The sequence below is a fragment of the Hylemonella gracilis ATCC 19624 genome, assembly GCF_000211835.1.
In the GTDB taxonomy this organism is placed as follows: domain Bacteria; phylum Pseudomonadota; class Gammaproteobacteria; order Burkholderiales; family Burkholderiaceae_C; genus Hylemonella; species Hylemonella gracilis.
In genome coordinates this window covers 1-45,110 of record NZ_AEGR01000043.1, presented here as the reverse complement: position 1 = coordinate 45,110, position 45,110 = coordinate 1, and the positions used below count along the sequence as shown (strand labels likewise).

The following is a 45,110-nucleotide window of genomic DNA, read 5'->3' as shown; positions in this document are numbered from 1 at the left end:
CCGCTGCGCGAGGTTCGCTGCCCCCCGAGGGGGCCTTCGCGCCTTGGGGCGGCCCGGCGGCGCTCAAGCGCGAGGATGGATCGCATGCAGCAACTTGAAACCTATCGCGAGGTCGGCGCATGCTGAGACTCGAACCACGTCCCCAGCCTTCCCAGTGGATGGCCTGGGTGTCGCCCTTGCTGGCCTTGGCCTTGACGGTGCTGTTGGCCAGCCTGCTCTTCATCGCCCTCGACAAGGACCCGCTGGCGGGCCTGGCGGTCTTCTTCGTCGAACCGCTGCGCGGCCTGCGGCCGATCTCCGAGTTGCTGCTCAAGGCCACGCCACTGATGCTATGTGCCCTGGGTTTGGCGGCCTGCTATCGGGCCAACATCTGGAACATCGGGGCCGAGGGGCAGTTCCTGCTGGGTGCCATCACCGGGGGTGGCGTGGCGCTGTGGTTGACCATGTACAACCTGGACGGCCAGACGCTGATGCCTTTCCAGTCACCCGAGCCCCTGGGTCCGCGCGGCCTGTACGCGCCGGTGGTGTTGCTGGCGGGCGCTCTGGGCGGCGCGCTCTGGGCGGCCATCGTCGCCTGGCTGCGCGACAAGTTCAACGCCAATGAAATCCTGGTCAGCCTGATGCTGGTCTACGTGGCGCAGCAACTGCTGAACTACCTGGTCTTCGGCCCCTGGAAAGACCCGCAGGGCTACAACTTCCCACAGACCAAAACCTTCGACGTCTCGACCTGGCTGCCCGTGCTGCTGCCCCCCACGCGGCTGCACTGGGGCTTCGTGGTCGCGCTGGTGGCGGTGCTGGCGTTCTGGCTTTTCCTCTCCAAGTCCTGGCGTGGTTACCAGTTGCAGGTGGGCGGCTTGGCGCCGGCCGCGGCGCGCTACGCGGGCTTTTCCAGCCGCGGCACGCTGTGGACGGCCATGCTGCTGTCGGGGGCCATGGCCGGATTGGCCGGCGCCATGGAGGTGGCGGGCCCGGTTCGCCAGCTGACGCCGCACCTGTCCACGGGCTACGGTTTCGCGGCCATCATCGCCTGCTTCGTCGGGCGGCTGCACCCGGTGGGCATCGTGTTCTCCAGCCTGCTGCTGTCCATGCTGCTGATCGGCGGCGAGCTGTCGCAGTCGCGCCTGGGCCTGCCCAATGCGCTGACCAGTGTGTTCCAGGGCGCGCTGCTGTTCATGCTGCTGGCCTGTGACACCCTGATCAATTACCGAGTGCGTTGGTCCGTGCGTCGGGCTGGTCTGAAGAAAGAGGCGAAACACGAACCGCGCGGAGCACAGGCATGAACGAAACCGCATTGCTGATCGCGGCGGCCTTGGCCTCGGGCACGCCCTTGGTGTTGGCGGGTTTGGGCCTGCTGCTCAATGAAAAAGCGGGCGTGCTCAACCTGGGCGCTGAAGGCATGATGCTGGTCGCTGCGATCGCGGGCTTCGCCGCCGCCTTCCACACCGGCGAAGCGGCCGTGGGCTTCGTCGCGGGCGCGGCGGCGGGCGCGGGCATGGCGGCCGTCTTCGGTCTGCTGGTAATCTGGCTCAACACCAACCAGTACGCCACCGGCTTGGCGCTCAGCCTCTTCGGCACCGGCTTCTCCGCCTTCGTGGGCGTGAGCATGGTGGGCAAGAAGTTGGAAGACCAGACCCCGAACGCGGTGCCGCTGCTGTCGGACATCCCCTTCTTCGGCCCGGCCTTCTTCCAACTGCACCCGATGGTCTACGCGGCCATGGCGCTGGCGGCGCTGATGGCCTGGTTCCTCTACCGCAGCCGTGCCGGGCTGGTGCTGCGCGCCGTGGGTGAGTCCCCCGCCGCGGCCCATGCCCTGGGTTACCCGGTGCGTCGCATCCGTTTCCTGGCGGTGCTGGTCGGCGGCGCTTTGTGCGGCGTGGCCGGTGCCTTTCTGTCGGTCGTTTACGCGCCGCTCTGGGTGCAGGGCCTGGTGGCGGGGCGGGGCTGGATCGCCTTGGCCCTGACCGCCTTCGCCACCTGGCGGCCAGCCCGCGTGCTGTTGGGCGCTTACCTGTTCGGCGGCGTGACCATGATGCAGTTCGCGCTGCAGAGCGCGGGGGTGCAGATTCCCAGCCAGTTGCTGGCCATGCTGCCCTACCTGGCCACCATCGTGGTTCTGGTGCTGATCTCGCGCAACCCGGTCTGGATTCGCGTCAACATGCCTGCGTCTTTGGGCAAGCCCTTCCATCCCGGTGGGTGATCTCACGGACCCCAGGCGGTGTCGCGCAGATCGACGCTCTGACAGCCCAGGGTTTCGCGCGCGATCAGGCGCCGGCGGCGGTACTTCTGTTTGCTGGCCAGTCGCGCCATAATCCCGGCGTGGTTTTTGCTTGATTCCCTCATCATTTTTTCTCCTCAGAAGGAAGCACCATGAACAAACGTTCTCTCTTCAAGGCCGGTCTGGCCGCGGCCGTGCTGGCCGCCTCCAGCCTGTCGGCCTTCGCCGCCGAGCCGCTCAAGGCCGCCTGGGTCTATGTGGGCCCGGTGGGCGATGCCGGCTGGACCTACGCGCACGACCTCGGCCGCAAGGCAGTCGAGAAGAAGTTCGGCGCCAAGGTCAAGACCACCTATGTCGAGAACGTGCCGGAAGGCGCTGACGCCGAGCGTGTGATCCGTGACCTGGCCGCCCAAGGCAACAAGATCATCTTCGCGACGTCCTTCGGTTTCATGGAGCCCATGTTGCGCGTGGCCCAGGAGTTCCCGGACGTGAAGTTCGAGCACGCCACGGGTTACAAGACGGCGTCCAACATGCGCATCTATGACGCGTCCTTCTACCAGGACACCTACCTGGCGGGCATCATCGCGGCCAAGATGAGCAAGTCCGGCACGCTGGGTTTCGTCGGTTCCTTCCCGATCCCCGAAGTGCTGCGCAACATCAACGGCTTCACGCTTGGCGCGCAGTCGGTCAATCCCAACATCAAGGTCAAGGTGGTCTGGATCAACACCTGGTTCGATCCGCCGAAGGAAAGCGAAGCCGCGCAAAGCCTGATCAACGCAGGCGCCGACGTGCTGCTGCAAAACACCGATTCCTCCGCCGTGCTGCAGACCGCCGAGAAGAACGGCAAGTACGCCTTCGGGTGGGACAGCGACATGAGCGCCTTCGCCAAGAAGGCTCACCTGGGTTCGGCCATCGCGAACTGGGGTCCCTACTATGAGCGCGCCATCAACGACGTGCTCAACGGCACCTGGAAGACCGGTCGCACCATCCTGGGCGTGCCCGATGGCGTGAACGATCTGATCAAGATTTCGCCCGAAGTCCCCGCCGCCACCAAGGCCCAAGTGGACAAGATCAAGGCCGAGATGAAGGCTGGCAAGTTCGAAGTCTTCACCGGCCCCATCGTGACCAACGAAGGCAAGGAAGTGCTGGCCAAGGGCAAGAGCGCCGACCAGGCTTGGAAGGACAGCGTGAACTTCTACGTCAAGGGCGTGGAAGGCAAGATCCCCTCGGGCAAGTGACGGAGCGGTCCGTTTCGACCGTCCGTTTTCTTTGATCCTCTCTCGGGCAGCCAGCCAGCCTGGTTGCCCGTTTTTCTTTGACCATGATCGAACGCGCTTTCTTCCATCCCGTCGCTTTGTGCCGTGATGTGCACGAGCAGCCCTTGCCCGTGCGCCTGCTCGGCGAGGACCTGGTGCTCTGGCGCGACGCGACCGGGCAGGCGCGTGTCTTCACCGACCGCTGCCCGCACCGTGGCGCGGCGCTGTCCATGGGGCGGGTGGTGGACGGCGAGCTCGAGTGTCCCTATCACGGCTGGCGCTTCGAACCCCAAGGGCGTTGCGTCGCGATTCCGGCGGTGCCGGGGTTCACGCCGCCCGAGGGGCACCGGGCCTGCGCGCACCAGGTGCGCGAGGCTTATGGCCTGGTCTGGGTCTGTCTGAATCCGGCGCACACGGCCCCGCCGGCCCAAGTGCCCGTGCCCTTGCCGGCTTTCGCCGCCGAGGACGATGTGAACCTGCGCAAAGTCACCTCCGGCCCCTACGAGGTGCAGGCCAGCGCGCCGCGCATCGTCGAGAACTTCCTGGACATGTCGCACTTCGGCTTCATCCACACCGGATGGCTGGGCGCGCGCGACCACACGGCCATGCAGCCGTACAAGGTCGAGAAGACGCCCACGGGCATCTTTGTCTCGGACTGCTTTGCCTGGCAGCCGCAATCCAGCGTGCACGCTCAGGGTGGGGCGATGGTGGAGTACACCTATGAAGTCGCGGGGCCCTACCACTGCGTGCTGACCAAGGTGCCCGAGGCCACGGCGGTGAAGCTGGCCAACTTCCGCGAGTCCATCGCGCTCTTCGTCTGCCCGGTCGATCCCGAGCGCAGCCGCGTGTGGATCCGCATGGCGATGAACCACAGCGAAGACCCGGACCAGACGCTGATTGATTTCCAGAACACCATCTTCGGGCAGGACCAGCCCGTGCTCGAATCTCAGCGGCCCAAGTTGCTGCCCATCAGCGAGCACGCGCCCGTCAAGGAAGTGCACAGCGCGGCGGACTTGGCCTCGTCCCATTACCGCCGCTATTTGCGCGAGCTGGGTGTGCGCTTCGGAACCTGCTGAGGCGTGCAGCGCCAAGGTGCCGCCTGCCCAAGAAACAACGACCGATCGGGAGCCGATGATGACGACCAACCCATTTCCCGCCATCAGCGCCGCGCGCCTGCCCGATGTGCTGCGTGGCATGCCCAAGGCCGAGCTGCACATGCACATCGAGGGCTCGCTGGAGCCCGAGCTGATCTTCCAGCTCGCGCAACGCAACGGTGTGTCGATTCCCTATGCGAGTGTCGAGGACTTGCGCCGCGCTTACGCCTTCACCGACTTGCAGAGTTTTCTCGACATCTACTATGCGGGCGCCAGCGTGCTGCTGCAAGAGCAGGACTTCTACGACATGGCCTGGGCCTACTTCGAACGCGCGGCGGCCGACCAAGTGAGCCGCGCCGAGCTGTTCTTCGACCCGCAAACCCACACCGCGCGCGGCGTGTCCATGGACACTGTCATCACCGGCCTGCACCGGGCCTGCGCCGATGCGGAACAGAAACTGGGTATCAGCGCCGCGCTCATCCTCTGTTTCCTGCGCCATCTCAGCGAGGAGGACGGCCTGGCCACGCTGGAGGCTGCTCTGCCCTACCGCGACCAGTTCATCGGTGTGGGGCTGGACAGCAGCGAGGTGGGCCACCCGCCGGAAAAATTCACCCGCCTGTTCGCGCGCTGCCGTGAGCAGGGCCTGCGCATCGTGGCCCACGCGGGCGAGGAAGGGCCACCGGCCTATGTCTGGGGCGCGCTCGATCTGCTGGGCGCCGAGCGCATCGACCACGGCGTGCAGTCCGTGCATGACGCGGCCTTGATGACTCGGCTGGCGAAGGAGCGCGTGCCGCTCACCGTCTGCCCGCTGTCCAACCTCAAGCTCTGCGTCTTCCCCACGCTCGCGCAGCACAACCTGGGCGCCCTGTTGGATGCGGGCCTGTGCGCCACGGTCAATTCCGACGATCCGGCCTACTTCGGCGGCTACGTCAACGAGAACTACCTGCAAACCTTCGCGGCCTTGCCTGCCTTGCACGCCGGCCATGCCTATACCTTGGCGCGCAACAGTTTCGAGGGCAGCTTCATGGACGAAGCGGCCAAGCAGCGCGAGATCGCGCGGTTGGACGCTTACTTCGCGGCGTTCGCCTGACGAGCTAGACCATTGCCGCCGGGCGTGTTCACATGAAATTGCGGGTGTGCAGCGCCGCCAGGTGCTCGGCCTGGTCCCGCGCGAAACCCAGCCGAACCAGCTTGGCGTAGCGGCCATCCGCCATGTCGCGCATCAGCTGTTGCACGCGGGCGTAACCCCGTGCGATTGCCGTGGGCGTGAGTTCACCGGCCGCGACCAGGATGAGCGCGTCGAAGACCTCCTCGTTCAGGCCCGCGGTGCCGGCCAGCGCGTCGTGGCGCTGCGCCACGGACTGTGCCAGTCGGTGCTGGAAACCGGGCTCCCGCGCGAGGCGGTAGAGCAGGTGTGACATGCCCAGCGCGACATGGCGCGCCTCGTCGCGCGCGGCCAGGCGGCAGATCTGACGTGTCAGCGGATCGGGCGCTTCGGTCTGCAGGAACTGCAGCAGGTTGACGAAGCTGCCTTCGCCCAGCACAGAAAGCAGGAAGGAGGCCACGGAGAAGTCGGGCTCGTCCAGCAGACTCTTGAGCGAGGCTTGGCCACCGGCGGTGGACAGCGCGGGCTCGCGGCCATGGCGACGGATGCGGCGCGTGAACACATCGATGTGCCGTGCCTCGTCGGCGACCTGGATCGCCAGCGCGGCCTGCAACTCGCGGTAGTGCGGGTGCAGTTGACCCAGAAAACGCGCGGGCACCAGCAGCGCCGCGTTTTCATTCTCGATCATGTAGGTCATGACCTGGACGATGGCGTCCTCGATCTCCGGTGGGGGTTCAGGTGCATCGTCCCAATCGATGACCGTGTCGGGGTTCCACTGTGCATTCACCGCCTGAGCGTAGAGCTCGGCCGCGCTGTCAGTCCACAGTTCCTGCTTGTCGCGCAGGCGAAATTCGAACTCCGGCGATCCCGCCTCGACACGTGCTCCTCGCGCCGCCAGACCCCAGGCCGGACTGGCCTCGGCCCGTACCGCGTCCGGATGGCGTGGGTCGCTGGCACCGGTGGCGGAGGCGCCGCGCCAACGGCCCGCCTGCGCGTGGCCGCGGCGCAGCTGGGCCCAACGGCGCATGTCCAGCGGCTGCGTGTCGTCGTCCCAGTGCAGGCCGTGGCCTTGGCCACGGCACCAGTCCGCCAATTGCACCTGCCAAGCTGGGGCATGACCTGTCACACGCAGCACCTCGCCCAGGGGCAAGGTGGCGAGGGCGTGCTTGACCAGCAGGTGAGCACCCGCGTCGAAGCCCAGGGCTTCAATATCGATAGTCGGTGGCGGTGATGTGGCCTTGTCCGTCATAGAAGCCTTCCTCGCTCACGGCGCGTTCGAGCAGCGCGTAGCCGCTGGTGCGGCCCGGCTGCCAGGATTTCAGGCCCTCGAGTTCCAGCAAGGGGCGTGTCCGCGCGTCGTTCCAGTCCATGCCCAGCAAGATGTCGCCAAAGCGCTGGGCGATCCCCGCGTCCACGCCCGGGCTGACCGTCATGTTGCAGTGGTCGAAGGCCGCCGTGGTGGCGAGGATGCGCGTGCCGCTGGCGGGCAGCGTGCCCTCGTGGGCAAAGGCGCGGTGATTGCCCGCGATCATCCAGGCCGCGTCGATGTCGCCTTTCATCAGGGCCACCGCCGCGTCGCGTTCACCCCCGATGTGGTCGCCGTGCTTGCCGCCCAGCACGTCGAAGCGGCGCGCGTTGTAGTCGCGCCCGGCCACCATGCCCGCTTGGTGGCGAAGATGGTCGAGCGGAATCAGTGTCGCCTGCGGCGAATCCACCGCGCCGAAGCCGATCGTTCTGCCGCTCAGGTCCGCCGGGTTTTGCGCGGGGCTGTCGCTACGCACGACCAGCACGGAATGCAGATCGATGTCGCTGTCGCGCATGGCCAGGGCCCGCACTTGCTGGCCGCGCGCGCGGGCCATGCGGTCGGCGCGCACCCAGGCCAGTGGTGAATTCCAGGCGAAGGCGATGTCGCCCTTGAACTGGGCCTCGACCTGCGTTTCGTAATTGGAATAGAGGATGTAGTCGAAGGCGTAGCCGCGTTCGGCGAAATAGGCCTTGAAGCCCTCCCAGATCGTGACGACCTTGGGTGCGTAGGCGACGGCACCGAGCATCGGAGGTTGCGGTGATGGCATGAAGTTTCCTGGTGAGTGTTCACACGAAAATGCGCTGGCTTGCCCGAGCGGAGGGCAAACGAACAGGGGGGAAGGCGCGTCGCGCCTCGGGGGAGTGTTGCATCTCAGGCCAGCGGCATGCCGCAGAGCGCGCGGCCGATGAAGTCGTAGAGCACGTCGGACGTGGGGGCCATGATGGAGGCCGCGCGGGCGTCGCGGAACAGGCGTTCCAGGCCGGCTTCCTTGCGGAAAGCCGCGCCACCGCCGACGCGCATGGCCAGGTCGGTCACTTCCAGCGCGGCCTCGGCCGCGCTGGCTTTGACCTCGAGCACGCGCAACATGGCATCGGCACGGCCACTGGCCAACGCGGCCAGTGTGTCGTCGCGCAGTGCGCGGGCCTGATCGGCCCGGATGCGGGCGCGGGCGAGGTAGGCGCGCACCGTGGGCAGGTCGGCTAGCGTGGTGCCGCTCTCGGCGAAGCGGTTGCCCGTGACGTGCGCCGTGGCGCGCTGCAGCGCGCCTTCCATCAGGCCGATGGACGCGGAGGCCACCAGCAGGGTGAACAGTGGCAGGGTGTCGCCGTTCATGATGTCGCCTCCGCCGCCGTCCCGCCCCAGCATCGCACTGGCGGGCACGCGCACGCCGTTGGCGCGGATGGGCGCGGAGGCATTGCCACGCAGGCCCAGGCCATCGAAGGCCTGCGGGCGGCTCAGGCCCGGCAGGCGGCTGTCCACCAGCCAGATCGTGCTCGGTCCTTCGGCCTGGACCGGTTGCGAGGACCAGACGTAGGAGTCGGCTTCGAGCGCCGAGGTGACCATGCTCTTGCTGCCATCGAGCAGGTAGTCCTTGCCGTCGGCCTTGGCCGTGCCGACCGGGGCCCAAAAATGGCTCCGGGTCCCCGTTTCAGACCAGGCCAGGGTGCTGAGGTGCTTGCCTGCGGCGATCGCCTTGCGGGTTTCGGCGGGGCCGTATTTCTCGATCAGGGCCGTGCTCGCGTAGTGCATGCAGACGATCATGGCGGTGGACGGACAGTCTTGCGCGATGCGTTCGACAACCTTGGCGGCCTCGGGCTGGCCCAGCCCCAGGCCACCCACGTCCTTGGCGCTGATCAGGCCCAGCAGGCCGGCTCGGCCCAGTGCATCGAGTGCCGCGCGCGGAAAGCGGGCCTGCTGATCGGTCTCCAGCGCGGCGGGCGCGATGCTGTCCTGGACTATGGATTCGAGCGTGGCGAGATAGGGCATGAAGTGCTCCTTCGAATGACGTCGGGAAAAACCGCCGTCGTTGAAGGAGTCCCCTGAGGGAAGTGTTGCTGCCCGATTGCTTGAGCATCACCCGGGACTTTCAAGGATTCCGGGAAAGATGACAAACAATGCGCATGCCGCACGCAGACCTGCAATGACGACACCGGATGATGTCCTCCGTGGACTGACCACGGGGCGATTCATTATAGGAACGCAGTAGCGCGCGCTGAAGTGCGGGGCGGAAAGCAGCAGGAGTCGAACCTACCAGGAAGCGACTGACGCCCCCTACCGGGTTTGAAGCCCGGGCGCACCACCGGGTGCGTATGCCTTCCTTCGGTCACGAACAGCGGTCCGTGAACGGTGGCTGATTCTAGAAGAGCTCAGTCGGCAGCGCTTTGCCAGCTCACGCCGGGTCGCAGCAGGTGCGCGTCACGCACGCGGCGCGTGTAGCCCACGCGGTCGAAGTACTCCAGCACCTGGATGGCGCGCTTGCGGCCCAGGCCCGTCGCGTCGCGAAAGTGCGCCGCTTCGACGGCGCCGCGCATGGCGGGCATCGCACGCCCGCCGTCATCCGCGGGTGCCGGGGCCGCCTCGGCGGCAAGGCGAGCGATCAGCGCGGCCAGTTCGTCCATGCGTTCGGCGGTGTAGAACAGGTCTTTGACCACCTGGTGCAGCGCGCCTTGGCGTGCGAGCTTGCGCAGCAACTGGCGCACCACTTCCTCTCCGACGTGGAAGTCTTTCGCCAGGTCGCGCACCCAGGGCGGGTCGTACCCTTTGGCCGGCGTCATGCCCCGCAACGCGGGCAACAGCCGTTCGGCCAAGGACTGTTCGCTGGCGCTCAGCTCCACGCGGTGCGCGGGCAGATGCAGCCAGGCGCCGCTCTGGGCGAGTGAGCCCTCCGCCAGCAGGGCCGCCAGCAATCCTTGCCAGAGCGCGTCACCGTGGGTCTGCGTGGCCGCGCTCAGGGTGGGCAAGGCCATGCGACGCAGGCGCGCCGCATTCACGCCGGGCTCGTCGGGCGACTGCGTGTGCAGCCGCGACAGGGCGTCCAGTACCTGCGTGCGCAGCACCTGCCAGTGCGCGGGGAGGACGAGCAGGGCATCGTCCTCGGCCTGCGGCAGCACCAGCGTGTCGGTCGGCAGCGGCAGTGATTCGGGCGGGCGCCCCAGCAGCAGGGCCAGGTGGGCGCGCGTGAGCCCCTGTGGCGCTTGCGCAAGCAGCGGCCCCACCGTTCCTTCCGCCAGGGTTTGCTGCACAGCGTCCAGCCAGGCCATGCGCGCGGGACTGCGGCGCTTGCGTTCGGGGGCGTAAGGGTCAAGCACATGCCCCCCACCGAGAGTGCGGCTGGCCTGCGCATTGCGCAGGATGTAGCGGTCACCGGACGTGGCGTAGACATCGGTATCGAAAACCAGCTGCACGCGTGTTCCTTGCACCGAGGGCACATCGGACGTCCGGTCTGCGGTGTCGGAGTTCCGCGTGCTGTCCCCGTGGCGCACGACGTCGCCCTCCAGCGGCACCGCATGCGCGAGGTGATGGGCCGCGCCCAGGTGCACGTGCACGGCCGTCCAGGGGCGGATCTCCGCGCCGGGCAGCAGCTGCAGGCGCACGTCCATGCGCCGACTGGCCTGCAAGGCGCGCGCGTCGGCGATCCAGTCGCCTCGTTGGATCGCATCTTTCTCGATGCCTGCGAGAGCCAGCGCGACCCGCTGGCCGGCATGGCCGCTGGGGCTGGCGCGGTTCTGGGCGTGGATGCTGCGCACGCGCACCCCCTGGCCGCTGGCCGAATGGCGCAGGCTGTCGCCGATGCGAGCCGTGCCACCGAACACCGTGCCCGTGACCACCGTGCCCTGGCCCGCCAGGGTGAACACCCGGTCGACCGCGAGGCGAAACAGCCCGCCATCGGGCCGCATGGCATGCGCGCGCGCGCATGCGAAGAGATGGTCGCGCAGCGCGGCCACGCCGGGGTCGCCCTCGCGCGTGGCCGTGGTTTCAAACAGCGCGGCGCCGGCCAGCGGCGTACCGTCGAGCAGGGCTTGCAGCTCGGCGCGCACGGCGCTGATGCGCGCGGCATCGACGCGGTCGGTCTTGGTCAGCGCGATGCTGCCCTCGCGCACACCCAGCAGCAGGGCGATGGCGAGGTGCTCGCGGGTCTGCGGCATCACGCCGTCGTCGGCCGCGACCACGAGCAAGGCGTGGTCGATGCCCGCCACGCCCGCCGCCATGGTGTGGACGAATTTCTCGTGGCCCGGCACGTCGATGAAACCCAGCACTTCGCGGGCGTCCTCGCCCGTGGTCTGCGGCAGGGGCGTGTAGGCATACCCCAGCTCGATGGAGATGCCGCGCGCCTTCTCCTCCTTGAGGCGGTCGGTGTCCACGCCGGTCAGCGCGCGCACCAGCGTGGTCTTGCCGTGGTCGATGTGACCGGCGGTACCGATGATCACGGAAACTTCCTCCCCATTGCTCCCCCACGTCGTGTGGGTCGGCATCTGCGCCACGGCCAGAGGTCGGGGCTCTTCGGGCCGCCCAAGCCTGCGCAGGCAGGCATAGATCCGCGGCCTCTCAGCCCCTCATGGTGGCGCTCCCGCATCGGCACCGCATCTTTGCCCGGCAAAGCCAGTTCTGCGGGAGCCCGCGTTTTGCCCGCTCCGCGGCCTGTGAATGTCATCCAGTCCCTCATGCCTTCATCACCGTCGTGCCCAGCAAAGGCAACTGCGCCGTGAAGTCCGCCTCGTCCTTCGTTTCCAGGCAACGCAGGTCAAGCCAGAGCGCGTTGTCGGCCACGCGGCCGATGACGGGTCGCGGTAGCTGGCGCAGCGCGGTTTCGAGGCGGCTGATCTGACGGCCCGCGCGCTTGGCGTCCACGGGCTGGATGCGCAGGCCATGGCTGGGCAAGGTGTCCGAGGGCAGGGCGCCGCTGCCGATCTGGCTGAAGAGAGGCACGCTTTCCACGGCGTACGCGTTGCCGAGTGCCGTTTGCAGCAGGGGCCGAAGCGCCGCGGCCTGCGCATGCATCTGCGCCTGCGGGCGGGTGAAGAGGCGCAGCGTGGTCAGCCGCTCGGCCAGGCGCTCGGGCGTGAGGTAGAGGCGCAGCACCGGCTCGAGCGCGGCCAGGGTCAGCTTGCCGACGCGCAGCGCGCGCTTGAGTGGGTTCTTCTTGATCTTCGCGATCAGGTCCTTGCGGCCCACGATCAAGCCGGCCTGCGGGCCACCCAGCAATTTGTCGCCGCTGAAGGTGACGAGGTCGGCGCCCGCGGCGATGGTCTCGCGCACCGTGGGTTCGTGCGGCAGGCCCCAGCGCGACAGGTCCACCAAGGTGCCGCTGCCCAGGTCCACCACCAGCGGCAGGCCTTGCGGGTCCGCCGCGCTCGCCGCGTGGGCGATCTGCGCGACCTCGCTTTCAGGCACGCTCTTGGTGAAGCCAGTCACCGCGTAATTGCTGGTGTGAACCTTCATCAGCAAGGCAGTGCGAACCGTGATGGCCTCGGCGTAGTCTTTGGCATGGGTGCGGTTGGTGGTCCCGACCTCGACCAGTGTCGCCCCCGCGCGCTTCATGATGTCCGGAATGCGGAAGGCGCCACCGATTTCCACCAGCTCACCGCGCGAGACGATGACTTCCTTCTTCGCGGCCAGGGCGCTGAGCGTGAGCAGCACGGCGGCGGCGTTGTTGTTGACCACCGTCGCGGCTTCGGCGCCGGTCAGCTCGCGCAGCAGCTCATCGACGAGGTCATCGCGATCGCCGCGCCCGCCGGTCGCCAGGTCGAATTCCAGGTTGGCGGGCGTGGTCAGCGCGCGCACCACGGCCTGCACCGCGTCGTCGGGCAGCAGGGCGCGGCCCAGATTGGTGTGCAGCACCGTGCCGCTGAGGTTGAAGACAGCGCGCAGGCGCGGGGCGAATTTCGCCTCCAGGCGCCGCGCGACGGTGCCAGCCAAGGCGTCGGTGGCGGCTTGCGTGTCCAGTTGCTCGGCCGTGAGTGCGCCGGCCTGGGCTTGCGCGCGCAAGCCGTCGAGCGCGGCGCGCAGCGTGTCCGTGACCTGGCCTAGTCCGTACTGCGTGCTCAATTCGCGCAGCGCCGGGCTGGCGAGCACGCGGTCGACGGAGGGCAGCTTGGCCAACAGGCTGGGTGTGGGGGCGATGGGGGCGGGGGAGGATGAACTCATCACTCGCGCAAGAAGGTGGACGGTGGAGGGCGGCGGTCCGTCAGGCTATCACGTTGGGGTGTGCTCGCACAGGCTATTCAGCGGCGAAGGCGAGCAACGGGTTGGAACCGGCGCGGGCGTAGGGGGTTTCACTCATCAGCAGGTCCAGCGTGAGCGTGGCGAGGTCGTCGGCCAGCGGTTCGGCGAGTGGGTCTTTTTCCTGGTTGACGATCTTGCGGTAGCCGTGGCAGTGGTCGCAAGTCTCGGCCAGCACGACCTCCTGCTCCTTCTTGCCGCCAGCCCCCTTGTGCGCGATCTCGGTCCCAGCCTCGGCCTCCTGTGCCTGGCTCTCGACGCCCTGGTAGCGGACGCCCTCGGTCGATTCGCAGTGGCTGCACTTGACGCGCACCATGTGCCATTCGGTGCCGCACAGGCCGCAGTGCAGGTAGCGGTGGCCGGCGGACTGGCCACCGATGCGCAGCACGCTGACCACGGGCGGAGCCGCGCAGACGGGGCAGATGCTGGCCGGGTCGGTGTAGGGGATGTCGGCTGCGCGCAGGTGGCTGGCGCGGTGGGTGTAGGTCACTTGCAGCGCGGACAGCACCAGGGGCTGCAGCGCCAGCTCATCGGCCTCGGTCGTCTTGCTGGGCGTCTGCAGCAAGGCCAGGCGCGTGACCATGCGGTGGGCCAACGCGTCGAGTTCTTCGACGGTCATGCCGCGCAGGCGGGTGATCAGACCGGCCATCGCCGTGGGCAAGGGTTCGACCGGTTTCGTGGAGGACTTCTCACCTTTTTCCAGCGCGTCCAGCACTTGAGTCAACACCGCGCGCCAGCCCGGGTCGATGTGCTCGGCGGCGGGGAAGAGGGGCATGGAGTGTTCCTGCGCCCGCGCCACCTGCTGCACTGCGGCGTCGGTGAAGGACAGCGGCGCCAGCTGCGCGGCGGCTTGGCCCTGGGCACGCACCAGGCGCGCCGCGAAGCGCAGGTAGTCGGCGATCGGGTTGCCGTCGGCCAGTTGCGCCAAGCGCGCGGCGCGGTCGGTGTAGAGGCTGTTGGGCTCGGGCAGGCGCACGCGGGTGAAGGCGGTGTGGTCGAGCGCTTCGATGTCGCCGGGCTGGAGGATGCGTTGCATGGGGGTCCTGAAAAATGAAAACGCCGCCGGGTCCTCCGGCGGCGTGGCGCGGCAACCGCGGCGGCGTGTCAGCGATTGTCGCCGGTCTGCTCGCGGTACCAGCCGCGGTGGTGCTGCTTGGCCCAGGCGCGGGTGACCGTACCGTAGAGCATGGCACGGATGGTGCCACGGGTCCAGATGGCCGCGTAGACGTGCAGGATGATCAGGCCGATCATGCCCACCGCCGCGACGGCGTGCAGCACCGAGGCCAGGCGCACCAGCGTCACGGGCAGGTTGAACCAGGCCCGCCACATCAGCACGCCGCTGATCAGCAGCAAGGCCATGCAGATCACCAGACCCCAGAACAGAACCTTCTGGCCGCCGTTGTACTTGCCTTGCTCGGGCATGTCGTGGTCGTTGCCATCCACCATCTTGCGCACGTTCTTCAGCCATTCCTTGTCGCGGGCTTCGATGACATTGAGGCGCCAGAAGCGCAGGAACATCATGACGAAGCCCGCCGACATGAGCAGGCCGATGTAGGGATGCAGGATGCGTGTCCACGGCCCGCCGCCGAACAGCTGCGTGAGCGGGAAGAAGGCGGGGTGGAAGAAGGCCAGGCCCGAGAGCGCCAGCAGGATGAAGCAGATGCCCACGGCCCAATGGTTGGCGCGCTCGGACGCCGTGTAGCGTTGCAAATCGCGGGGGTTGCGTTGCATGGTCAGGCCTCCTTCGCTTTCTGGTCTTCGCGTTCCATCTCGTCTTCCAATTCCTTGGAGACTTCGTTGGGACCCTTGGTGATGAAGTGGAACAGGCCACCCAGCGCGGCCGCGCCCAGCGCGAACATCGCCAGCGGCTTGGCCACGCCCTTCCACAGGCTGACCATGGGGCTGATCTTCGGTTCGTTGGGCAGGCCCGCGTACAGCGAGGGCTGGTCCGCGTGGTGCAGCACGTACATGACGTGCGTGCCACCCACGCCGAGCGGGTCGTACAGACCGGCCTTCTCAAAGCCACGCGACTTCAGGTCCTCGATGCGCTCGGCGGCCTGGTCCTTCATGGCGTCCTTGGTGCCGAACATGATGGCGCCGGTCGGGCAGGTCTTGACGCAGGCCGGTTCCTGGCCCACGGCCACGCGGTCGGAGCACAGCGTGCACTTGTAGGCTTTCTTGTCCTTCGTCGAGATGCGGGGCACGTCGAAGGGGCAGCCGGTGACGCAGTAGCCGCAGCCGATGCAGTGCTCTTCCTGAAAGTCCACGATGCCATTGGCGTACTGCACGATGGCGCCGGGCGAGGGGCAGGCCTTGAGGCAGCCCGGGTCCGCGCAGTGCATGCAGCCGTCCTTGCGGATCAGCCACTCCAGATTGCCCGTGGCCGTGTTCTCGTACTCGGTGAACCGCATGACGGTCCAGGAGTGCTCGGTCAGGTCCATCGGGTTGTCGTAGACGCCGTGGTTGGAGCCGACTTCCTCGCGCAGGTCGTTCCACTCCATGCAGGCGGTCTGGCAGGCCTTGCAGCCGATGCACTTGGACACGTCGATGAGCTTGGCGACCTCGCCGGAGTGGGCCTCGCGGATGCTTGGCGAGGGCGTGGTGGTGGCGGAGCGCCGCCGGATGTCGAGGGATTGCAGTGATGACATGGCAGCTTCCTTTAGGCCTTTTCAACTTTGACCAGGAAGGTCTTGAACTCGGGCGTGTTGGTGTTGCCATCGCCCACGAAAGGCGTCAGCGTGTTCGCCAGGTAGCCCTTCTTGGTCACGCCGGTGAAGCCCCAGTGGATGGGGATGCCCACGTGGTGCAGCGGCTTGCCGTCCACCTGCATCGGCTTGATGCGCTTGGTGACGAGCGCCACCGCCACGATGTGACCGCGTTTGGACGAGACCCGGATGCGCTCGCCGGTCTTCACGCCCACCTCCTTGGCCAGGGCTTCGCCGATCTCGACGAACTGCTCGGGCTGGGTGATGGCGTTGAGCACCGCGTGCTTGGTCCAGTAGTGGAAGTGCTCGGTCAGTCGGTAGGTGGTGCCGACGTGCGGGTAGTCCTTGGCCTCGCCGAAGGTCTTCCAGATTTCCGGGAACACGCGCGCGGCCGGGTTGCTGGTCGCCTTGGGGTTCTTCGGGTTCAGCGGGTTGTAGCCCAGCGGCGTGTCGAAGGGCTCGTAGTGCTCGGGGAAGGGACCTTCGTTCAAGCCCTTGCGCGCGAAGAAGCGGGCCACGCCCTCGGGGTTCATGATGAAGGGCCCGGCACCGGTCTCGGGCGCGAGCGTGCCACCGAAGTCCGGCACGTCCGCGCCGCCCCAGCCGCCCGCGCCACCGTTGGCGGCCGGGTTCCAGGCCACCAGCTTGCGCTTGGGGTTGAAGGGCTTGCCGCTGGGGTCGCAGGACGCGCGGTTGTACAGCACGCGGCGGTTGGCCGGCCAGGCCCAGGCCCAGTTGAGCGTGTTGCCGATGCCGGTGGGGTCGCTGTTGTCGCGCCGTGCCATCTGGTTGCCCGCGGTGGTCCAGGCGCCGGCGTAGATCCAGCAGCCGCTGATCGTCGTGCCGTCGTCACGCAACTCGCCAAAGCCGGAGACCTGCTCGCCCGCCTTGCGCAGCACGGTGGCCTTGTCCTTGGGGTCGATCAGATCGACCAGGGCGCGACCGTTGTACTCCTTGGCCACTTCCTCGGGCGAGGGTTCCTCGGCCTTCGCGTACGGCCACCAGAGGTTCTGGATGGGGTCCGGGAACTTGCCGCCGTCCTTGGCGTACAGCGTCTTCATGCGCTGGTGCAGCGAGGACATGATGTGGATGTCCGTGCGCGCCTCACCCGGGGGTTGGGCCGCCTTCCAGTGCCATTGCAGCACGCGCGAGGAACTGACGACCGCGCCGTCTTCCTCCGCGAAGCAGGTGGTCGGTAGGCGGAACACCTCGGTCTGGATCTGCGCGGTGTCCACGTCGTTGTATTCGCCGTGGTTCTTCCAGAACTCAGCCGTTTCCGTCGCCAGCGGATCCATCACGACCAGGAACTTGAGCTTGGACAGCCCATCGCGCACGCGGTCCTTGTTGGACAGAGAGGCGATGGGGTTGAAGCCCTGGGCGATGTAGCCGTTGACCTTGCCCTGGTGCATCAGTTCGAAGACCTGCAGCATGTCGTACTGCTTGTCGAGCTTGGGCAGGTAGTTGAAGGCCCAGTTGTTCTCCTTGGTCGCGGCGGGGCCGTACCAGGCCTTCATCAGGCTGACGTGGAACTTGCCGTAGTTCTGCCAGTAGCTCATCTGGTTGGCGCGCAGGGGCTTCTGCGCGCGCACTTCGATGTACTTGGCGTAGTCTTGCTCGGCTTGTCCCGGCAGGGTGAGGTAGCCCGGCAGGCTGCCCGACAGCAGGCCCAGGTCCGTCAGGCCCTGGATGTTGCTGTGGCCGCGCAGCGCGTTCATGCCGCCGCCCGCCACGCCGATGTTGCCGCACAGCAGCTGCACCATGGCGCCGGTGCGCAGCATCTGCGCGCCCGTGCTGTGCTGCGTCCAGCCCAGCGCGTACATGATGGTGGCCGCGCGGCCCGGCACGGCCGTCGACGCGAACTGTTCGGCCACGTGCAGGAACTTGGTCCTAGGCGTGCCGCAGACGCGCTCGACCATCTCGGGCGTGTAGCGCGCGTAGTGCTGCTTCATCAGCTGGTAGACGCAACGTGGATGCTTGAGCGTGGGGTCGGTCTTGACGAACCCATCCGCTCCCAGCTCGTAGTCCCAGCTGCCCTTGTCGTAGGTGCGCTTCTCGGGGTTGTAGCCGGAGAAGATGCCCTCGTCGAACTTGAAGTCCTCGCGCACGATGAAGGTGAAGTCCGTGTAGGCCTTCACGTACTCATGGTGGATCTTGTCGTTCGTCAGCAGGTAATTGATGATCCCGCCCAGGAAGGCGATGTCACTGCCGGAACGGATCGGCGCGTAGAAGTCGGCCACGGACGCCGAGCGGTTGAAGCGCGGGTCCACCACCATGAAGTGCGCCTTGTTGTGCGCCTTCGCTTCCGTCACCCACTTGAATCCGCAGGGGTGCGCCTCGGCGGCATTGCCGCCCATAATCAAAATCACATCCGCGTTCTTGATGTCGACCCAATGGTTCGTCATCGCTCCACGGCCAAACGTCGGGGCAAGACCTGCCACCGTCGGGCCGTGTCAGACACGGGCTTGGTTGTCGAATGCGAGCAGGCCCCAGGAACGGGCGACCTTGTGGGTGATGTAACCAGCTTCGTTGCTGGAGGCGGAAGCCGCCAGCATGCCGGTGGTGAGCCAGCGGTTGACCGTCAGGCCGTCCGCCGTCTTTTCAACGAAGTTGGCGTCGCGGTCGGCCTTGAGAAGCTTCGCGATGCGGTCCAGTGCCTCGTCCCAGGACATGCGCTTCCACTCGTTGGAGCCGGGCGCGCGGTACTCGGGGTACATCAGGCGGTTGGGACTGTTGATGATGTCCAGCAGGCCCGCGCCCTTGGGGCACAGCGTGCCGCGGTTCACCGGATGGTCGGGGTCGCCCTCGACGTGGAACACCGTGGAGCGCACGTTCTTCGCGCCATCACCGTGCGAGTACATCAGGATGCCGCAACCGACCGAGCAATACGTGCAGGTCTGGCGGGTGACGGTGGCGGCGGAGAGTTTGTACTGTCGGACGTCGGCCAAGGCGGTGGCGGGCGAAAAGCCCATCAGCGCCAGGCTCGAACCCGCCAGCGTGGTGCCAGTCACTTTCATGAACTGGCGTCTGGAGAGCTGCACCATAGGAGCACCTTCTTTTCGTGTTGAAAGGAAGAGGCGGCGCACCAGCCTGGCGACGACTTTGCCTCAAGCGTGGGGCGGATTCTAGGAGGACTTTTTCACTTTTCCAGGGTTCTTACCCTGGTTTGGCACGCCTGCAATTGAGATGCACTTGCAACAACATGCGGGGCCGCGCCGGTGGTGCGCCGTGGCGTCCTGGAAGTTCGTGGGAAAATCGGCCCGCGCGCGGCTGTGTCCCAGGCCGCGCGCGTTTTTATTCCGGGATCATGTAGAGGAACACCATGTACAAAAACCTCGTGGCCGCGCCATGCCTGGCGTTCGCAGCCGCCTTGTTTTGCCCCCCTGTTTTTTCCCAGTCCGCCCGGCCTGCGGGGCCAGCGCCTGCTCCAGCAACGGCGCCAGCTCCAGCTCCAGTGCCGCTCAAGGCCGCCTTCGTGTATGTTGCCCCGCTCACCGACGCGGGGTGGGTGCGCCAGCACGAGGACGGGCGCCTGGCCGTCGAGGCCGCATTCAAGGACAGTGGCAAGGTACGCACCAGCTATGTCGAGAACGTGCCCGAGGGCGCGGACGCCGAGCGCGTGATCCGTGACCTGGCGCAGCAAGGAAACAAGCTTATCTTCACGCCCAGCTTTGGCTACATGGAACCGACGCTGCGCGTGGCGGCGGAGTTTCCGGACGTGAAGTTCGAGTCGATCACCGGCTACAAGACCGCGCCCAACGTGGCCGCGGCCAACGCGCGTTATTACGAGGGCCGCTACCTCGCGGGCGTGGCGGCGGGGCGCCTGGCCACCCAGGCCGGCTACGTGGCGGGCTTCCCCATCCCCGAGGTGCTCCAGGGCATCAACGCCTTTACTTTGGGCATGCGCTCGGTCAATCCGCAGGCCACGGTGCGTGTGCTCTTCATCAGCGAGTGGTTCAATCCGCCCAAGGAGCGCGAGGCGGCGCTGAGCCTGCTCAACCAGGGTGCCCAGGTGCTGGCCTTCCACACTGGAAGCCCGGCGGTCATGACCGCCGCCCAAGAACGCGGCGCCCTGGCCGTGGCTTATCACTCCGACATGCGCAAGATCGCGCCCGATGCGCAGATCGTCGCCGTGACCCACCAATGGGGCGAGTACTACACCCGCCGCGTGCAGGCCGTGCTGGACGGCACCTGGAAGAGCGGCACGGTCTGGGGTGGCGTCAAGGACGGCATGATCCGTGTGGAGGGTTTTGGCCCCAAGGTGCCGCCCCAGGTGCGCGAGGAAGTGCTGGCACGCCAGCGTGACATCGCCGCGGGCCGTCTGCATCCCTTCCATGCCGTGGCCGAGGTGCGTGACAACGAAGGCCATGTCGTCATCGCACGCGGCCAGACCTTGAGTGACGCGCAGATTCTGAGCATGAACTGGCTGGTCGACGGGGTGCCGACCCGTTTGCCGAAATGAGCACCGTCATGCCAAGGCCGCCAGCTGACACACGCTAATCGAACCAGCGTTGCCGCTGCAATTCGGCCAGCAGCCAGCGTGCGCCAACGCCCAAGGGCCGCTGGCGTTGGTGGATGGCAAACAGGCCGATGGAACCGGGCAGCAGTCCGGGGTCGTCGATGGGCAACCTTACCAGCCGGCCCGCTTCGAGATGCTGCTGCACCAAGTGCAGCGGCATCGTGCCCCAGCCGAAACCCGCGAGCAGGAATTCCAAGCGGCGAGCGATCTCGACGAAGCGCCAGATGCGGGGGCTCACCACGCTGAAGCTCGGGCCTGGCCGTTGCAGTGGATCGGTCAAGATCAATTGCACATGCTCCGCCAGGATGTCGCGCGTCAGCGCCCTGGTCTCGCGCGCCAAGGCGTGGGTGGATGACACCACGGGCACCAGGGTGACCTCGGTCAATGCGCTGGCCTGCAGATCCTGGTTCATGGAGGGCAGCAGCACGCAAAGCCCGAGGGTGGCGGAACCCTCGCTCACCCTGCGTTCGGCCGCGCCCATGCCTTCGGTGAACAGGGTCACGGTGAGATCGGGGTGCTGCGCCTGCAGCCCGGCCAAGCCGCGGATCAAGGGCCCCGTGGGCACGAAGCTGTCCACCGCAAGGCTCAACTCGGGTTCCAGTCCGGTGGCCATGGACTTGGCCGCGCGCTCGAAGGCCTCCGCTTGGCGGAGCACCTGGCGCGCTTGTGACGCCAGTACCCGGCCCGCTTCGGTGAAGCGCGGCACGCGCCCGCTGCGATCGAACAGATCGATGCCCTGCGCCGTTTCGAGCGCCTGCACGGTGTGACTGATGGCGGACTGCACCCGGCGCAACCTTCGGCCGGCAGCGGAAAAGCTGCCCGTCTCTTCTATCGCCACCAGCACACGCAGCTGGTCCAAGGTGAGCGAGCCAATCATCATCCATCTCCTTTGGAGATGATTTTCATCGAATTTTTATCGCTTCCGTAAATGCTTCGGCGGCCTTACCTTCGCTGCAGTGCCCCTGGTAGGCGGGGGCCACAACCCAAAGGAGTTTTTTCATGAAGTCCGACGCCATGGCCCCAGGCCGTGCCAGAACTGTTCTCAACATCGTCCTGTGGCTGATCCAAGGCTTGCTGGCGATCTTCTTTGTCTACGCGGGGTACACCAAGCTCGCGACGCCCGCGGTGGAGCTGGCCCGGATGATGCCGTGGACCGCGGAGCTGCCCTCCCTGGTGCCGGTGACGGGCATCGCTGATTTGCTCGGCGGCTTGGGCATTTTTCTGCCCACGCTCACGCGCATCCGGCCCCGGCTGACCGCCTTGGCCGCCCTGGGCTTGCTGGTGCTGCAGGGACTCGCAATGGGCTTTCACGCCGTGCGCGGCGAGATGGCGGTGTTGCCGATGAATATCGTGCTGATCCTGCTGGTGGCTGTCGTGCTGTGGGGCCGAACACGCGCGATTCCCGTGGCTGGCCGCTGAGCGCGGATCACCGATTTCCGGGGCTCACTCCGCCAGCATCACGCGGTTGCGCCCGCCCTGCTTGGCGGCGTAGAGCGCCACGTCGGCGCGCGCGAGCAGGGCCTCCGTGCTTTCGTTCGGCTTGCGCTGCGCCACGCCAATGGACACCGTGATCGGTACCGGCGGCTCGGCGATCAAGGGCATGCCCGCGATCGCGGCGCGCACGCGCTCCGCGATCACCAAAGCCTTGGGTGCGTCGGTGCCGGGCAGCAGCACGGTGAACTCCTCGCCGCCGTAGCGCGCGAACAAATCGGGTTTGCGCAGTTGCTGGCTGGTGCGGGCCGCGAAAGCCTTGAGGATCTGGTCACCCACGTCATGCCCGTGCGTGTCGTTCACGCGCTTGAAATGGTCCAGGTCCAGCATCAGCACCGACAGCGGGCGTTCCCGCCGATCATTGAGTCCGCCGACTTGCCAACGGCTCGACAGCGTGCTGTCCAGCAGGCGCCGGTTGGCCAGGCCCGTCAGGGCGTCGGTCTCGGCATCGCGCCGCGCCACGCGCAGCAGACCGGCCAGACGCTCGTTCTGCGCGGTGTTCTTCAGCTGCTGGCGCAGGGCCTCCTCCGCCGAATGGCCGATGCGGCGGATGTGCCAGGTCAGCAGCACGAGGAAGAGGATCAGCCCCAGGGTGATGCTCAGATGCGCCAAGTCCTGGTACTGCCACAGGGCATGTCCGAGCAAGACGCCAAACAAGCCCGCCAGGTAGGAAAAGTGGGCGCGGACATAAGAGGCATAGATGGGCGCCGTCACGGCCGCGCCGCCACACAGAAGCACGATCAGCCAAGGCAGTAGCGCATTGGCTCCCTTGTCTGGCATCAGCAGGGGCACCATGGCCGCCCAGGCCATGCCATCGAGCGCCGCTGCTCCGTGGAGCAGCCAGCCATGGCGGCGGCGTTGTGGGGATGGCAGCCGCAGCAGCAGGGTGAGCAGCAGCAGCGCGATCATCCAGCTGACCGCAAATCCGCCCAGCCACCCGCCCAGTCGCTCCATGGGCACCCGATCCCAGCAGAGCCATCCCACCATCAACCAGGCCAGGGGCGTGGTCAGGAGCAGCCCGCGCAGATCCTGGGCGCAGCGCCGGAAACCAAGCTCCAGCGCAACGTTCCTCGACGTGCGGGCGGCGGTTGGCGGCTTGGTGCGCATGAGCCAGGATGCTAATGGGTTTCGGCTCGAATCGGTCCAGAAAGGTTAAGCTCGTCGGCATGATGCATGCCTATCGATCCGCACTGTTGCGTTTCAATCAACAGGGCCAGGTGCTCTACGACGAAGACGGAGTGCTGGTCATAGGCCCGGACGCGACGGGTCGACAAGTGGTGCAACTCGCCGGGGACTACGGGGCCCTGCAAGCCAGGTTGGCCAGTGCCTTTCCCGGGCTGGCGGTAACGCCGCTGCCGGGCCGCATCCTGGCGCCGGGCTTTGTCGATCTGCACATCCATTACCCTCAGACGGATGTGATTGGCTCGCCCGCCGATGGGCTGCTGCCCTGGCTGGAGAACTACACCTTTCCGCACGAGAGCCGCTTTGGCGACCCTGCCTACGCCGCGGAAGTCGCGCGCTTCTTTCTTGACGAGTTGCAACGCAACGGCGTCACGACGGCGCTGACCTTCGCCACCTCCCACCCTTCATCGGTTGACGCCTTGATGAGCGAAGCGCGGGCGCGCGGACTGCGTCTGATCGCGGGCAAGGTCTTGCAGGACCGCCACTCTCCCGACGGCGTGCGCGACGAGACCGAGCAGAGCTTGATTGACACCGAGACCTTGATCCGCAAGTGGCACGGCGTGGAACGCCTGGGGTATGCCATCACCCCGCGCTTCGCGCCCACCTCCAGCGAGCGGCAACTGCGCGGCGCCGGTGAACTGGCCGCGAAGTACAGGGATGTCTGGATCCAGTCTCATGTGGCCGAAAACCGCGAAGAGATCGCCTGGGTGCATGAGCTGTTTCCGCAGTCACGCAGCTACCTCTCCGTCTATGAAGAATTCGGCCTGCTGCGCGAGCGTGCCGTCTACGCCCACTGCATCCACGTCGATGACGCGGACCGCGCCCTGATGCGCGACCGCGGCGCGGTGGCCGCCGTATGCCCAACGAGCAATCTGTTCCTGGGCAGCGGCTTCTTCGACTACGCTGGCGCGGACCGCGTGGGCCACGGCTACGGCCTGGCCAGCGACGTGGGCGGCGGCACCAGCTTCAGTCCCTTTCGCACCATGCTGGCGGCCTACTACGTGGGGCGAGAAGGTGTGGCCAAGCCGGGCCTGTCCTTGAGTCCGCAGCGACTCTGGTGGCTGCACACGGCCGGCGCCGCCCAAGCCCTGGGGCTAGAGGGCGTGATCGGCAATCTGCAGCCCGGCCACGAGGCTGACTTCCTCGTGCTCAATCCCGCCGCCACGCCCCTGCTGGCGCGCAAGACCGCGCAAGCGCGCAACCTCGACGAGCTGCTGTTCGCGCTCATCGTGCTGGGCGATGAGCGCGTGGTGGAGCGCGTGGCCGTCAACGGCGCCTGGGCCGCGCCGGTGCCCGCCTGAGCGCGGGGGATCGCGGGCCATGAGGGGGACGCTGCGGGAGTGGGCGCGGGGTTTGAAACGTCAAACCCTGCTCGTGTACTTCGCGGCCCGGGATGCGCGCACGCCGTGGGCGGTGCGGCTGCTGGCCTTGCTGGTGGCAGCCTATGCTCTGAGCCCCATCGACCTCATCCCCGACTTCATCCCCGTGCTCGGTTATCTGGACGACGTGATCCTCGTGCCCCTGGGCCTGGCCCTGGTTCTGCGCCTGATGCCTCCGCCCGTCATGGTGACCGCCCGGGAACGGGCCGAGGCCGTGGTGGACCGTCCCGTCAGCGTCGCAATGGCGGCGGCTTTTGTCCTGGCGTGGGTGATCGTGCTGTTTGGCCTGGGTGCCTGGGCCTACCGCCGTTTCAGCTGAGCCGCGGGACCGCACGAAAGATCCCCGCGTAAGAGACAGACCTTCAGCTCACTTGAGTGGCTGGCCTGCCGCATCTTTCACGCTGAGGCGCAAAGGGATGCCCTGCGCCACGCTCATGCCCACGGTGCAGAAGTCCTCGAATTGGGCGAGCACGCGGTCCAGGTGTTCCAACTGAGCGGCGGGCACGCCCAGCGTCAGCGCCACGTCCAGGCCCAGCACGCGCAGCCGGTTCTGTTCGTTGCGGCCAATGTCGGCGCGTACTTCACAAGTGATGGGCTCGGGTTGCTGCTTGAACTTGCGCAGCGCGAACAGCAACGAATCCGCCATGCAGTTGCCCACGGCCGCGCAGAGCAGCTGAACCGGCGAGGGGCCTGCGCCCTGGCCCAGCGGAGGGTTCTCATCGGCCAGCAGCGTGGGACGGGGCGCGCCGAAATCGATGTCGAACTGGAAGTCCTGGCGTTGGCGCAGGACCGCGTGGGGGGCGGTGTTCGGGCTGTCGTTGCTCATGATGGGGGGTATGGCGCTATGCAGAAACCAGGGTGTTCGCAGCATAGCCCAGCTGGGTGGAGACGATCACCCCATGAGCCGCCAGTCTTTTCTTGAGCTTGAGCACGGCCTTGTCCTTGCTCAGCAACAGGGTGGCGGCGCCAGCCGAGCCCAGTTGGTAGGCGAGGTCGATGAACTTTTGATCGTCAGCGTCCTTGCAGGTGTAGGGGGCCTTGGGTGCGACCCCCATCAATTCCACCTGCGCGTCGTAATCGGCCAGCAGGGCATCGGCGGGGCGCTGGTGGAAGTCCATGCGCGCGGCGATGTGCGGGTAGGCCAGCACGCGGCGCAGTTCCTCGCGCATGACGGCCGTGGTCACCCAGCGCAGTTGACCGGCATCCAGCGCCGCGCGCAAGGCGGGGGTGGCCGGGTCGGCGAAGAGCAGCAGGTCCAGCACGACATTGGTGTCGAGGACCAGCGTTGGCTGGGCTGGGCGGGCGGGCGGGATCATGCCGTGCCCGTCACGGTGAGTTGGCGCGATGAAGCGAAGGGCGGGCGCCTCTTCGCCCCTGCGATCGGAGCCATGTCGGTCAATCGTGCAGACCCCGCGCGAGGGCGCGAGTGACCTCGGCCGCGCTGATGCCACGGTCCACCGTCAAGGCGCTGAGGTTCTGACCGCACCACAGCGGCGAAAAATCGTCCAGGCCGGTTTTTTCAGCGGCTGCGCGCAGGGGGGTGATGGCCGCCGTCGCCAGGGGGAAGGCGGGCGCGGCGTTGTGCAGGGGGCCGAGTTCGCGCATGGCGCGGTTCACCAGGCCGCGCGCCGCGCCGCCGGTGAACAGCGTCGTCAGGGTCGTGCCTCGCGGGGTCTCGCCCTGCGCGATGCGCCGCGCTTCGGCTTGCAGCGCGGCGCGGTGCACGGGGCTGGTGGTGGCTTCGGTGCAGAGCAGGTAGGCCGTGCCCGCTTGCACACCGGAGGCGCCGAGCGCCAAAGCGGCGGCCACGCCCGCCGCGTCAACGATGCCGCCCGCCGCGATCACCGGAATGCGCACGGCGCGCGCGATCTGGGGCAGCAAGGCGAAGGTGCCCATCTGGGTGCTGACCTCACGCGACAGGAAATGGCCGCGGTGTCCGCCCGCTTCCAGGCCTTGGGCGATGACGGCGTCCACGCCCTGGCGTTCCAGCCACAGAGCTTCTTCCACCGTGGTGGCACTGGACAGAATTTTCGAACCCCAGCCGCGCACGCGTGCCAGCAAATCGGGGGCCGGCAGGCCAAAGTGGAAGCTCACCACCGGGGGGCGGAACTCCTCCACCAAGTCGGCCAGGGCCGCGCTGAAGGGGCTGCGGCCCGCGCCCGTGGGGACCTGGGCCGGATCGATGCCGTATTCGGCGTAATAGGGCGCGAGGCTCTGGCGCCAGGCCACCTCACGCGCCGCGTCCGGCACGGGCGGTTGGTGGCAGAAGAAATTGACGTTCCAGGGCCGGCCCTGGCTTTGTTCGCCCAGCAGGCTCAGCTCGGCGCGCAGGGCCTCGGGCGTGAGCGCAGCGGCGGGCAGCGAGCCCAGACCCCCGGTCGCGCACACGGCCAGCGCCAGGGCACTGCCTTGCGAGCCGGCCATCGGTGCCTGGATGATGGGCAACTCGGTGCCCAGCAGGGCGGTCAGCCGACGGGTGCGTGCATCAGTGGTCAGTGACATTCTGTGCGGTCTCCATTTTTCCCGCCACCAGGTCGAAGCGGAACATGCGGCACTCGATGGGTCCGTTCCAAAGTGGCACGCGCCGGGTTTCCTTCAGGCGCATGCGGCCCGGCAGCTTGAGGTCGGGCGTGAGCACCCAGGCCGTCCAGCCCGCGTAGTTCTTTTTCCAATGCGAGGCCAGGCGGGAGAAAAATTCGCCCCCGTCCTCGGTCTGCGCCGTCTCGCGCGCCGCCCGCTGGGCGCCACCCGCGTCTGCGCGGGTGCGATCCCCCCGCGCGATGCCGGCGACGGCGATGCGTTCGTTGTAAGGCGGGTTGAGCAGCAGGACCCCTGGCTTGTCGCTCGGGGGCATGCGCTGCAACGCGTCGCCGCCGCGGAATTCCACGGCGCTGGCCACCCCGGCGCGCTCGGCGTTGCGCTGGGCGAAGTCCACCATGCGGTGGGCCACGTCGCTGCCGAACACCAGGGGCTCGGCCAGCGGGCGGATGGCGGCTTCCGCCTCGGCCTTGATGCGTTGCCAGGCCGCAGCCTGGAAAGGCAGCAGGCGTTCAAAGCCAAAGCGGCGCTGCCGGCCCGGGGCCATGCGGCAGGCGATTTGCGCGGCTTCGATGGCGATGGTGCCGCTGCCACAGCAGGGGTCGTAGAGCGGCAGGGGCGTCGCCCCCGGGTTCCAGACGCCGCCCCATCCGGATGCCGCGAGCATCGCGGCGGCCAGGGTCTCTTTGAGCGGCGCCTCGCCCTTGTCTTCGCGCCAGCCGCGCTTGAACAGCGGCTCGCCCGAGGTGTCGATGTAGAGCGTCACCTGCTCACGCGTCAGGTGGGCGTGGATGCGCGCGTCTGGCCATTGCGTGTCCACGTCCGGGCGCGCACCGCTCTTGTCGCGGAAGCGGTCGGCCACCGCGTCCTTGACGCGCAGGGTCGCGAAGTTCAGGCTCTTGAGCGGGCTGTGCTGCGCGGTCAGCTCGATCTTGAAGCTCTGCTTGGCGGTGAACCACAACTCCCAGGCGACGCCGCTGGCAGCCTCGTAGATGTCCTGCTCATCGCGGTAGGGACGGTGGGCCAGCTGCACCAGCACGCGCTGGCTCAATCGGCTGTGCAGGTTGAGCTTGAGTGCGTCGTGCCAGCTGGCCCGCACCGCGACACCGCCTCGGCCCTTGCGCAGGGCCTCACCTGAGGCCCCCGTGATGGCCTGGACCTCGGTCGCGAGGAAGTCCTCCACGCCGGCGGCGCAGGGCAGGAAGAGCTGTAGATCATTCATGAGGGGGAAGGCGAGGCGCTCAGAGCGTCTTGCGTAAATTCGCCGGGGCGATTTTGAGCGTCTCGCGGTACTTGGCCACGGTGCGGCGCGCGCACTCGATGCCCTGTTCCTTGAGCATGTCCGAGAGTTGGCTGTCGGACAAGGGTTTCTTGGGGTTCTCCGCGCCCACGAACTGCTTGATCAAGGCCCGCACCGCGGTGCTGGAAGCGCTGCTGCCCGATTCAGTGCCCAGTCCGGAGCCGAAGAAATACTTGAGTTCGTAGGTGCCGTAAGGCGTGGACATGTACTTGGCCGTGGTCACGCGGCTGATGGTGGACTCGTGCAGGCCCAGCTCGTCGGCGATTTCGCGCAGCACCAGCGGTCGCATGGCCAGTTCGCCATGGACGAAGAAGTTCTTCTGCCGGTCCACGATGGCGTTGGCCACGCGCAGGATGGTGTCGAAGCGCTGCTGGATGTTCTTGATGAACCAGCGCGCCTCTTGCAGGCGCTGCTGCAGCGCGGCGTGGCTGCTGGAATCGCGCGTGCCCCCGCCCGAACCACGCTGCCCCTTGAGCGCGTTGGCGTAGATGTCGTGCACGCGCAGGCGGGGCATCACGTCGGGGTTGAGCATGACGCGAAAGCGCGCGTTGCTGGCATTGCCGCCCACGCGCTGCACCAGCACGTCGGGCGTGATGATGTGGCGTTCCACGTCCACGAAACGGCGCCCGGGCTTGGGTTCCAACCGCGCGATCAAGGCCAGGGCCTCGCGGGTCAACGCCTCGCCCGCCGCACCCGCGCCGCCGGTGAGCTGGGTCAGGCGGCGCAGGTCGCGCCGTGCCAGCAGTTCTGGCGGCTGCTCGATCAGGCGCAGCGCGTGCGCCAGGGTTTGGCGCAGTGGGCCGCAGGTGTCTTGCTTTTGGGGCGCCGTGGACGCCAGGGGCAAGGGCGGCAGCTCCTGCATTTGCTGCTGCAACTGCAGGCGCAGGCATTCGCTGAGCGAACGCGCCCCCACGCCCGAGGGTTCCATCTGCTGCAGCAGGCGCAGCGCGAGCTGGAAGTGCTCCAGCAGTTCCTCGAGCTGGGTGGGGTCGTCGCCTGCCAGGCTGGCGGCCAGCGTCTCGAGCGAGTCTTCCAGGTAGCCGTCGTCGTTGAGCGACTCCACGAGGAAGAGCAGCGCGGCACGGTCGGCCGGTGCCAGCCGCAAGGCCAAGGCTTGCTGGCGCAAGTGGTCCTGCAGGGTTTCGTGCGCGCGCGCGAGTTCGGTGGCGTCCGCCGCCTCGTCGTCATCTTGCTTGCCGTTGCGCGGGGGGGCGTCGCCGCCCCATTCGCTGTCGTCAGGGGCCAGCTCCACGCTGCCATCCCCTTCCCAGTCTCCATCGCTCGCCAGATCCACCGCCGCCGACTCTTCGCTGGCTGCCTCGGTGCTTGTCTCCTGGACGTGCTCGGAGGGCCCGTCGATGGGCCCGCTGCTGACCGTGTCGCCGTGGTCTTCGTCGTTCACCGCCGGTGTGTCGGCCTGTTCCAGGCCAAAGGCCTCACGCTCGGCGCTGTCGTCGGCGCGTTCCAGGAACGGGTTTTCGTCCAGCAGTTGCTCCACCTCCTGGTTCAGCTCCAGCGTGGACAGTTGCAACAGGCGTATGGACTGCTGCAGCTGGGGCGTGAGCGCCAGATGCTGGGAGATGCGCAGCGAGAGGCTTTGCTTCATGCGCTCAACCATGCCCAAGCGTGCGCCCATGTGAGCGCCGCCGGGCCGCCCCAAGGCGCGAAGGCCCCCCCGGGGGGCAGCGCAGTACACGGAGTGACAAGCGTGGGGGCCAACATGCTTACATCTTGAAGTTTTCGCCGAGGTACACGCGGCGTACGTCGGCGTTGTTGACGATGTCGGCGGGCGTGCCCTCGGCCAGCACGCGGCCCTCGCTGATGATGTAGGCGTGGTCGCAGATGCCCAAGGTCTCGCGCACGTTGTGGTCAGTGATCAGCACGCCCAGTCCGCGCGATTTCAGGAAGCTGATGATGCGCTGGATCTCGATCACCGCGATGGGGTCGATGCCCGCGAAGGGCTCGTCGAGCAGGATGAAGCGCGGCTGCGTGGCCAGCGCGCGCGCGATCTCGACGCGGCGCCGCTCACCCCCCGAGAGCGCGAGCGAGGGCGACAGGCGCAGCTTCTCGACGCGCAAGTCCTGCAGCAGGCTCGTGAGTCGGTGCTCGATCTCGTCGCGTTTCAGCCGTTTGCCCTTGTCGTCGTGCTGCAGTTCCAGCACGGCGCGCACGTTGTCCTCGACGTTGAGCTTGCGAAAGATTGAGGCTTCCTGCGGCAGATAGGACAGACCCATGCGCGCGCGCTGGTGGATGGGCATGTGTTCCACGCGTTGGCCATCGATTTCAATGGCGCCCGCGCTGGCGCGCACCAGGCCCACGATCATGTAGAAGCTGGTGGTCTTGCCCGCGCCATTGGGGCCGAGCAGACCCACCACTTCGCCGCGTCGCACGGCGAGTGACACATCCTTCACGGCTTCGCGGCTGCCATAGAACTTCTTGAGGTTACGCGCCTCCAGGCGGCTGGCTTGCGCGGGGTCGAACTCGGCGTGGGAGACCCCGGGGGCCTGGCTCGCGGATGCGGGGGCGCTCGCGGGCGCCGTGGTCGTGTGCTGTTCACTCATGCGTGTGTCGATGGCCGGGGTGGGCGCGGAGGCGTTAACGGGCGCCGCGCGCGGGCGTCGGGGCGAGGCGGGCGTCGTCGCGCAGGTTCAGGTCTTGTTTCACGCTGCTGGTGGTCGGCGTCTTGCCCGTGGCCGCCGGCGCTCCCGCGGTCCCGGCCGGCGTGGCGGGTGTGGCTGGGGTGGTCGTGCGCGGGGACAGGGTGGCGCGCACCCGGGTGTCGGTGCCCGGCCGCGGGGCCACGCCGCCGGTGGCGCGCGCCCCGTCGATGGTGAAGATGTCCTTCAGGTTGTCGTAGACGACCACCTGGCCGGTCATGATGTCGGCTTCGGCGCCGCTGCGCAGGCGGCGCAGGACGGCGTCGCCCAAGAGCTTGAACACGTCGGTGCGGCCGTCGTATTCGATGGTGTTGCTTTCCGCCACCACCGTTTCATCCATGCCCTCGCGCAGTTGCGTGAACCGGGCGCGCTGGCCCAACGCTGCGGTGATGTTGCCGTACTGATAGCCCAGGGCGTCCTGACGAACTTCTATGCGCTCCCCTTCGATCCGGATGCCGCCGCGCGTCAGCACGACGTTGCCACTGAACACACTGATCTGTCGCTGGTCGTCGTAGCGCAGCGCGTCCGCCTCGATGTGCATGGCTTGGGGGACCGGAGCCGCTGCTGCTGGCGCTGTCGTGGTGCCTGGGCTCGGGGTCGCGGCCTTCGTCTGCGCGCCCGCTGACAGGCTGGCGACCACCCAAAAGCAAGCGCCCCAGGCGAAACCCAAGCGAGACAGAAACAGGCGGAGCGGAGAGCAGCGGGAGGGCATCGCAGGACGGAAGGGCGGGAAGGAAGGGCGGGAAGGAAGGGCGGTGTGCCGTTTTAAAACCTGGACATGACCGCTGGGGGCGGTGCGGGAGGAGCCAGCCGAACGGGCAAGCTGAATGGGAGGGCCATTTTAAACACCACTGAAAACTGGCTCGGGTTTTGCTTGTCCCTGCATCCGGAATGCACGGGCCCGGCGCTTGGGCGCCCGGCGTCTGCGGCCTTTGCAGGGCAGCGATCCATGCGATCCGCAATTCGTGCGAGACTTCCCCGCATGAAGTTCCTGTTCATCGCCGACCCGCTCGAGTCCTTCAAGATCAACAAAGACAGCACCTACGCCATGATGCGGGAGTCGGCGCGCCGAGGGCACGAGCTGGCGGCTTGCGAACCCGGTCGATTGCGATGGGTGTCGGACGGGCGAACCGGCGGCCCCGTGCGGGCGCAGGTGCGAGACATCGTGCTCACGGGCCATTCCGATCCGTGGTTTCGCGAGTCGACCGTGAGAGACACGGCATTGCGTGACTTTGACGCCGTTCTGATGCGCAAGGACCCGCCTTTCGACAGCGAGTATTTCTATGCCACCCACTTGCTGGAGCAGGCCGAGCGCGAAGGCGCACGGGTCTACAACAAGCCGCGTGCGCTGCGTGACCACCCTGAAAAGCTCGCCATCTTGGAGTTTCCCCAATTCATCGCGCCCACCCTGGTCACGCGCGAGCCGCAAGCGGTACGGGACTTTCACTCGGAACACCGCGACATCATCCTCAAGCCGCTCGATGGCATGGGCGGCATGGGCATCTTCCGCGTCAAGGACGATGGCCTGAATCTGGGCAGCATCATCGAAACCCTGAACCAGGATGGCGCGCAGACCCTGATGGTGCAAAAGTTCATCCCCGCCATCGCCCAGGGTGACAAGCGCATCCTCGTGATTGGTGGCCAGCCCGTGCCGTATGCCCTGGCGCGCATTCCCCAGGGCGGCGAGGTGCGGGGCAACTTGGCGGCTGGCGGCAAGGGCGTGGCTCAGCCGCTGACCGCGCGAGACCGTGAAATCGCCGACAGCCTGGGGCCCTTGCTCGCATCGCGGGGCCTCCTGCTCGTGGGGCTGGATGTGATCGGTGAGCAGCTGACCGAGATCAATGTGACCAGCCCGACGTGCTTCCAGGAGATCAGCGACCAGAGCGGCTTTGATGTGGCCAAGCGCTTCGTCGACGCCCTGGAAGCCGCCATCGCGGCTGGCTAGCGCCTTGCGCTTCGCGTACCGGCCGCCTCGCGCCACGCCCGATGTTCGGGGGCTCAGGCGAAATGGTCGAAGGACGCGAACCGGCCGGCGAGCCGCTGGCCCTGGGCGTCCACCACGCGCAGGCCTTCCTGTGCCTCGATCTGGCCAATGCGGGTCACCGGCGTGTTGGCGACCGCGGCCGCGGTCGCCACGGCCTCGCGCCGGTTGGCCGGCGCTGTGAAGAGCAGCTCGTAATCATCTCCTCCTGACAAGACCAGGCTCAGGCGTTCGGGCGGGGTGAGCGCGTTGCCATCGAGGCGGTGCGAGGCCAGCAGTTCGCTCAACACCGGTGCCAGCAAGCGCGCGCCGCAACGCGAGGCTTCCAGGATGTGCTGCAGGTCGCCGACCAAGCCGTCGCTCAGGTCCATGCAGGCGTTGGCAATGCCACGCAGCGCCACGCCCAGGGCCACGCGTGGCGTGGGGCGCTCCAACCGGCCGCGTGCGGTTTTCAATACCTCGGGCGGCAACTGCAGCCAGCGGGCCGCAGCGGGGCCACGTTCGCCGCGCTGGGCCTTGATCGCCAGCAGCGCGAGCCGGGCGTCGCCCAGCGTGCCGCTGACCCAGATGTCATCACCCGGCCGCGCCCCCGATCGCAGCAGGGCCTGACCGCGGCCCTGCGCCGCAGGCACCGAACCCAAGACCGTGATGCAAATGTTGAGCGGGCCGCGCGTGGTGTCCCCGCCGATCAAGGTGCAGCCCTGGGCGTCGGCCAGGGCGAACAGTCCGCGCGTGAAAGCGTCGACCCAGGCTTCGCGCGCGGCATTGCTGTCGGGCAAGGCCAGCGCGAGCGTGAAGGCCACGGGTTGGGCGCCGCAGGCGGCCAGATCGCTGAGGTTCACGGCCAAGGCCTTGTGGCCCAGCGCCTCGGGGGCCACGTCGGGGAAGAAGTGCTGTCCTTCGACCAGCATGTCGGTGCTGATCGCCCATTGCATCGAGGACGGCGCGTCCGGGGGCTGGCCAGGCATCAGGCCCGGCGGGGCTTGCAGCAAGGCGCAGTCATCGCCGATGCCCAGGGCCACGGCTGGGTTGCGCGGCGCGGCGTTGCGCTGAAAGTAGCGCGCGATCAGCTCGAATTCGCCGAGGGCCATGCTGTCGGCCGCCAGCTCAGTGCAGGGTCCGCTGGCCACCGCCCGTGCTCAGGGCGTCCAGCACGAACAGCGGGATGTCCACGTCAAAGCGATCACCCTCTTCCGTGACGAAGAAATAGCTGCCGTGCATGGTGCCGGTGGGCGTGCGCAGGCGCGCGCCGCTGGTGTATTCGAAACGCATGCCGGGCTTGAGCAAGGGTTGCTGGCCCACCACGCCCAGGCCGCGCACCTTCTCGGTGTGGCCGTTGGCGTCGTTCACATTCCAGCTGCGCGAAATGAGCTGCGCCGCCACGTCGCCCCGATTGGTGATGGTGATCGTGTAGGCGAAGGCGTAAATGCCGCGCGCCGGATCGGACTGCTCGGGCAGGTGACGCGGCTGGGTTTCGATCAGGATGTCGGTGGGGTCGGACATGGCGGGTGGCGCGAAGGCTGGAACACGTGAACGAGGAGGGCCGGCAGACTGTCATCCTACCTGCGAAAATACCTTTTGACTTCCCCTGACTTTGGCCCGCATGCGGGCCCCCGCCATGAGCCATACCGCCCCCCCTGCCTACCGCATTGCCCCCTCCATCCTGTCCGCCGACTTCGCCCGCCTGGGTGATGAGCTGAAGAACGTCATTGCCGCTGGCGCGGACTGGATCCATTTCGACGTGATGGACAACCATTACGTGCCCAACCTGACCTTCGGCCCCATGATTTGTCAGGCGCTCAAGCCCCACGCGAAACGCGCGGATGGCACGCCCGTGCCCTTGGACGTGCACATGATGGTTCAGCCGGTCGACGCGCTGGCGGCGGCCTTCGCCGAGTCGGGCGCGGACCTCATCAGCTTCCACCCCGACGCCTCCCCGCACGTGCACCGCAGCATCCAGGCCATCAAGGCCAAGGGCGTGAAGGCGGGCCTGACCTTCAACCCGGCCGCTCCGCTGGACGTCTTGGATTGGGTGATCGAGGACATCGACCTGATCTTGATCATGAGCGTTAACCCGGGATTCGGGGGGCAGAGCTTCATTGACTCGGCGCTGCGCAAGATCGAAGCCGCGCGCAAGCGCATCGAGGCGTGTGGCAAGGACATCCGCCTGGAAGTGGACGGCGGCATCAAGGTCGACAACATCCGCCGCGTGGCCGACGCCGGGGCGGACACGTTCGTGGCGGGCAGCGCCATTTTCGGCAAGCCGGACTACAAGGCGGTGGTGGATGCCATGCGCCGGGCGCTGGCTTAGCCCGAAAAGCAAGGCCGAAGCCCATCATCCATGGGCTTTGTTCCCTGCGGGGTCCTGCTACGCTAGGACAACCATAGGGGTATGCGGACATGGCGCGAAGGTGGTGGATGAGACGGGGCGCCCGACAAGAGGCAGATGAGCGGGTGGTCCCGAGCGCTGACGCCTGGGCCGCTGAGCCGTCGCACGCGGCGCCTCACACGGGGGATGCGCGTGGTTGGCGTGCCAAGGTCGAGGCGTTGGGCCGTGCAACGTTCGCTTCCGCCTCGGGCTTCTCCACATTCCAGGCGGATGCCGCGCCCAAGGCGGGGCGGCACACTCGGACCCATTGCCGAGTGAGGCTGGCGCTCTACTTCGTGCTCCTGGCCGTCGGGGTGGTGGCGTGGCTCCAGAGCCGTCAGCAAATGCGTCTCGAGGAGGTGCGGCAGGCGGACGCGGAAGTCATCCGGGTCGCCGCGCTGCAGGAGACATTCGCACAACGACTGCGCCTTCAGCTCACCCGTTTGCAGGCCAGGCTGGATTCCGGCGAGACCAGCATCGATGCGCTGAACGAGACCGTGCATCTCATGCAGACCCAGGCCGAGGCGCTGGACACGCTGCTCGGTGAGCAGCACGAGCTTCCCGCTGCCGAGTCCGAGCCCGCGGACGAATTGAGGCAGACCATCACCCGCTGGCAGGATCAGCGCGAAAGGATCTGGTACCACACGCAATCCCTGCTCTGGCATGTGGATGGGGCCGATCCCGCTGGGCGTGAACGCGCCATTGCGCGGCTCTATGCCGAGTTGGATGTCTTCACGGGCACCCTTCAGCGACTGGGGCGTGATCTGCAGGAGGCCGCGCAGTGGCGCGCGTCCGAGACGCGGCGGGGCATCCGGGTTGCTTTCCTCGTCACCCTGGTGCTTCTGTTCCTGCTGATGCTGGGGGTTGCCGAGCCGCTGGTGCGTTTTGTGCGCGAGCAAAACGCGAGCCTGCGCCAGCAGACGCAACAACGCCGTCAACTGGCACTGGTCGCCGAGCGCACGGCCAACTGGGTGGCCATGCTCGATGGCGCCGGTCGGGTGCTCTGGTGCAACGACGCCTTCCTGCGTGGCAAGGGGTTGCCACGCGAGCAAGTCATTGGAGTTCAGGGCGTGCTGTTGGGACAAGCCGACGATGGCGAAGCCCGCGAGCAGGCGTTGCTGGAGGAGTTGCGCCAGGGCAGGCCCGTGCGCACCGAGATACTGCATCGGGCCGCGGACGGTCGCGAGGTTTGGCTGGACGTGGACTACCAACCCATTCGTGGGGCGGAGGGGGAGCCTCAGGGGTGCACCTTGGTCGCCACCGACATCACCGAGGCCCAAAGTCAGCGCTTGCGCCTGCGCGCGCTGATCGACGCCGTGCCCGTGGGCGTGGTGCTTCAGGATTTGGAGGGGCGCGTGCTCGACTGCAATGTGCTGGCCGCCGAGATGCTGGGCTTGCCCGTGGATACCCTGGTGGGTCGCGTGGGGTTGTCGGCGCAAGGGGTCACCACCGTCCGCGCGGACATGACGCCTTATCCGGAGGACGAGCGCCCGACGCAACGCACGCTGCGCACGGGCCAACCGCTGCGCGCGGAATCCGTCGGCATCGTGCTGCCCGGCGCGCCGGTGCGCTGGCTGCTGACCAACACCCAGCCGCTGCGCGATGCGGCGGGGCACATGACGGGCGTGGCGTCCAGTGTCATCGACGTGACCGAGCAACGGGACCAGCAGCAACTGTTGTCGATCGCGGTGGAAAGTGCCGCGCTCGGGGTCTGGCAATGGGACTTCGCCAGCGGCCGCTTGGAGGTGAACGAGCGTTTCTACGCCCTGCTGGGGTATGCCAGTGGCTCCTTGGAGTTGACGGCGCGCACCCTCGTGGACCTGATCCATCCCGAGGACCTCGATGCGATGTCGCGGGCCCTGCGCGCAAACCTGCGCGATTCACGCCGCCCCGTGCACGTGCAGATGCGCGTGCGTCACGCGGACGGCCGCTGGCGCTGGATGCTTTTCTCCGGCACGGTGGTGTCGCGCGATGGTCGTGGCCGCGCGGCGCGCATGGCGGGCGTCTGCTACGACGTCAGCGCGCAAAAGGAGCTGGAAGAACAGTTGCGCCAGAGCGCGCGCATCGACAGCCTGACTCACCTGCCCAACCGTGCCGAGTTGCTGCGCCGCATCCGAGCGGCCCTGGATCGCGCCCGCCGCGAGCCGGGCTACGGCTTCGCCGTGCTGTTCATGGACTTCGACCGCTTCAAGCAGGTCAATGACACGCTGGGCCATTCGGCCGGTGACGAGTTGCTGCGCCAGATCGCGGGGCGGCTGCAGGAGAGTCTGCGCGCGGGCGATGCCTTCGTTCAGGCCAGTGACATCGACGTGCTGACCGGTCAGCCCGCGCAGCAACTGGCGGCGCGCATCGGCGGTGACGAGTTCGTGGTGCTGCTGGACAACATCCGCAGCGACCTGGACGCCAAGGTTGTCGCCACGCGCTTGTTGCAGACCTTGGCGGAGCCCTACGAGATCGGCGGGCACCGCGTCAGTTCGACGGCCAGCATCGGCATCGTCACGCCCACGCACATGGCCGACGACCCAGACAGCGTGCTGCGTGACGCCGACATCGCGATGTACGAGGCCAAGCGGCAGGGGCGTGGACGCTATGAACTGTTCGAGCCATCCCTACGCAAGCGCGTGCACGACGACGCCGAACTGGAAAATGACCTGCGCCAAGCCCTGGCCCGTGACGAGATCCGCGTGGTCTACCAGCCCTTGATCGATCTGGCCACGGGACGGCTCGCCAGCGTGGAAGCGCTGGCGCGCTGGCATCACCCCAAGCGCGGGCTGATTTCTCCGCTGGCTTTCATCCCGGTGGCCGAGGGCTCTGGCCTGATCGGCCCCTTGGGGGAGCGTGTGCTGCGCACGGCTTGCCATGAGCTGGTGCGCCTGCGACAGATGCTGGGCGACCGCGCACCGCAGACGGTGTCGGTCAACGTGTCGCGGGCGCAGTTGCGGCAGACGGACTTTGTCGCGCGCCTGTCCGAGTTGCTCAGAAGCACGGGCATCGGCCCCGAGGCCCTGATGCTGGAGGTCACCGAGAGCCTGGCCGCGCAGGACGAAGGTGTGCAGAGCGTGTTGCGTGAGGTGAGTGCGTTGGGCGTGGCCTTGTCCTTGGACGATTTCGGCACGGGGTATTCATCCTTGTCCTGCTTGCATGCGTTGCCTGTGAATCAAGTGAAGGTGGACCGCTCCTTCGTGAGCGAGGCGCTGGACAGCAATTACCACCGCGTGATGATCGAGGCCACCATCCGCATGGCCAAGGCCTTGCACCTGCAGACCGTGGCCGAGGGCATCGAGACCCTGGAGCAGGCCGCGCTGATGCAGTACCTGGGCATCAACAAGGGTCAGGGCTACCTCTACAGTCATCCGCTGAACGCAGGAGAGCTGGAGGCGTGGGCGGGCCAGCAGGCCGCGCACACGCGCTGAAGGCGCCAACGCCTCTTTGCTCAAGCTCTGGGCCCCGTGCCTACCGAAGGTGCTATAAAGCAGCCTATGTTCATTCATCGCCTCATCAGCAAAGGTTGCAGCGACCGGGGAGCCTGGCCCTGGCGTCGGCCTGCTCGCTTGTCAAGCTGATGCGCGGCGCGCGCCGCGCGCCCCTGGGCCGTGCAACGCAAGGCCTGTCCGAATGAACGCGTGACCGTCCCCTGGCGGGGCGGTCCGCACGAGCCGGAGGCTCTCCCTTGATCACCGAACTTGAATTCAAAAGCCTGGTTCAGGCTGGCTATAACCGCATCCCCCTCATTGCCGAGGCCTTTGCCGATCTCGAAACACCGCTCTCGCTCTACCTCAAGCTGGCCCATGTGCAGGATGGCGGCCGCAACAGCTTTCTGCTGGAATCCGTCGTCGGCGGCGAGCGCTTTGGTCGCTACAGTTTCATCGGTTTGCCCGCGCGGGTCTGGCTGCGCAGCAGCGGCTTCGGCGCGCACGCACGCACCGACGTTCTGCGCGATGGGAACGTGATCGAAACCGACCGTGGCAATCCGCTGGACTTCATCACGGCTTACCAGCAGCGTTTCAAGGTCGCGCTGACGCCAGGCTTGCCGCGCTTTTGCGGTGGCCTGGCGGGCTACTTTGGGTACGACGCCGTGCGCTACATCGAGAAGAAACTCGAGGATTCCTGCCCGCCGGACACGCTGGGCATGCCCGACATCCTGTTGTTGCAGTGCGAGGAGCTGGCCGTCATCGACAACTTGTCGGGCAAGCTGTACCTCATCGTGTACGTCGACCCGGCGCAACCGGAGGCTTACACGGCGGCCAAGCGCCGCTTGCGCGAGCTGCGTGATCGCCTGCGCGAGCCTGCCAGCGCGCCGCCCATCACGGCCCTCGCGCCCAGCGCCCACCACCCGGCCGAGCGCGAATTCGCGAAGGCCGACTACCTGAAGGCCGTGGAACGGGCCAAGGAGTTGATCGCCGCGGGCGATTTCATGCAGGTGCAGGTGGGCCAGCGCATCAGCAAGAAGTTCGAGTCGCATCCGCTGTCGTTGTACCGAGCGCTGCGCACGCTCAATCCCTCGCCCTACATGTATTACTACGACTTTGGCGAGAGCCAAGTCGTGGGCGCTTCGCCGGAAATCCTGGTGCGGCAGGAGCGGGTGGCTGCCCCCGGCACGGCCACGGGTTCGGCGCAGAAGATCACGATCCGTCCCTTGGCGGGCACGCGTCCGCGTGGCGCCACGCCCGAGGCCGATCTGGCCGCCGAGCAGGAACTGGTCAGCGACCCCAAGGAGCGCGCCGAGCACGTCATGCTGATCGATCTGGCGCGCAACGACATCGGGCGCATCGCGCGCATCGGCAGCGTCAAGGTGACCGAGGCTTTCGCGGTGGAGCGTTACAGCCACGTCATGCACATCGTCAGCAACGTCGAAGGATTGCTCAAGGACGGCATGGGCAGCATGGACGTGCTCAAGGCCACCTTCCCGGCGGGCACGCTGACCGGCGCACCCAAGGTGCACGCCATGGAACTGATCGACCAGCTCGAGCCGAGCAAGCGCGGTCTCTACGGCGGTGCCTGCGGTTACCTGAGCTATGCAGGCGACATGGACTTGGCCATCGCCATCCGCACCGGCGTGGTCAAGGGCGGGCGGCTGTATGTGCAAGCCGCCGCAGGCGTCGTGGCCGATTCCGTGCCCGAGCTGGAGTGGAAGGAAACCGAGGCCAAGGCGCGTGCGCTGCTGCGAGCCGCCGAGCTGGTTGAAGAAGGTCTGGAGTGAAAGGAAGCCGCACCATGAAACTCTTGATGATCGACAACTACGACAGCTTCACCTACAACCTGGTCCAGTATTTCGGCGAACTCGGCGCCGAGGTCGAGGTGTTCCGTAACGATGAGATCACGGTGGAGGGCGTGGCGCAGCGCCGCCCCGACCGGCTCGTGGTCTCCCCCGGGCCTTGTTCGCCCGCGGAGGCGGGCATCTCGATCGCGGCCATTCAGCACTTCGCGGGCAAGCTGCCCGTCCTGGGGGTGTGCCTGGGACACCAGAGCATCGGCGCGGCCTTCGGCGGCAAGGTGGTCCGCGCACGCGAGTTGATGCATGGCAAGACCAGCGAGATCACCACGACTCGCCAGGGCGTGTTCGCCGGCCTGCCCGAGAAATTCACGGTCAATCGCTACCACTCCCTGGCCGTCGAGCGCGCGAGCTGTCCGCCCGAGCTGGAGGTGACGGCCTGGACCGACGACGGTGAAATCATGGGGCTGCGTCACAAGACGCTGGACGTGGAGGGCGTGCAGTTCCATCCCGAGTCCATCCTGACCGAGCATGGGCATGCGATGCTGAAGAACTTCCTGGAGCGGCGCGCGCCATGAACCTGTTCGATCTGTCCTCCCTGGGCATCACTCACCTGCCCTTGTTCCTGCTGGCTGGTTTGCTGCTCAACCTCACGCCCGGGCCCGACGTGCTCTACATCACCAGCAGTGCCCTGCGCCAGGACGCGCGCGCGGGCGTGGTGGCCAGTTTGGGCATCACGACCGGTTGCTTCGTGCATGTCAGCGCTGCGGCGCTGGGCGTCGGCGCCCTGCTCGCGGCGTCCGCCACCGCTTTCACCGTGCTCAAGTGGGTGGGTGCGGCTTATCTGTGCTGGACGGGCGTGAAGCTCTTGCTGGCCCGGGCAGCGGACGGTTCCGGGCTGGGTGACGGCGCCGCGATAACGAGGAGCCAGGCCGCCGTATCCCTGCGTGCCGTCTATGCGGGTGGATTTCTGACCAATGCGCTCAATCCCAAGGTGGCGATCTTTTTCCTCGCCTTCCTGCCCCAGTTCATCGTGCCCGAGGCGCCGCACAAGACCCTGGCCTTCCTCGTGCTGGGCTGCCTGTTCACGCTGGGCAGCATTCCCGTGGACATCGGCTGGGCACTCGCAGCGGCCTGGCTGGCCCGCCGCGCTTGGGTGCGTCGGAGCATGCACTGGCTCGACCGCCTGGCTGGCGCCATGTTCCTGGGCTTCGGCCTGCGCCTGGCGTTCTCCGACAATCCGTCCCGTTAACTGTCCGGCCTGATGGCGATGCAGGAAAAGACCATGAACATTTCCCCCCACGAAGCCTTGCAGCGGGTCATCGAGCACCGCGAGATCTTCCACGACGAGATGCTGCACATCATGCGGCTCATCATGAGCGGTGAAATGTCGCCGGTGATGATGGCCGCGCTGACCACGGGCTTGCGCGTGAAGAAGGAGACCATCGGCGAAATCACCGCCGCCGCGCAGGTGATGCGCGAGTTCTCGACCAAGGTCGAGGTGGCCGACGCCACGCACCTGGTCGACATCGTGGGCACGGGTGGCGATGGGGCCCACACCTTCAATATTTCCACCTGTGCCATGTTCGTCGCCGCGGCGGCGGGAGCCAAAGTCAGCAAGCATGGCGGGCGCAGCGTGTCCAGCAAGAGCGGCAGCGCCGACGTGATGGAGGCGCTGGGCGTCAACATCCACCTCAAGCCCGAGGCCATCGCGCGCTGCATCGCCGAGACCGGGGTCGGCTTCATGTTCGCCCCCAACCACCACCCAGCGATGAAGAACGTGGCCCCGGTGCGCAAGGAACTGGGCGTCAAGACCATCTTCAACATCCTCGGGCCGCTGACCAATCCGGCGAGCGCGCCCAATATCCTGATGGGCGTGTTCCATCCCGACCTGGTGGGTATCCAGGTGCGTGCCTTGCAAAGACTGGGCGCAACGCACGCCGTGGTGGTACACGGCAAGGACGGGTTGGACGAAATCAGCCTGGGCGCAGCGACCCTGGTCGGTGAACTGAAAGATGGGCAGATCCGCGAGTACGAAATCCATCCCGAGGACTTCGGCTTCCAGATGGCCAGCATGCGCCAGGTGCGGGTGGAAACCCCCGAAGCCTCGCGCGCCATGCTGCTGGGGGTGCTGGACGGCCAGCCTGGCGTGGCGAGTGATCTGGTGGCCTTGAATGCTGGCGCGGCGTTGTACGCCGCCGACGTGGTGCCCTCGATGGCCCAAGGCGTGTTGAAGGCGCAGGCCGCCATCGCCAGCGGCGCGGCCAAGGCCAAGCTAGCGCAACTGGTGGCCGTGGCCAGCCGGTTGGCATGAAGCAATAAGGGCGAATCGGCATGAGCGACATCCTGGAAAAAATCGTTACCGTCAAACGCGAGGAAGTCGCGGCGGCGGTCAAGAAGGTCTCCCTGGCGGCCATGCGCGCCGACGCCGAAAGCCGCGTGCTCACGCGCGACTTCGTGGGCGCCTTGCGCGGCAAGATCGGCAGGGGTCAGGCGGCGGTGATCGCCGAAGTGAAGAAGGCCAGCCCGAGCAAGGGCGTGCTGCGCGCGGACTTCATCCCCGCCGATATCGCGCAGAGTTATGCCGAAGGCAACACGGGCAGCGGCGGTAAGGTCTCGGCGGCCTGCCTGTCGGTGTTGACCGACCGGCAGTTCTTCCAGGGCCAACCCGACTACCTGAAGCAGGCCCGGGCTTCCTGCGATCTGCCCGTGCTGCGCAAGGACTTCTTGATCGACCCCTACCAGGTCTACGAGTCGCGCGCCATGGGGGCGGACTGCGTGCTGCTGATCGCGGCCTGCCTGGACGACGCGCAAATGCGTGACTTCGAAGCCATCGCCCTGGGGCTGGGCATGGCTGTGCTGGTGGAAGTACATGACGGCGCCGAGTTGGACCGGGCCCTCAAGCTCAAGACTCCCTTGATGGGCATCAACAACCGCAATCTGCGCACCTTCGAGGTCTCGCTCGACACGACGCTGGCCTTGCGGGAGCGGGTGCCCCCTGATCGTCTGCTGGTGACGGAATCCGGCATCCTGCAGCGCGCCGACGTGGCGCGCATGCGCGACGCGGGCGTGCACGCCTTCCTGGTCGGGGAGGCCGTCATGCGCGCGCCCGAGCCTGGCTTGGCCTTGGCTGAGCTGTTTGCCTGACGGTGTCCAGGCGGGTCGCGACATGAACGATCGGGTCGGCTTGGCCCCGCCGCAGGGGCTGTTCTCCGCCGAGCGACTGCGGGCCTGGGCGCCCGCGGAGTGGCTGGCTCCCTTGACGCCAGATTGGCGTGCTCTGGCGCAGACATTTTTCGACGGCGACGCCGGGCGGTCGCTGGGGCGGCAGATCCAGGCGCGGTTGGACGCTGGCGCGGTGATCTACCCGCCGCGTCCCCTGCGTGCGTTGGAACTCACCCCCCTCTCGGCCGTGCGCGTGTTGATCTTGGGGCAGGACCCGTACCATGGCGCCGGGCAGGCCGAAGGGCTGGCGTTTTCCGTCGCGCCCGGCGTCAAGCCGCCGCCTTCTTTGCGCAACATTCACAAGGAGCTGGCGCGGGACCCGCAACTGGCGCCTCGACCCGTCCCGGCAGACGGATCGTTGCAGGGCTGGGCCCGCCAAGGGGTGCTGCTGCTCAACACCTGCTTGACCGTGGAAGACAGCGAGCCGGCCAGCCATGCGGGGTTGGGGTGGGAAGTGCTCACTCAGCGGATCATCCTTGCTGTGACTGAACAAGTTTCTCCGGTTGTGTTCATGCTGTGGGGTGCCCACGCGCAAAAAGCGCTGGCGCACGCCTGCGCAGGCCAAGGTTGGAAGGAGGAGCGCGTCGGAGCCCAAGGTCGCCATCTGGTGTTGACGGCCAATCACCCTTCGCCGCTGTCGGCCCTGCGCGGCCCCCAACCTTTTCTGGGGTGCGGGCATTTCAGTCAGTCCAACAGCTTCTTGCAGGCACACGGGCGGGGTGCACTGACCTGGTGATCGTGTCCTCAAAGGCGCATGGCAGCCTGGGAGGTGTGCCTGACTGGGCGGGCCCTCGTCGGGGTGCTTCCAGTGTCAAGAAATCATGGCATAATCGCAGGCTCACCGTGGAGAGGTGGCCGAGTGGTTAATGGCAGCAGACTGTAAATCTGCCCTCTTACGAGTACGCTGGTTCGAATCCAGCCCTCTCCACCAGTGTTTGCGATGAACGGCAGAGTCGTCGCTGGTTCGGGCGTGTGATGCGCTGGGCTGGTGGCGCGAGGCGGGAGTAGTTCAATGGTAGAACCCCAGCCTTCCAAGCTGATGACGCGGGTTCGATTCCCGTCTCCCGCTCCAGCGGTTCATCGTTGAATGCGTGTGTGCTGGTGCGCAGGCCGGTCGGTGTTGAAGCTGAATTCTGCCCATGTGGCTCAGTGGTAGAGCACTCCCTTGGTAAGGGAGAGGTCGCGGGTCCGATTCCCGCCATGGGCACCATCTACAGGTGCGCGGTTGGTGCTGGCTGTGCCATCCGTTGCGCCTTGGTGTTTCAAGTCGTGTTGCTTTTCCTTTTCTGGAGAATTGAAAGATGGCAAAAGAGAAATTTGAGCGGACCAAGCCGCACGTGAACGTGGGCACGATTGGTCAC

38 protein-coding genes and 4 tRNA genes are annotated in these 45,110 nt (G+C 67.1%); 21 read left to right on the top strand and 21 right to left on the bottom strand.

The window, feature by feature from the left end:
• Positions 1 to 119 precede the first annotated feature (119 nt).
• The 5 genes from HGR_RS05115 (at position 120) to HGR_RS05095 (ending at position 5,655) form a co-directional block, all read left to right on the top strand.
• Positions 120 to 1,280: an ABC transporter permease gene (locus HGR_RS05115; protein ID WP_050797395.1), complete on the top strand. Its 1,161-nt coding sequence runs from the start codon at positions 120 to 122 to the stop codon at positions 1,278 to 1,280.
• The gene (locus HGR_RS05110) at positions 1,277 to 2,197 is read left to right on the top strand and encodes an ABC transporter permease (protein WP_006297055.1); all 921 of its coding nucleotides are present in this window, start codon (positions 1,277 to 1,279) and stop codon (positions 2,195 to 2,197) included. Before HGR_RS05115 ends, HGR_RS05110 begins: the two co-directional genes overlap by 4 nt.
• 170 nt (positions 2,198 to 2,367) lie before the next feature.
• The gene (locus HGR_RS05105; RefSeq protein ID WP_006297053.1) at positions 2,368 to 3,453 is read left to right on the top strand and encodes a BMP family ABC transporter substrate-binding protein; all 1,086 of its coding nucleotides are present in this window, start codon (positions 2,368 to 2,370) and stop codon (positions 3,451 to 3,453) included.
• Between the two features lie 83 nt (positions 3,454 to 3,536).
• Positions 3,537 to 4,547: an aromatic ring-hydroxylating dioxygenase subunit alpha gene (locus tag HGR_RS05100; protein WP_006297052.1), complete on the top strand. Its 1,011-nt coding sequence runs from the start codon at positions 3,537 to 3,539 to the stop codon at positions 4,545 to 4,547.
• A gap of 55 nt (positions 4,548 to 4,602) precedes the next feature.
• Complete coding sequence (locus tag HGR_RS05095) at positions 4,603 to 5,655, top strand: adenosine deaminase (protein WP_006297051.1); 1,053 nt, start codon at positions 4,603 to 4,605, stop codon at positions 5,653 to 5,655.
• A gap of 28 nt (positions 5,656 to 5,683) precedes the next feature.
• On the opposite strand, the gene HGR_RS05090 is transcribed toward HGR_RS05095, so the two are convergent.
• The 10 genes from HGR_RS05090 to fdnG all read right to left on the bottom strand — a co-directional run bounded on the left by HGR_RS05090 (position 5,684) and on the right by fdnG (position 18,941).
• Positions 5,684 to 6,919, bottom strand: coding sequence for a ferritin-like domain-containing protein (locus HGR_RS05090; protein WP_006297049.1), 1,236 nt, complete (start codon positions 6,917 to 6,919; stop codon positions 5,684 to 5,686).
• Positions 6,876 to 7,742: a phosphate/phosphite/phosphonate ABC transporter substrate-binding protein gene (locus tag HGR_RS05085; RefSeq protein WP_039852440.1), complete on the bottom strand. Its 867-nt coding sequence runs from the start codon at positions 7,740 to 7,742 to the stop codon at positions 6,876 to 6,878. Before HGR_RS05085 ends, HGR_RS05090 begins: the two co-directional genes overlap by 44 nt.
• Positions 7,743 to 7,846: 104 nt before the next feature.
• Positions 7,847 to 8,962: an acyl-CoA dehydrogenase family protein gene (locus HGR_RS05080; RefSeq protein ID WP_006297047.1), complete on the bottom strand. Its 1,116-nt coding sequence runs from the start codon at positions 8,960 to 8,962 to the stop codon at positions 7,847 to 7,849.
• A gap of 239 nt (positions 8,963 to 9,201) precedes the next feature.
• A tRNA-Sec gene (locus HGR_RS05075) sits at positions 9,202 to 9,294 on the bottom strand.
• Between the two features lie 48 nt (positions 9,295 to 9,342).
• Positions 9,343 to 11,403 carry a selenocysteine-specific translation elongation factor gene (gene selB / locus HGR_RS05070; RefSeq protein ID WP_006297046.1) on the bottom strand — a complete coding sequence of 687 codons (2,061 nt, stop codon included), beginning with the start codon at positions 11,401 to 11,403 and terminating at the stop codon, positions 9,343 to 9,345.
• Between the two features lie 232 nt (positions 11,404 to 11,635).
• The gene (selA, locus tag HGR_RS05065) at positions 11,636 to 13,120 is read right to left on the bottom strand and encodes an L-seryl-tRNA(Sec) selenium transferase (protein WP_006297045.1); all 1,485 of its coding nucleotides are present in this window, start codon (positions 13,118 to 13,120) and stop codon (positions 11,636 to 11,638) included.
• Positions 13,121 to 13,193: 73 nt separating this feature from the next.
• Complete coding sequence (gene fdhE, locus HGR_RS05060; RefSeq protein ID WP_006297044.1) at positions 13,194 to 14,231, bottom strand: formate dehydrogenase accessory protein FdhE; 1,038 nt, start codon at positions 14,229 to 14,231, stop codon at positions 13,194 to 13,196.
• Between the two features lie 68 nt (positions 14,232 to 14,299).
• Positions 14,300 to 14,926 carry a formate dehydrogenase subunit gamma gene (locus HGR_RS05055; RefSeq protein WP_006297043.1) on the bottom strand — a complete coding sequence of 209 codons (627 nt, stop codon included), beginning with the start codon at positions 14,924 to 14,926 and terminating at the stop codon, positions 14,300 to 14,302.
• Positions 14,927 to 14,928: 2 nt separating this feature from the next.
• Positions 14,929 to 15,843, bottom strand: a complete 915-nt coding sequence (gene fdxH / locus HGR_RS05050; RefSeq protein ID WP_006297042.1) for a formate dehydrogenase subunit beta — start codon at positions 15,841 to 15,843, stop codon at positions 14,929 to 14,931.
• Positions 15,844 to 15,854: 11 nt separating this feature from the next.
• Positions 15,855 to 18,941 carry a formate dehydrogenase-N subunit alpha gene (gene fdnG, locus HGR_RS05045; protein WP_138922401.1) on the bottom strand — a complete coding sequence of 1,029 codons (3,087 nt, stop codon included), beginning with the start codon at positions 18,939 to 18,941 and terminating at the stop codon, positions 15,855 to 15,857.
• 278 nt (positions 18,942 to 19,219) lie between these two features.
• Between fdnG and HGR_RS05035 the strand changes: the two genes are divergently transcribed.
• Positions 19,220 to 20,359 carry a BMP family ABC transporter substrate-binding protein gene (locus HGR_RS05035; protein ID WP_039852431.1) on the top strand — a complete coding sequence of 380 codons (1,140 nt, stop codon included), beginning with the start codon at positions 19,220 to 19,222 and terminating at the stop codon, positions 20,357 to 20,359.
• 34 nt (positions 20,360 to 20,393) lie between these two features.
• Here the strand turns inward: HGR_RS05035 and HGR_RS05030 are convergent, their stop codons facing one another.
• The gene (locus HGR_RS05030) at positions 20,394 to 21,293 is read right to left on the bottom strand and encodes a LysR family transcriptional regulator (RefSeq protein WP_006297038.1); all 900 of its coding nucleotides are present in this window, start codon (positions 21,291 to 21,293) and stop codon (positions 20,394 to 20,396) included.
• Positions 21,294 to 21,415: 122 nt separating this feature from the next.
• On the opposite strand from HGR_RS05030, the gene HGR_RS05025 reads away from it, so the two are divergent.
• Positions 21,416 to 21,835 carry a DoxX family protein gene (locus HGR_RS05025; RefSeq protein ID WP_006297037.1) on the top strand — a complete coding sequence of 140 codons (420 nt, stop codon included), beginning with the start codon at positions 21,416 to 21,418 and terminating at the stop codon, positions 21,833 to 21,835.
• A 24-nt stretch (positions 21,836 to 21,859) separates the two neighbouring features.
• Here the strand turns inward: HGR_RS05025 and HGR_RS16745 are convergent, their stop codons facing one another.
• A complete protein-coding gene (locus HGR_RS16745; protein WP_006297036.1) occupies positions 21,860 to 23,014 on the bottom strand; it encodes a GGDEF domain-containing protein in 1,155 nt (384 codons plus the stop codon).
• 62 nt (positions 23,015 to 23,076) lie between these two features.
• On the opposite strand from HGR_RS16745, the gene guaD reads away from it, so the two are divergent.
• On the top strand, positions 23,077 to 24,390 hold the full coding sequence (gene guaD, locus HGR_RS05015; RefSeq protein WP_039852456.1) for a guanine deaminase: 1,314 nt from the start codon (positions 23,077 to 23,079) through the stop codon (positions 24,388 to 24,390).
• A 52-nt stretch (positions 24,391 to 24,442) separates the two neighbouring features.
• Positions 24,443 to 24,787, top strand: coding sequence for a YkvA family protein (locus tag HGR_RS18065; protein ID WP_406564756.1), 345 nt, complete (start codon positions 24,443 to 24,445; stop codon positions 24,785 to 24,787).
• A gap of 48 nt (positions 24,788 to 24,835) precedes the next feature.
• On the opposite strand, the gene HGR_RS05005 is transcribed toward HGR_RS18065, so the two are convergent.
• From HGR_RS05005 to lptA, 7 genes are all read right to left on the bottom strand, one after another.
• Positions 24,836 to 25,294 (bottom strand): OsmC family protein, encoded by a 459-nt coding sequence (locus HGR_RS05005; protein ID WP_006297033.1) that lies wholly within the window; start codon positions 25,292 to 25,294, stop codon positions 24,836 to 24,838.
• Between the two features lie 16 nt (positions 25,295 to 25,310).
• Positions 25,311 to 25,784, bottom strand: a complete 474-nt coding sequence (locus HGR_RS05000; protein WP_006297032.1) for a PIN domain-containing protein — start codon at positions 25,782 to 25,784, stop codon at positions 25,311 to 25,313.
• Positions 25,785 to 25,863: 79 nt separating this feature from the next.
• Positions 25,864 to 26,970, bottom strand: coding sequence for an NAD(P)H-dependent flavin oxidoreductase (locus tag HGR_RS04995; protein WP_050797396.1), 1,107 nt, complete (start codon positions 26,968 to 26,970; stop codon positions 25,864 to 25,866).
• Complete coding sequence (locus HGR_RS04990; protein ID WP_006297030.1) at positions 26,954 to 28,228, bottom strand: THUMP domain-containing class I SAM-dependent RNA methyltransferase; 1,275 nt, start codon at positions 28,226 to 28,228, stop codon at positions 26,954 to 26,956. The genes HGR_RS04995 and HGR_RS04990 overlap by 17 nt, the downstream gene beginning before the upstream one ends.
• 19 nt (positions 28,229 to 28,247) lie before the next feature.
• The gene (gene rpoN / locus HGR_RS04985; RefSeq protein ID WP_039852452.1) at positions 28,248 to 29,912 is read right to left on the bottom strand and encodes an RNA polymerase factor sigma-54; all 1,665 of its coding nucleotides are present in this window, start codon (positions 29,910 to 29,912) and stop codon (positions 28,248 to 28,250) included.
• A 118-nt stretch (positions 29,913 to 30,030) separates the two neighbouring features.
• Positions 30,031 to 30,867, bottom strand: a complete 837-nt coding sequence (gene lptB / locus HGR_RS04980) for an LPS export ABC transporter ATP-binding protein (RefSeq protein ID WP_006297028.1) — start codon at positions 30,865 to 30,867, stop codon at positions 30,031 to 30,033.
• A gap of 34 nt (positions 30,868 to 30,901) precedes the next feature.
• Positions 30,902 to 31,504: a lipopolysaccharide transport periplasmic protein LptA gene (gene lptA / locus HGR_RS04975; RefSeq protein WP_006297027.1), complete on the bottom strand. Its 603-nt coding sequence runs from the start codon at positions 31,502 to 31,504 to the stop codon at positions 30,902 to 30,904.
• Positions 31,505 to 31,945: 441 nt separating this feature from the next.
• On the opposite strand from lptA, the gene gshB reads away from it, so the two are divergent.
• The gene (gshB, locus tag HGR_RS04970; RefSeq protein ID WP_006297026.1) at positions 31,946 to 32,908 is read left to right on the top strand and encodes a glutathione synthase; all 963 of its coding nucleotides are present in this window, start codon (positions 31,946 to 31,948) and stop codon (positions 32,906 to 32,908) included.
• A 53-nt stretch (positions 32,909 to 32,961) separates the two neighbouring features.
• On the opposite strand, the gene thiL is transcribed toward gshB, so the two are convergent.
• Both thiL and apaG read right to left on the bottom strand, forming a co-directional pair.
• Positions 32,962 to 34,035 (bottom strand): thiamine-phosphate kinase, encoded by a 1,074-nt coding sequence (thiL, locus tag HGR_RS04965; protein ID WP_039852449.1) that lies wholly within the window; start codon positions 34,033 to 34,035, stop codon positions 32,962 to 32,964.
• Positions 34,036 to 34,051: 16 nt separating this feature from the next.
• Positions 34,052 to 34,447, bottom strand: coding sequence for a Co2+/Mg2+ efflux protein ApaG (gene apaG / locus HGR_RS04960; protein ID WP_006297024.1), 396 nt, complete (start codon positions 34,445 to 34,447; stop codon positions 34,052 to 34,054).
• 115 nt (positions 34,448 to 34,562) lie between these two features.
• Between apaG and rpe the strand changes: the two genes are divergently transcribed.
• The 11 genes from rpe (at position 34,563) to HGR_RS04905 (ending at position 44,959) form a co-directional block, all read left to right on the top strand.
• Positions 34,563 to 35,255, top strand: a complete 693-nt coding sequence (gene rpe / locus HGR_RS04955; protein WP_039852425.1) for a ribulose-phosphate 3-epimerase — start codon at positions 34,563 to 34,565, stop codon at positions 35,253 to 35,255.
• Between the two features lie 332 nt (positions 35,256 to 35,587).
• Complete coding sequence (locus tag HGR_RS16740; RefSeq protein ID WP_006297022.1) at positions 35,588 to 38,725, top strand: EAL domain-containing protein; 3,138 nt, start codon at positions 35,588 to 35,590, stop codon at positions 38,723 to 38,725.
• A gap of 257 nt (positions 38,726 to 38,982) precedes the next feature.
• Positions 38,983 to 40,512: an anthranilate synthase component I gene (gene trpE, locus HGR_RS04945; protein WP_006297021.1), complete on the top strand. Its 1,530-nt coding sequence runs from the start codon at positions 38,983 to 38,985 to the stop codon at positions 40,510 to 40,512.
• Between the two features lie 14 nt (positions 40,513 to 40,526).
• The gene (locus HGR_RS04940) at positions 40,527 to 41,102 is read left to right on the top strand and encodes an aminodeoxychorismate/anthranilate synthase component II (RefSeq protein ID WP_006297020.1); all 576 of its coding nucleotides are present in this window, start codon (positions 40,527 to 40,529) and stop codon (positions 41,100 to 41,102) included.
• Positions 41,099 to 41,776 (top strand): LysE family translocator, encoded by a 678-nt coding sequence (locus tag HGR_RS04935; protein ID WP_006297019.1) that lies wholly within the window; start codon positions 41,099 to 41,101, stop codon positions 41,774 to 41,776. Before HGR_RS04940 ends, HGR_RS04935 begins: the two co-directional genes overlap by 4 nt.
• 33 nt (positions 41,777 to 41,809) lie before the next feature.
• Positions 41,810 to 42,838, top strand: a complete 1,029-nt coding sequence (gene trpD / locus HGR_RS04930) for an anthranilate phosphoribosyltransferase (protein WP_006297018.1) — start codon at positions 41,810 to 41,812, stop codon at positions 42,836 to 42,838.
• A gap of 20 nt (positions 42,839 to 42,858) precedes the next feature.
• Complete coding sequence (trpC, locus tag HGR_RS04925) at positions 42,859 to 43,671, top strand: indole-3-glycerol phosphate synthase TrpC (RefSeq protein ID WP_006297017.1); 813 nt, start codon at positions 42,859 to 42,861, stop codon at positions 43,669 to 43,671.
• A gap of 22 nt (positions 43,672 to 43,693) precedes the next feature.
• Entirely contained in the window at positions 43,694 to 44,485 is a 792-nt protein-coding gene (locus HGR_RS04920) for a uracil-DNA glycosylase (RefSeq protein ID WP_006297016.1), read from the top strand.
• Between the two features lie 109 nt (positions 44,486 to 44,594).
• Positions 44,595 to 44,680: transfer RNA gene (locus HGR_RS04915), tRNA-Tyr, on the top strand.
• Between the two features lie 67 nt (positions 44,681 to 44,747).
• Positions 44,748 to 44,821, top strand: a tRNA-Gly gene (locus HGR_RS04910).
• A gap of 63 nt (positions 44,822 to 44,884) precedes the next feature.
• Positions 44,885 to 44,959: transfer RNA gene (locus HGR_RS04905), tRNA-Thr, on the top strand.
• The last annotated feature ends 151 nt before the right edge of the window (positions 44,960 to 45,110 follow it).

What these genes read in the sequence shown, in the direction of transcription:
- HGR_RS05090 (WP_006297049.1), bottom strand. Translation starts at nt 6,919, where the DNA reads ATGACGGACAAGGCCACATCACCGCCACCGACTATCGATATTGAAGCC.
- apaG (WP_006297024.1), bottom strand. Translation starts at nt 34,447, where the DNA reads ATGTCCGACCCCACCGACATCCTGATCGAAACCCAGCCGCGTCACCTG.
- lptA (WP_006297027.1), bottom strand. Translation starts at nt 31,504, where the DNA reads ATGCACATCGAGGCGGACGCGCTGCGCTACGACGACCAGCGACAGATC.
- HGR_RS05055 (WP_006297043.1), bottom strand. Translation starts at nt 14,926, where the DNA reads ATGCAACGCAACCCCCGCGATTTGCAACGCTACACGGCGTCCGAGCGC.
- rpoN (WP_039852452.1), bottom strand. Translation starts at nt 29,912, where the DNA reads ATGAAGCAAAGCCTCTCGCTGCGCATCTCCCAGCATCTGGCGCTCACG.
- HGR_RS05005 (WP_006297033.1), bottom strand. Translation starts at nt 25,294, where the DNA reads ATGAGCAACGACAGCCCGAACACCGCCCCCCACGCGGTCCTGCGCCAA.
- HGR_RS05080 (WP_006297047.1), bottom strand. Translation starts at nt 8,962, where the DNA reads ATGCCCTATCTCGCCACGCTCGAATCCATAGTCCAGGACAGCATCGCG.
- fdxH (WP_006297042.1), bottom strand. Translation starts at nt 15,843, where the DNA reads ATGTCATCACTGCAATCCCTCGACATCCGGCGGCGCTCCGCCACCACC.
- gshB (WP_006297026.1), top strand. Translation starts at nt 31,946, where the DNA reads ATGAAGTTCCTGTTCATCGCCGACCCGCTCGAGTCCTTCAAGATCAAC.
- guaD (WP_039852456.1), top strand. Translation starts at nt 23,077, where the DNA reads ATGCATGCCTATCGATCCGCACTGTTGCGTTTCAATCAACAGGGCCAG.
- HGR_RS05035 (WP_039852431.1), top strand. Translation starts at nt 19,220, where the DNA reads ATGTACAAAAACCTCGTGGCCGCGCCATGCCTGGCGTTCGCAGCCGCC.
- HGR_RS04990 (WP_006297030.1), bottom strand. Translation starts at nt 28,228, where the DNA reads ATGAATGATCTACAGCTCTTCCTGCCCTGCGCCGCCGGCGTGGAGGAC.
- HGR_RS16745 (WP_006297036.1), bottom strand. Translation starts at nt 23,014, where the DNA reads ATGCGCACCAAGCCGCCAACCGCCGCCCGCACGTCGAGGAACGTTGCG.
- HGR_RS04940 (WP_006297020.1), top strand. Translation starts at nt 40,527, where the DNA reads ATGAAACTCTTGATGATCGACAACTACGACAGCTTCACCTACAACCTG.
- lptB (WP_006297028.1), bottom strand. Translation starts at nt 30,867, where the DNA reads ATGAGTGAACAGCACACGACCACGGCGCCCGCGAGCGCCCCCGCATCC.
- HGR_RS04935 (WP_006297019.1), top strand. Translation starts at nt 41,099, where the DNA reads ATGAACCTGTTCGATCTGTCCTCCCTGGGCATCACTCACCTGCCCTTG.
- HGR_RS05115 (WP_050797395.1), top strand. Translation starts at nt 120, where the DNA reads ATGCTGAGACTCGAACCACGTCCCCAGCCTTCCCAGTGGATGGCCTGG.
- rpe (WP_039852425.1), top strand. Translation starts at nt 34,563, where the DNA reads ATGAGCCATACCGCCCCCCCTGCCTACCGCATTGCCCCCTCCATCCTG.
- HGR_RS05105 (WP_006297053.1), top strand. Translation starts at nt 2,368, where the DNA reads ATGAACAAACGTTCTCTCTTCAAGGCCGGTCTGGCCGCGGCCGTGCTG.
- HGR_RS05110 (WP_006297055.1), top strand. Translation starts at nt 1,277, where the DNA reads ATGAACGAAACCGCATTGCTGATCGCGGCGGCCTTGGCCTCGGGCACG.
- HGR_RS05025 (WP_006297037.1), top strand. Translation starts at nt 21,416, where the DNA reads ATGAAGTCCGACGCCATGGCCCCAGGCCGTGCCAGAACTGTTCTCAAC.
- HGR_RS05000 (WP_006297032.1), bottom strand. Translation starts at nt 25,784, where the DNA reads ATGATCCCGCCCGCCCGCCCAGCCCAGCCAACGCTGGTCCTCGACACC.
- fdhE (WP_006297044.1), bottom strand. Translation starts at nt 14,231, where the DNA reads ATGCAACGCATCCTCCAGCCCGGCGACATCGAAGCGCTCGACCACACC.
- trpC (WP_006297017.1), top strand. Translation starts at nt 42,859, where the DNA reads ATGAGCGACATCCTGGAAAAAATCGTTACCGTCAAACGCGAGGAAGTC.
- HGR_RS05085 (WP_039852440.1), bottom strand. Translation starts at nt 7,742, where the DNA reads ATGCCATCACCGCAACCTCCGATGCTCGGTGCCGTCGCCTACGCACCC.
- HGR_RS05095 (WP_006297051.1), top strand. Translation starts at nt 4,603, where the DNA reads ATGATGACGACCAACCCATTTCCCGCCATCAGCGCCGCGCGCCTGCCC.
- selA (WP_006297045.1), bottom strand. Translation starts at nt 13,120, where the DNA reads ATGAGTTCATCCTCCCCCGCCCCCATCGCCCCCACACCCAGCCTGTTG.
- HGR_RS05030 (WP_006297038.1), bottom strand. Translation starts at nt 21,293, where the DNA reads ATGATTGGCTCGCTCACCTTGGACCAGCTGCGTGTGCTGGTGGCGATA.
- trpD (WP_006297018.1), top strand. Translation starts at nt 41,810, where the DNA reads ATGAACATTTCCCCCCACGAAGCCTTGCAGCGGGTCATCGAGCACCGC.
- thiL (WP_039852449.1), bottom strand. Translation starts at nt 34,035, where the DNA reads ATGGCCCTCGGCGAATTCGAGCTGATCGCGCGCTACTTTCAGCGCAAC.
- HGR_RS04995 (WP_050797396.1), bottom strand. Translation starts at nt 26,970, where the DNA reads ATGTCACTGACCACTGATGCACGCACCCGTCGGCTGACCGCCCTGCTG.
- HGR_RS05100 (WP_006297052.1), top strand. Translation starts at nt 3,537, where the DNA reads ATGATCGAACGCGCTTTCTTCCATCCCGTCGCTTTGTGCCGTGATGTG.
- HGR_RS04920 (WP_006297016.1), top strand. Translation starts at nt 43,694, where the DNA reads ATGAACGATCGGGTCGGCTTGGCCCCGCCGCAGGGGCTGTTCTCCGCC.